This window comes from Hamadaea sp. NPDC051192 (assembly GCF_040682475.1).
GTDB lineage: Bacteria > Actinomycetota > Actinomycetes > Mycobacteriales > Micromonosporaceae > Hamadaea > Hamadaea flava.
Map to the genome: position 1 here is coordinate 113,725 of NZ_JBFBAZ010000001.1, position 57,671 is coordinate 171,395.

Below are 57,671 nucleotides of genomic sequence, written 5' to 3' on the forward strand. Positions count from 1 at the left end.
TGGTGATCTCCGGAAGCCCAGGTACCTGATCTTGGTGCGGTTAGGTCGTGCGCCTTCCGGAAGTGGGTTATCCACACCCCCTCGTGCGGCAGCGCATGGCGGCGCATCGTGATCGGATGCCACCCGTCGCAAAGGTCCCGCCGTCGCTCGCCGTGGCTCCGTTCCGGGGTGCGGACGCGGTCGCCGCCGGTCTGCTGACCCGCCGTCAGCTCGCCGGTCGTGCGTGGACGCGCCTCTACCGGGACGTCTATGTCCACGCCGACGTTCCGCTCGACCACCGGGTCTGGTGTGAGGCCGCCGCCTTGCTGCTGCCGAAGGGTGGCGTCATCAGCGGGCTCAGTGCCCTGCACCTCTGGGGCGTCCGGGCGCTCGACCCGCCGGAGCGAGTGGCGGTCCTGATCGGCGAGGACGACCGGATCGTGCCGCAGTCGCATCTCGTCGTCCGGCGCGGCTCGGTTCCAGACCGTGATGTCACCCGGATCCTCGGCCTGCCGGTGACGACACCGGAGCGGACCGCCTTCGACCTGCTGCGGTACCTACCTCGCGTCGACGCGGCCGTCTGTCTCGACGCGCTTCTCCACCAGCGCAAGGTGTCCCTGTCACGGCTAACGGATGACGTCGCGACTCGGCGGCGATGGCCGGGCTGTCGCCAGGCTGAGGCGCTGCTGGCGTACGCGGAGCCGTTGGCGGAGTCGCCGATGGAGACACGGCTTCGCCTGCTCATCGTGGACGCGGGGCTTCCGTGCCCGGTGGCGCAGTTCAAGATCATGAAAGGAAGGCGGTTCGTGGCCAGGGTGGACCTCGCCTATCCGGAGTATCGGATCGCGATCGAGTACGACGGCGACCACCACCGGGATCGCACGACCCACCGGTTCGACCTGGAGCGGCAGAACGAACTGCACGTCCTGGGCTGGACCGTGCTGCGATTCCATGCCGACGACGTCCTGCGCCGCCCGGCCGAGACGGTCGCCAAGATCCGGGTGGTCCTCCGGCGCGCCTGCGCTCCCGTGCCCGGCCCTCGGTGAGCCGATCCTCGGCGGGCCGCTTCGGCGTGCCCGGCCCTCGGTGAGCCGATACTCGTGATCTCCGGAGGCGTACGCACCTGATCTTGGACGGGATAGGTGCGCGACGTTCCGGAGATCGCCGGAGTCGTCAGTGCGTGGAGGAGGCGGCGGGTTCGACCAGTTCGACCAGGACGCCACCGGCATCCTTGGGGTGGACGAAGTTCACCCGGGAGTTCGACGTGCCCCGGCGAGGCTGGTCGTAGAGCAGTCGTACCCCGCGCGAGCGGAGCGCCGAGCAGGCGTCGTCGATGGATTCGACCGTGTACGCCACCTGCTGCACGCCAGGTCCGTTTTTTGCCAAGAACTTACCGATTGTCGAGTCTGCCGAAAGGGGTGCCAGCAATTGCACGAAGCCACCGTCGGGAGTCGGGCCGACGGACATCATCGCCTCGCGTACGCCCTGCTCCTCGTTCGTCTCGACGTGCGCGCACGTCATGCCGAAGACCCGCGTGTAGAAGTCGATCGCCTCGTCCAGGTCGGCAACGGCCACGCCCACGTGGTCGATGCGCAGGAGGCCGATACCGTGTGACAAACCCGACTGCTCCGGATGCTCAGACATACGGTTAGTCTGACTGAACGATAGCTAAGCCGAGTCGGAGGGCCTCTCAATGAAGAGTTCGGTGATCGTCGCCGGTGCGCGTACGCCTATGGGACGGTTGCTCGGCAACCTCAAGTCGTTCTCGGCGACCCAGCTGGGCGGTGCGGCGATCAAGGCGGCGCTGGAGCGCGCCGGAGTCGCCCCGGACCAGGTGCAGTACGTGATCATGGGCCAGGTCCTCCAGGCGGGCGCGGGCCAGATCCCGGCTCGGCAGGCGGCCGTCGAGGCGGGCGTGCCGATGACCGTCCCCGCCCTGACCATCAACAAGGTGTGTCTGTCCGGACTGGACGCCATCGCGCTGGCCGACCAGCTCATCCGGGCCGGCGAGGTGGACATCGTGGTGGCCGGCGGGATGGAGTCGATGACCAACGCGCCGCACCTGCTGCTCGGCCAGCGGGCCGGGTACAAGTACGGCGACGTCGTGGTGAAGGACCACATGGCGCTCGACGGGCTGACCGACGCCTGGCAGGGCATCCCGATGGGCGAGGCCACCGAGTACGACGGCCAGAAGTGGGGCATCTCGCGCGAGGAGCAGGACGCCTTCTCCGCCGCGTCGCACCAGCGGGCCGCGGCCGCGCAGAAGAACGGTGTCTTCGCCGAGGAGATCGCGCCGCTGACCATCCCGCAGCGCAAGGGCGACCCGATCGTGCTGGCCGAGGACGAGGGCGTACGCCCCGACACGACGGTCGAGGTGCTGGCCAAGCTCAAGCCCTCGTTCACCAAGGACGGCACGATCACGGCCGGGTCCAGCTCGCCGATCTCCGACGGCGCGGCCGCTGTCGTCGTGATGAGCAAGGAGAAGGCCGAGGAGCTGGGGCTGACCTGGCTCGCCGAGATCGGCGCGCACGGCAACGTCGCAGGACCGGACAGCTCGCTGCACGCGCAGCCGTCGAACGCCATCAAGCACGCGCTGGGCAAGGCCGGGCTGACCGTCGCCGACCTGGACCTGATCGAGATCAACGAGGCGTTCGCCGCGGTCGGCATCGCCTCGACCCGGGAGTTGGGCGCCGACCCGTCGATCGTGAACGTCAACGGCGGCGCCATCGCCCTGGGCCACCCGATCGGCATGTCCGGCGCCCGCCTCGCCCTGACGCTGGCGCTGGAGCTGAAGCGGCGCGGCGGCGGCACCGGCGCGGCCGCGCTGTGCGGCGGCGGCGGCCAGGGCGACGCCCTGATCTTGAAGGTCCCAGCCCAGCAGTGACTCAGGACGTAGGGAAGCTGGTCGACGCCGCGCGAGACGGAGATCCGCGCAGCGTCGCCCGGCTGATCAGCATGGTCGAACGCAACGCCGCCGAGCTGGCGGAGATCGCCGCGGTCTTCGGCGCGGACGCCCAGCGGGCGCACGTCGTCGGTTTGACCGGGTCGCCCGGCGTCGGCAAGTCCACGACCACGAACGAACTCGTGGCGGCGTACCGGCGGGACGGCAAGCGCGTCGGCGTCCTGGCGGTCGATCCGTCCAGCCCGTTCACCGGCGGCGCGATCCTCGGCGACCGCGTACGCATGCAGGACCACGCCACCGATCCCGGGGTCTACATCCGATCGATGTCCAGCCGGGGCCACCTCGGCGGACTGTCGGCCGCGACGTCCGCGGCGGTACGCGTACTGGCCGGGGTGGGCTGTGACGTCGTCCTGGTCGAGACGGTCGGCGTGGGGCAGGCCGAGGTCGAGATCGCGAGCCTGGCCGACACCACGCTCGTGCTGCTCGCGCCGGGGATGGGCGACGCGATCCAGGCCGTCAAGGCGGGCATCCTGGAGATCGCCGACGTCTTCGTGGTGAACAAGGCCGACCGGGACGGCGCGGACGCCACCGTACGCGACATCAACGGCATGATCGCGCTCGGCGAGCGGGGTCCGGGCCAGTGGCGGCCGCGCGTCGTCAAGGCGGTCGCCGCCCGGGGTGAGGGCATCGAGGACGTCCTCAAGGCCATCGAGGAACACAAGGAATACCTCGAGAAGTCCGGCGAGCTGCGTAAGCGTCGCGAAGAGCGGGCGGCGGCCGAGATCGAGGCGCTGGTCCTCGGCCGGATGCGGGCCCGGATCGGGTCGTTGCGCGGCGGCCACAGCCTCGCGGAGTTGGCCGCGAAGGTGGCGGAAGGGGTCGTCGATCCTTACCGCGCGGCCGAAGAGTTGCTGTCTGGTCTCGGCTGATCCGCCGGGCTTCTCCCGGTCGGTTGCTCTGGTTAAGGTGTTCCGCGGTCGTCACAACGGCCGCGGAACTACCGAGGGGACGAGACCGTGACGGGTTGGACCGTGCTGCTGCGCGGCGTGAGGCACCGGACCGGGCGATCCCTGGTAGTGCTGTTGCTCGCCGCCGTCGCCGTGACCGCCGCCGTGCTGACCCCGACGTACGCGCGGGCGGCGCAGCAATCGGTGCTCACCGACACCTTGCGCGAGGCTCCGGCGTACGCCAGCTCGGTGACGGTCAAGGTGAACGGCACAGGCGACAGCGCGGCGTTCGAACCGGCCCTGGAGTCCAGCCAGAAGGCGGACGCCGCGATCAAGGCGCGGCCGCTGCTGCACGATCTGGTCGGCCGCCCGGTGACCACCGTGGAGACCGAGGCGATCGTCCCGTCCGGTGAGCTGAAGGCGCGCTACGTCTTCCGCAGCGACCTGTGCAAGCTCGTCAGCGTGACCGGGGACTGCCCGACCGACAACGACCAGGTCATCGTCAGCGACCGGACGGCCAAGGCGCACGGGCTCGAAGCCGGTGACCGGATCACCCTGACGATCGGCGGCAAGACGCAGCAGCGCGAGGTCGTCGGGGTCTACACGCCCCGCGACGCCAACGCCCCGGCCTGGGGAGCGCACGGCTACTTCCGGGAAGGCGCCTCGCCGGACGAGCAGGGCCGGACGCCGATCGACGCGATCTTCGCGGGCAGCGAAGAGGACCTCAAGTACGTCTCGACCGCGCAGGTCGCCCTCGAACTGGTCTACCCGGTGCGGATCGACGACATCAAGCTCGACGACGCCGACGCGCTCGCCAAGGACCTCGAAGGCGCCTCCCTCGGTCTGCTGCAACAGGAGCTGACGCTGTCGTCGGCGCTGCCGGGCCTGCTGACCGACGCCCACGACGACGCCGCCGCGATCGCCAAGACCATCCCGGTCGTCGCCGTTCCGCTGCTGCTGCTCGTGGTCGGCGTACTGACGCTCCTGGTCGCGTCGCTGACCGAGGAACGCGGCCCGGAGATCGCTCTGGCGAAGCTGCGCGGCTACCCGGCGGGCAAGGCCGCGCGGTTCGGTCTCGGCGAGGTGCTCTTCCTGATCGGCCTGGCCACGCCGGTCGGTCTCGTGGGTGGGCTGGCGGTCGCCGAGTTCGCCGCTCGGGCCGTGCTGGCTCCGGGCGTACACGTCGAGGCGCGCTGGGAACCGTTCGCCGCGGCCGTCGCCGCGCTGGTGGTGGCGTTCCTGGCGGCGTGGGTCGGCTCTCGGCGTACCGTGCGGTCGGGCGTGCTCAGCCTGCTCCGCCGGGTGCCGCACCGCACCGGTTGGCGGGCCGGCCTGGGCGAAGGCGTCATCGTCGCGCTCGCTGCCGCCGCGGTCGTGGCCGCCTGGCAGGACCGCACATCGTCGCTCGCGCTGCTGGCCGCGCCGTTGCTCGCGCTGGTCGCCGGGATCGGCGTCGCCCGGCTGCTGAGCGTAGGCGCCGGTGCGCGGCTCGCGCTCGCGCGGCGTACCGGGAACGTGGCGAGCATGTTCGCCGCGGCTCAGCTCGCCCGGCGGCCCGGCCGCCACCGGGTGGTCGCGGTGGTCACGGTCGCCCTCGCGCTGCTCGGCTTCTCGGCCGCCGCCTGGGACGTCGCGGCCCAGGCCCGGCAAACCCAGGCCGAACTCGAACTGGGCGCGGCCCGCGTCTACTCCGTCGGCTCCGTGGATCCCCAGCTTTTGATCTCAGCGGTACGCACAGCGGCGCCGGACGGGTCGGCCATGCCGGTGTTGCGCCGCAACGGCGAGCGGTACGCCGGCCAGCCGCTCGACATCGTGGCGCTGCCCGCCGCGCAACTGGCGAAGGTGGCGAGCTGGCCCGGCCACTCGACGGCCGACCTGAGCAAGCTGGCCGGCGAACTGCGTCCGCAGGCCGCCCCGCAGGCTCCGGTCACCGGGGAGCTGACCGTCCGGGTGAACGTCTCCCAGCTCGGCAAGGCCGGCGTGAAGCTGGCCGCGATGGTGGCCGTGGCCGGCGCCCAGCCCAAGTACGTGACACTGGGGACGCTCAAGGCCGGGCTGCGCACCTACTCGGCGGCAGTGCCCACCGGGCGGTTCGTCGGGCTGGCCCTGATCCGCCCGGCCGCCGACAGCAGCGCCATCACCGCCAAGCTGGAAGTCCTGGACGTCAAGGCGGGCGGCTCGCCGGTCGTCTCGTTCTCCGACGAGAAGGCCTGGAGCGGGGCGCAGCGCGGCGGCGTCACCGGGGTGACCGTCACGACCGGGGACACGCTGAAGGTGGACGTCCAGGCGGAAGGCAACTCCGACCTCCTGGTGACCTATGTGGACACGCCAGCGGCGCTGCCGGTGGCGTTGTCGGGAGACACGCCGGACGACAACCGGTCGGGCGACCAGTTCAGCTTCCTCGCGTACGCCGAGGAGCCGCAGCCCTTCACGGTGGTCGAACGCGCCGGCGCGCTGCCGAGCGTGGGCGAGCGCGGTTTCCTGATGGACCTGGACTACGCGGTCTCCCGGGCGGAGGCGACGACCGGCATGCCCGACGCGAGCCGGTTCAGCGCCGAGATCTGGGCGAACGCGAGCGCGCCCGCCGACCTGCCGAAGCGGTTGGCCGCCGCCGGGGTGACGGTGTTGCAGACGCGGACCGTCGAGGCGACGGTGGACCAGTTGGGCCGTCGCGCACCGGCGCTCGCCTGGCGGCTCTACCTGCTCGCCGGCGTCGTCGCCGCCGCGCTCGCCCTCGGGCTGGTGCTCCTGGTCGCGCGGCTGAACGCGACGGTCCGCCGCCATGAGCTGGCGGCGTTGCGGGTCACCGGAGTCCCGGCCCGAGTCCTGCGCCGGGGCGTACGCCGTGAGCATCTGGCCCTGCTGGGCCTGCCCGTGCTGACCGGGTTCGCCGTCGGCTTGGTCAGCGCTTGGCTGATGCTGCCGGGCATGCCCCTGGTGACGGTCGGGCAGACCACCTCGGTGAGCTGGACTCCGCAGGTGGGCGCGTTGGCCTTCGCGGCCGCGGCGGGGCTGCTGTCCCTGCTGCTGGCCGTCTTCGTCGCGGTGCGGCTGGTCCGCCGGGCCGCTCCCGAGCTGCTGCGAGGTGATGTGTGATGGCCGCGATCGGGGTGTCCTGCCGCGGACTGGTCTCCATCTACCGGCTGGAGGGCTACGACGTCGTCGCCCTGGCCGGCGTCGACCTCGACATCGCGCCGGGCGAGTCGGTGGCGCTGCTCGGCCCGTCCGGTTCGGGCAAGTCCACGTTGCTGTCCGTGCTCGCCGGGCTCATGCGCCCGGCCGCCGGTCGGGCGTACGTGGGCGACGTCGACCTGGCCAAGGCGTCGGAGGCGGACCTGGCCCGGATGCGGGCTAGCGACGTCGGCGTGGCACTGCAAGGCGCGCGCCGAAACCTGTTGCCGTACCTGTCGGCGGAGCAGAACGTGCGGTTCGCCCAGCGCGCCGGGCGCAGCCCGGACGGGCTCAAGCCGACCGCTCCGCGTGAGATCCTGTCGCTGGTCGGCCTGGCCGTACGCGGCCGGATGCGGCTGAAGCCGGGCGCGTTGACGCCGGGCGAGCGGCAACGGCTGGCGTTGGCGGTCGCCCTGGCGAACCGGCCCGGACTGCTCCTCGCCGACGAGCCGACGAGCCAGCTCGACACGGGCGCCCGGGACGAGGTGCTGGCCGCCCTCGAAGCCGTACGCCGCTTCGGCACGACCGTCGTGGTGGTCACCCACGATCCCGACGTCGGCTCGCGGATGGCGCGTACCGTGACGATCCGCGACGGCCGGGTCGGCGGCGAGGGCCATTCCGGCGAGGAGTTCGCGGTGGTCGGCCGGGACGGGTCGGTGCATCTGCCGCCGGACGTGCTGGAGGCCCTGCCGCCCGGCACGTACCTGCGGGTCGAGCTGCAATCGGACGGCAGCGCGCTGCTGGTGCCGGCGGTCTCTCCGGCGAACTCGTCGAACGGGGCAACCACTGTGCCGGTCTCGAGCGTTCCATCGCAGTGGAACGGGGCGACCCGGTCGGTGGGCTCGTCGGTTCCGATCGTCGGAGACGGGGTGCACCTCGGTCGCAGGCCCGGGGACTATTACGGAGAGGATCGCTGATGGGCTCGACGGTGCAGGTCGACCGGATCACGGTGGCGTACGGCAAGGATCGTCCGGCGCTGCGCGACGTGTCGGCGATGGCCGTGCCAGGGCGGGTGCTCGCGGTGACCGGTCCGTCCGGCGCCGGCAAGACCACGTTGCTCTGGGCGATGGCGGGGTTGGTACGGCCGCAGAACGGCGCGGTGACCGTGGACGGCCGCCAGGTCGGCGACCGGGATCAGGCCGTCGCCGGGGGCGTCGTGCTGGTGCCGCAGGAGAACGGGCTGGCCGCGATCTTGACCGCCAGCGAGAACGTGCAGGTGGCATTGATCGCCAACGGGACGGCTCCGGCCGAGGCGCGCCGCCGGACCGCGGAGGCGCTCGACCAGGTTGGCTTGACCAGTCAGGCCGACCAGCTGGTCGAGGAGCTGTCCGGTGGCCAGCAGCAGCGTACGGCGATCGCGCGGGGCCTGGCGTTGCGCGGGACCGTGCTGCTCGCCGACGAGGTGACGAGCGAGCTCGACGCGGCCAACCGGCAGAAGGTGCTCGACCTGTTGCAGGCCGAGGCCCGCCGGGGCGCGGCCGTCGTCTTCGCGACCCACGACCCGCAGGCCGCGGCGGCTTGTGATGCCGAAGTTCACCTGGTCGACGGCGTGGCCACGGTGGTTCGCTGAGGTTATGCTGCCCGCGTCTGACCGTTGAGCAGGACGTGACCAGGGGAGCACCAGGACATGAGCGAGAATATCGAGGCGCCGGCGCCGGTGGTGGCCACCGCGCCGGTCCAGCCGTCGTCCACTATGGATAACTTTCGGGCCGGCGCGAGCGACCTCGCCGAGCAGGCCGAGACCAAGTTCGCCGTAGCTGCCGACGCGGTCAGCGACGCCGCCGACCGGGCCGTCGACGCCACCCGCAACGCCTTCGACAACGCCGCCCGCCGCATCCGCAACAACGCCGAGCTGGCCGCCGACCGGGGCAAGACGCACATCCGTCACGAGGTCGTCGAGAAGATCGCCGGCATCGCCGCCCGCGAGGTGCCTGGGGTCTACGACCTCGGTGGCGACGTGGCGCGCATGTTCAGCGCGGTGAAGGAGCGGATCGGCCTCGGCGACGCCGACGCCGACCAGGGCGTCAAGGTGACCCTGGAAGGCCGGAACGCGCAGATCGACGTCACGATCGTCATCGAGTTCGGCTACGTCGTGCACTCGGTGACCGACACCGTCCGGGTCAAGGTCATCAACTCGGTGGAGAACCTGCTCGGCCTGGAGGTCACCGGGGTCGACGTCATCGTCGACGACGTGCACGTGGACGACGACGGCCCGGTGGGCAACGACGAAGCCCGCGCGGCCGACTACGTCGCCTGAACGACTCCCCCGCCCCGTTGATCATGGACTTTGCCGCCTCGACACGCCGTCGAGACAACGGTTAACTCCATGATCAACGGGGCGGAACGCGGGGGCGGAACGCGGGGGCGGAACGCGGGGGTGGGACGCGGTGGTGCGGTGTGGGGTGGGACGCGGGGAGGGGTGGGGCGGTCAGAAGCGGGCCGGCTCCCGGTAGACCCCCCAGACGTCGCGGAGGGCGTCGCAGATCTCGCCGAGCGTCGCTTCGGCCCGGCAGGCGTCCAGCAGCACCGGAACCAGGTTGTCGGTGCCCTGGGCGGCCGTGGACAGGGCCGCGAGCGCGGTGTCGACCGCGGCCTGGTCCCGTGCGGCCCGCCGTTCCTGGAGCAGCTTGACCTGCTCGGTCTCCACCTCATGGGAGACCCGCAGGATCTCCAGCGGCTTGGCGAGGGTGTCCGTGTTCCGGGTGACGCCGACGATGTGCTTGACGTCGCCCTCCAGCGCGCGCTGATAGGCGTACGCCGAATCGGCGATGGCCGAGGTGAACCAGCCGTTCTCGATGCCGCGCAGGATGCCTGCGGTGAACGTGCCGTCCGCCCCGAGCGCCTTGATCCGGGTGAAGATCTCCTCCGCCTCGGCCTCGATCTTGTCGGTCAACGCCTCGACGTACCACGAACCGCCGAGCGGGTCGGCCACGTTCACCACGCCCGTCTCATGCATGATCACCTGCTGCGTCCGCAGGGCGATCTCGGCGGACTCGTCGGTCGGCAACGCCAAGGTCTCGTCCAGGGCGTTGGTGTGCAAGGAGTTCGTCCCACCGAGGACAGCGGACAACGCTTCCAGCGCTGTGCGTACCACATTGTTGACCGGCTGTTGCGCGGCGAGCGAGACGCCCGCGGTCTGGGTGTGGAAGCGGAGCCATTGCGCTTTCTCGCTGGTCGCGCCGTAGACGTCGCGGAGGTAGCGGGCCCAGATCCGGCGCGCGGCCCGGAACTTGGCGATCTCCTCGAAGAAGTCGACGTGGGCGTCGAAGAAGAAGCTGAGGCCGGGCGCGAACGTGTTGACGTCGAGGCCGCGGTCCAGGCCCAGTTCGACGTAGCCGAAGCCGTCGGCGAGCGTGTACGCCAGCTCCTGCGCGGCCGTGGACCCGGCCTCGCGGATGTGGTAGCCCGAGACCGACAGCGGCTTGTAGCGAGGGATGCGCTGCGCGCAGTACTCCATGAGATCGCCGATGAGCCGGAGGTGCGGTTCGGGAGCGAACAGCCACTCCTTCTGGGCGATGTACTCCTTGAAGATGTCGGTCTGCAGCGTGCCGTCGAGCACCGAGGTGTCGGCGATGCCCTGCCGCTCGGCCGCGACCAGGTACATGCAGAAGATCGGGACGGCCGGTCCGCTGATGGTCATCGAGGTGGTGACCGCCGCCAGGTCGATGCCCGAGAAGAGCACCTCCATGTCGGCGACCGAGTCGATCGCGACGCCGCAGTGGCCGACCTCGCCCAGCGAGCGGGAGTCGTCGGAGTCGCGGCCCATCAGGGTCGGCATGTCGAACGCGACCGAGAGGCCGCCGCCGCCCGCGTTGAGGATCTGGTGGTAGCGCGCGTTGGTCTGCGCCGCGTTGCCGAACCCGGCGAACTGGCGGATGGTCCAGGTCCGCCCGCGGTACCCGGTGGGGTAGAGGCCGCGGGTGAACGGGTACTCGCCGGGCCAGCCGATGCGCTCGAAACCGGGCACGGTGGCGCCCGCCGGCGGGCCGTAGACCGGCTCGACCTCGGTCCCCGAGAGGGTCGTGAAGTCGGCGTGCCGGGTCTTGGCGGCGTCGTACCGGGCCTGCCAGCGGTCGCGGCCCGCCCGGATCTCGTCTGCGTCCATGGTCCCGATGGTATGCGACACTCCTGAACGATCGCTAAGTCGTCCCGAACCGGCCGGTAACCCGGCTTGATCGGTGTTGTTCGGGGTGCGGATCACGGCTATGCCGGTGATCATGGCCCGGTATCGCCTGCGTATCCATGATCCGCGGGAAACGGGGCCAGCCACGATGGATCACGAAAAGGTAACGATCACCTCGGGGTGACAAAGGATCGGCGCGCCAAGGCTGTCCTTCCCGCGTGATCCGACTCCTCTGGGACGCGGTGTGGGGCCGCCGGACGCAGGCGCTCACCGTCGGCGTTCTGACCGCGCTGGCGGTGGGCACGGCGGCGGCCGCGCCGTGGTACGTCTTCGCCTCCGCTGAGCAGCTCGCCGCGCGCATCGTCGCGGAAGCCTCGACCGAACAGCGCATGGTGCACGTCAACGCGTACGCCCGGACCTCCGACCTGCCGAACGGGCGGGTTCCGGCGGCCAAGGCGCTGAAGGTCATCGAGAACGCGACCGGCGACGACCATTCCACGCCCATCACCGGCCTGCGGCTGACCGGGCCGATTCTGCGCCCGGGCGCGTCGGCCAAGGGTGCGTTGCTGGCTCGGGAGGGCGCCTGCGAGCACGCCGTGGTCGACGGCGCCTGCCCGGCCGGGCCCGGCCAGATCCTCGTCAGCGACGGTGTCGCCCGGTCGCTGAGCCTGGCGGTCGGCGACCGGTTCAGCATGAAGATCGACAACTCCAGCGAGGTCGCCGAGCTGACCGTCGTCGGCCTCTACCGACCGGTACGCGCCGACGACCGCTACTGGTCCGGCGTGTGGGACCACGACTCCCGGGTCATCGACCCGCTCCTGACCGCGGCCTCGACGTTCGACCACCTGCCGACGGCCCGTCCGCAGACCACCGTCGACCTGGAACTGGGGCTGGGGGCGTACACCCCGGGGCTGGGCAACCGCCTCGGCGCGCTGCAGTCGGGCGAGGCGAGCTGGACGCTGGACTGGTTCTCCTCGGCGGGCGAGGTCCCCAACATCATCAACTCGGTGCAGAACGAGATGAGCGCGGGCATCGTCGCCGCCACTGGCCGATTCGTGCTGCTGGCCTGGTTCGCCCTGCTCGTCGTGGTACGCCAGACGGTCGCCGCCCGGCGTACCGACCTGGCTCTGGTGAAGCTGCGGGGCGTACGCCGCTGGCGGGTGTGGACCGCGACGATGGGGCAGACCGTCGGCGTGATGCTCGGCGGCGCGGTGCTGGGCGCGGCCGCCGGGTACGCCTGGGTGCGCGCCGTCATCGGCCCGGTCGTCTGGCCGGACGACATCGACCTCGCGCTGACGCAGAGCGCCGAACTGTTCGGCGGGGTCCTGCTCGCCGCCCTGGCGTTGGCCTGGCTCTCCGAACTCCGGTCGCTGCGGTCGCCGGTCGTCGAGTTGCTGCGCAACGTGCCGCCGCGCGTACGCGGCCGGGCGGTCGACGCGGCCGAACTGGTGATCGTCACCCTGCTCGCGATCGGCGTCTGGCAGCTCACCACGGTCGAGGCGCTGCGGTCCGGGTCGGTGACCGCGACGATGGTCCCCGCCCTGCTGGCCATCGCGGTCGGTCTGCTCGCCGCCCGATTCGTCTTGTGGCTGTCGGGCCGGGCGGGGTCGGCCGCGATGCGCGCCGGTCGTCTCACGGTGGCGGTCGCCGGCTTGTCGGCCCGCCGCCGGCCGACCCTGCGCTGGGTGGTCACCCTGCTGGTGGTGGCGATCGCCGGGCTCACCACCGCGATGGGCGACATGGTCCGCGGCGAGCAGGCCGTGACCGCGCGGGCCGAGCAGCAGCTCGGCGCCGACCGGGTGGTGCAGGTCGACGGCGTCAGCCGCCGGAACCTGCTCGACGCGGTCCGCGACATCGATCCAGCCGGCACCCGCGGGATGGCGGTGAGCTACTTCTCCTCCAGCGTCGGCTTCGCGCCCGGCCTCTTGGCCGTGGACACCGCGCGCCTGGGCGCCGTCGCCGACTGGCTGCCCGAGTACGGCCCGGTGCCCAAGGCGCCGGCCGCTGTCGACGATCCGATCCGGGTGGCCGACGGCGCGCTGGAGATCACGGCGTCCTTCGACCGCAAGGCGTACGCCCTGGGCGACCGGACCCAGCAGGTGAAGTCGCCGAATCCCGACTTCCCGCCGATCGACGAGCCGATCGCGCCACCGACCGAGATCATTGGAGACGTCTTCGCGCAGGTCGCGCTCGTGTCTGCGGCCGGCGCCCAGACGATCGTCCGGTTCGGCCCGCTCCAGGAGGGGCGGCACGACTATCGGGCGAGCGTCAGCGCCTGCGCCGGCGGCTGCCGCCTGGTGTGGCTCGGGCTGGCGGCGGCCCGCGACGGCTCGAATCAGGCCGACCTGCTCTGGGGTACCCGGGTGAACCTCCACGCTGTCCGGCAGGAAGGCCGGGAGCTGCTGGACGCCGCGACCCTGGGCGAGCGTCTGAAGTGGACCGGAAGCTCGAACACCCGCGTCCTCGGCCCCATCCTGGACGGCTCGGCCGAGGGGATGACGCTGACCGCGCCGCCCGGCTGCGACGACCCCAACCATCAACGGGGCGTCTGCGAGATGCGGGCGTACCCGGCACGGCCGGTGCTGCAGGCGCTGTCGACCGGGCTGGTCACCCGGAACGGCCGGAACAACCGGGCCCAGCTGCAACTGTCCGGCGGCGATCCGGCCGACGTCGACCTCGTCGGCACGTCGGCCCGGCTGCCCCGGTTCCCCGAGGACGGCGCGCTCGTCGATCTCGCCGACTTCGATCGGGTGGTCGGGGTGTCGGTGGCGAACGAGCGGCTCGAGGTCTGGCTGGCCGACGCCGGCGACGAGGCCTTCCTCGCCGCGCTGAAGCAGCACGGGGTCAACGTGCGCGGCGGCTCGACGGTGGACGCCGAACGGGCCGCGCTGAACCGGCAGGGGCCGGCCGGCGTACGCCGGTTCCAGCTCGGCGTCTTCGGGCTCGGCGTCCTGATCTCGGCCGTCGCGTTGCTGCTGCTGGCCGGGGTCGAACGGAGTACGCGGTCGGCCGAGCTGGCGGCGCTGCGCCGACAAGGTCTGCGTGCCGGGCTCGTCCGGCGGATCAGCCTGGTCGGCTACGCCGTGCCCACGACGGTCGCCGTCGTCGCGGGGCTGATCGCCGCGGCCGCCACCGCATGGCTTCCGGTGCCGAAACCGGCGGTCTTCTCCGACGGCTGGAAAGTGCTCGCGCCGCCGGACGGGCTGTCCACCATTCCGTTCGCCCTCACCGCGTTGGCGGCCGCCGCGCTGCTGACGCTGGTCCTCGTGTACGCGGCTCGCCGCCTGGCCCGCCAGGCCCTGATCGACGGAGGTGCCCGGTGATCGCGCTGCTGATGCTGGCTCTGCGGGAACGCCGCCGGGCGTACGCGGCGATCGCCCTGCTCTGTTTCGCGATCGGCGGCCTGGCCGCGCTCGGGACGGCGTACCCCCGGGCGGTGGCCGACGGCATCGCCGACGACGAGATCAGGGCCGCCTCCGCCAATGAGCGGCTGTTCTCCCTGACCGGCAGCGACGACACGTCCGGAGCGACGGTGCTGGCGGTGACCGAGTCGACTCGGCGGCTCCCGGATTACACCGCCGTGTACGGCGCGAGCGTGTCCGTCATGGGCTTCGGTCAGGAACGCAGCGTCCTGACCTACCGCGAGGACGCCTGCGCCCACGTACGCCTCGTGTCCGGCCGGTGCCCGCTCGGCGCGGGAGAGGTCATGGTGCCGGTCGGGCCGGTGCAGCAGACCCGGAAGATCGAGGTGGGCACCCGGCTGTTCCTGGTCGAGGCGTTCAAGCCCGATCCGAAGCAGCCGTGGGTGGCCACCAACCGGGGTCGTGCCCCGGTCGACGTGGTCGGCGTCTATCAGCAGACCGACCCGGCCGACGACTACTGGGGCGTACGCACGTCCGAGGACGCCGCGGGAGTGCTGGTCGTGCTCACCCGGCCGGAGACGCTGAACGCGGTGCCGCATCAGACCGAGGTCCTCACCGTCACAGCCATCCCGGATCGGCGACTGCTGCGAAGCGGCGACTACGACGCCATCCTGCGGTCCAAACTGGACCCCAACATCATCCGGAGCAGCCCGGACGTCAAGGGCATGATGGATCGGATCGCGGCCAAGCGGAAGTTCGTCGAGACCATGACACCGGCCGTCGTCGTGCCCGTCCTCGCGCTCGGCTGCTGGGGGCTGTTCCTGCTGATCTCCGGCCGCCTTCGGCAGGACCGGCCGGAGGTCGGCATCCAGGCCCTCCGCGGCCTGCCGCTCGTGCATCGGTGGCTGCTGGCGGCGGGCGCGTCCGCGATCATCGCGATCATCGCCACTCCGCTGGGCGGACTGCTGGTGACGCTGTCGACTCCGGGCGCGGACGGCTCCTCGATGGTCGCCGCGCTCCAGGTGCTGGGGGTCGAGTTGGCCCTCGTCGCGCTGACGGCGCTGGGCGTCCTGCGCCTGCGCCCGCTGGACCTGCTCCGCCGGGTGCTGCCGACCGGCGGCAAGGTGCCGCTGATCGAGGTCGCCGTGCTGACGGTGACCGGGGCGGCCTTCGCGCAGATGCAGACCGGCGACCGTACCGGGCTGGGCATCTTCACCGCGAGCCTGCTCGCCGTGACGGTCGCGGTCGTCGCCGCACGGGGCCTGCCGCTGGTGTTGCGCCCAGCCGCGCGGCGCCAACTGCAGCGCGGCCGCATCGTCGGCGGCCTGGCCCTCGCCCTGGCGACCCGGCGGCCCAGCGGGCGGCACCTGCTCGCCCTCACGTCGACCGCAGCCGCCCTCTTCACCCTGGTCGTCGGGGCGACCGACGTGTCGAGCACCGCTCGGCAGACGCAGATCGACCTGACGATCGGCGCCGATCGGGTACTGCTGGTCCAGAGCAGCCCGGCGCAAGCGCTGGCGGCGGTACGCCAGGTCGACCCGGACGGCAGGTTCGCCACCGTCGCCGGTCGGCTGAACGTCTCCGGAAACTCCGTCCTCGCGGTCGACCTCAGCCGGGCGTCGGTGATGCGCTGGCCCGAGGCGGCCGAGATGGCGACGACGTTGAGGCCCGGCGCGGCGGCCCCGGTCGAGGTGACCGCGGGCAAGCTCGAGGTGACCATCGACTCCGCCGTCCAGCCGGTCGACAACGGACCGATGCCGCCCGGCACCTTCGTGCCGCAGTCCAGGGTGTTCGCCGTCGTCGAGCTGCCGGGCGGCGAGTTCCAGGAACTCGACCTCGACAAGCACATCGAGGCCGGGGTGCAGGCGTACGCCGTGACCCTGCCGCCCGTCTGCGCCGAGGGCTGCCGGCTCGCCGGGCTGAGCCTGGTCACCTTCGGGGCCGAGCGGGGCACGCTGACCGTCCAGCAGATCGCCGTCGACGGACGGCCCGTGTCGGACGGGAAGAGCTGGCACACGCCGGGCACCGACGCCGGCAAGTGGTCGGTCGACCCGTCGATGGCCCTCGGCCAGCCCTCGTACCTGCTGCCGCCGGACGTGCTGCCCTCGCTGCCCGTCGCGTACACGCCGGACCTGGGCGACAAGGGGCCGGTCGGCGCCGCCTTGAATCTGCGGGGGTATCAGCGGGCGCCGCTCACCCCGACGGTCGCCACCGACATCGTGCCCCGCGTGGGGCACAAGGCGATGCTGGTCGACCTGCCCTCCGCGCTCCGGGCGACGCTCGGGTCCACCACGCCGAGCCGCATCGAGGTGTGGCTGTCGGAGGACGCCCCGGCGGACGCCGAGCGGCGACTGGCCGACGCTGGGCTCGCCGTCGTCGGCACCGAGAGCCGGGCCGACGCCGTCGCGCAAGCCGACCGGACACCGTCCGCCCTGACCTTGCGGATGCAGCTCTGGGCGGCTGCCGCCGGGGTGCTGCTGCTCCTCGGCGTACTGCTGGTGGTGTCGTCGGGCGATCGGCGGACCACCGAACTGGCCGGGTTGCGCCAGGCCGGCGTACGCGCGACGACGTTGCGCCGCGCGAAACGGGCCACCTACGTCATGATCAGCGTGCTGGGCGTGCTGATCGGCGTCGTGGCCGCCGCTGTCGCCTGGGCCGCCGCCCGGACGGTGCTGCCCATCGTGGACGGCAATCCTTGGCTGCCGCCGCCGTCGTGGCCCGGCCCCGTGCCGTTGGCCGTGGCCGTGGTGGGCATCGCGGTCTTGCTGATCGCGGGGACACACCTGATATTCGTGGGAGATCGGAGAGAGGGAGGAGCCTGGAGTGAGTGAGCACGCTGGTCTAGCCGTCGCCTGCCGGCGAGTCGTGCAGATCTACCGGGGCGAGGGCGGTGACGTTGTCGCTCTCTCCGGCGTGGATCTGACCATCTCGCCGGGTGAGATGGTGGCCCTCGTCGGTCCCTCGGGCTCCGGCAAGTCGACCCTGATCGCGCTGCTCGGCGGGCTGTTGCGGCCGTCGGCCGGCCGGGTCACCGTCGGGACCTACGACATGGGACGGCTGACCGACCGGGAGATCTCCCGGTTGCGCGGTACGCGTGTCGGCATCGTTCTGCAGGGGGCGGCCCGCAACCTGCTGCCGTACGCCTCGCTCTACCGCAACGTGTGGCTGGCGCAACGGCGCGCCGCCGCGACGTCCGGCATCGCCTTGGAGGACCCCGAGCGCGTGCTGGACCTGGTCGGGCTGCCCGGCCAGGGCAAGACACGGCTGCACGAGCTGGCGCCGGGCGCCCGGCAGCGAGCGGCGCTCGCGGTCGGCATCGCCGCGTCTCCCGGCCTGCTGCTGGTCGACGAGCCGACGAGCCAGCTGGACACGGCCGGTCGCGACGAGGTGATCTCCGCCCTGGAGACCATCAACGCCGAGCGGGGGACCACCGTGGTGGTCGTCACACACGACGCCGAGGTCGGCACACGGCTGGGCCGGGTGGTCACCATCCGGGACGGCCGAGTGGGCGCCGAGGGCCGCAACGGTCAGGACTTCGCCGTGGTGGCGGGGGACGGCACCGTCCAGCTCCCGCCGGAGGTGCTGGAGGAGTTCCCGCCCGGCACGCTGTTCACCATCGACCACGCGGAGGACGGCAGCGTGACGCTCGTCGTCGGGTCGTCGTGAGCCTGCCTAGACTAAGGGCATGACGGATCCCCGAGACCCGAGCCGCGGGCAGTCGATCTTCACCCGGGGCGCGGTGGACCTCAGTGCGCTGCGGTCCACCGCCCCGCAGCCCGACGCCACGGCGCCGCCCGCCGGAGCCGCGCCGGACGGCGGCGATACCGGGGTTCCGCGATTCGCCGGGGCGAACGCGCCGATCGACGTGACCGTCCAGACGTTCCAGCGGGACGTCGTGGAGAAGTCCCGGACGATCCCGGTCATCCTGGAGTTCGTGGCCGGCGAGCAGTACGCCGGGGACCCCGCGCTGGAGCAGTTCGCCGCCGACGGCACCTTCGTGCTGGCCCGGAACGATGTGCGTACCGATCCGCAGCTCGCTCAGGCGCTGCGCATCCAGGCGCTGCCGACGATCTTCGCCTTCGTGGACGGGCAGCCGATCGACGGCCTGCCCGGTCAGCTTCCCGAGGCGCAGCTGCGGCAGTGGCTCGACGCCGTGCTCCGGGCGAGTGGGGCCGAAGTCGAGATCCCGGAGGATCCCCGGCTCGAAGAGGCCGACGGGATGCTCATGATGGGCGACCTCGACGCGGCCGAGCGGGCGTACCAGAAGATCCTGTCCGAGACGCCCCGCGACGCCGCCGCCGAGGCCGGGCTCGCCCAGGTCGGCGCGGCCAAGCGCGTTCAGGGCCGCGACCCGCAGGCGGTGCTGGCCGCCGCCCAGGCCGCCCCGGACGACCTCGAAGCACAACTGCTGGCGGCCGACCTGGAGGCGTTGAGCGGCCAGGCCGAGGACGCGTACGCCCGGCTCATCGGACTCGTCCGGCGGGTGTTCGGCGACGATCGGGAGAAGGTACGTCAGCACCTCGTCTCTTTGTTCACCATCGCCGGACCGGACGATCCGGCTGTTGTCACCGCTCGGCGGGCTCTGGCCAGCGCTCTTTATTAGGTTGGCATAGATCGCTATCCTCGGCCTGCAGGCATCGGTCGCATAACCAGGGGGTTCACGCGCCGGACGCGAGGGGGGAGGGCGAGGATGAGACGGATCGCGGTGCTGGACGCACCGACCAATCTCGGCCTGCGCCCGCCCACGGCCACCTCGGTCCCGGGCTGCGGAAAGGCGCCCGGCGCCCTGCGCGACCACGGGCTCGTCGACCGCCTCGGCGCCCGGGACGCGGGCTGCATCACGCCGCCGCGGTACGACCCAGGCGACTGGCGTCCCGGTGACGGGGTGGCGCAGGCGGCGCAGATCTCGGCGTACTCCCAGCGGCTGGCGGACCGGATCGGCGGGATCGTCGACGCCGGGGAGTTTCCGCTGGTCCTCGGCGGAGACTGCTCGGTGCTGCTCGGCTCGATGGTGGCCATGCACCGGCTCGGCGACGAGGTGGACGGCCGGGTCGGGCTCGTCTTCGTCGACGGGCACTCCGACTTCCGGCACCCCGGTAACGCGCCGTACGTCGGCGCGGCCGCCGGCGAGGATCTCGCCCTGGTGACCGGCCGGGGCCAGATCGAGCTGGCCGGGATCGAGGCGCGCCGCCCCTACGTGCGGGACACGGACGTGGTCGTCCTCGGCATCCGGGAGCACGACGAGTACCGCCTCGACCTGGCCGCCGGGGGCTTCTCGGTCCGCCCGGTGACGGCGCTGCGCTCCGCGGGCGCGGCCCGCAGCGCGCAGTGGGCCCGCGAGCAGCTCACCCACTGCGCCGGCTTCTGGCTGCACGTCGACGTGGACGTACTCGACCCGGCGGTGATGCCGGCGGTCGACGCCCCCGACCCGGGTGGCATCGCCTTCGCCGAGCTGGAGATGCTGATCGCCGGGCTGGTCGGCACGCCCGATTGCCTCGGCATGGAGCTGACGGTCTTCGACCCCGATCACGACCCGGAGGGCTCGTACGCCCGCGAGGTCGTCGACATGCTGATCACCGGGCTGGCCCCGCTGTTGCAGCAGCCGCGCGCGGTGGGCCGGAAGAAGGCCGTCCCCCGCCCGCGCCGCTCCACCGATCAGACCGTCGCCTCCTGATCCGGCCGTCGCGTACTCCCGGGGGAGTAGGCGCAAGTGTCGCTGCGCGTACGACGTAATCCGGGCGCGGAAGAACCACCCTCGAAGGACGAGATGAGGAGGGAAAAATGGTTCTCGCACACGCCGGTTACTGGGGCGGCTGGTGGTTCTTCGGGCCGTGGCTCTGGATCCCGTTCTGGATTCTGCTCTTCTTCGTCATCCGCGGTCTGTTCTGGCGGCGGCACTGGCGCAACGGTCACGGCTACCCGGGCCACTGGCGCTACGGCGGCGACAGCGACCCGCGCGTCATCCTCGCCCAGCGCTACGCCCGGGGTGAGATCAACGAGCAGGAGTATCGGGAGCGCATGTCCGTCCTGGACGCGCCGCGTACTTCGTGACCAGTGGCAGGATGAGGGCGATGGAGCATTCGGAGCGGTGGCGCGGGCGGCCACGAGGCTGGCCGATCGGGCTCGCCCTGCTCCAGATCTTCATCGCCCTCGCGGTCAGCGGCGTCCGGCAGGTCCCGGTGACGACCGTCCAGCTCGGACTGCTGGTCGCCGGGCCGCTGGCACTCTTGCTGCTGCGCCGGTGGGCCATCGTGGCCAGCACGGCCACCGGCTTGATCAACGTCGCGTACCTGCTGTTGAGCTTCCCGTTCCCGGCGATCATCCCGAGCACGTTCACGGCGATCGCCAGCCCGTTCGCGCGGGCGCGGCGCGAGGCGTACCGGCGGTATCAGGCCGAGGAGCAGCGTCGCCGCAGCGAGGAGGAGAAGCGCGAGGCCGCGGACGAACGCGTCCGCATCGCGCGCGAACTCCACGACGTATTGGCCCACAGCCTTTCGCTCATCAACGTCCGCGCGTCGGTCGCGCTGGAGGTCATGGAGGTCCAGCCCCAGGAGGTACGCCCAGCGCTGCAAGCGATCAAGCAGGCGAGCCGGGACGGACTGGCCGAGGTGCGGTCGGTGCTGGCCGGCCTTCATCCCGATGGGGCGCCGCGGTCACCCACCCCCGATCTGTCGCGAGTGGACGACCTGATTCAGCAGGCCGGGGCGGCCGGATTGAAGGTCGAGACCGAGACGCTCGGGCGTCGGCCCGACCTGCCCGCGACGGTGGAGCTTTCGGCGTACCGCATCATTCAAGAGGCCTTGACCAACGTGATGCGGCACAGCAGCGCGCGGACCGCGACCCTGGTCATCCAGTACGCGGATCGCGCGGTGACGGTGGGCGTGGCCGATCCCGGACCGGCGAGCCCGAAGCCCGCGGGGCATGAGGGCGGGCACGGGTTGGTCGGCATCCGGGAACGAGCCGCCTCGGTGGGCGGCGTGGCGACCGCACGGCCGGACGGGCAGGGCGGTTTCGAGGTGATGGCGGTGTTTCCCCGGTGATTCGCGTGGTGCTGGCCGACGACCAGGCCCTGGTACGCGCGGGTTTCCGCGCCCTGCTCGACGCGCAGCCGGACGTCGAGGTGGTCGGGGAGGCCAACAACGGAGCCGAGGCCGTCCGCGTCGTCCGTGAGCTGCGACCGGACGTGGTCCTGATGGACATCCGGATGCCGGAGCTGGACGGCCTGGCGGCGACGCGCCGGATCGCCCTCGACCCGGCACTGGCCGACGTGAAGGTCATCATCCTCACGACGTTCGAGCTGGACGAGTACGTCTTCACGGCGTTGCGCGACGGGGCGGCCGGATTCCTGGTGAAGGACACCGAACCGGCCGACCTCGTACGCGCGGTGCGGGTGGTCGCCGCGGGTGAGGCCCTGCTGTCGCCGGGCGTCACCCGCCGGCTCATCGCCGAGTACGCCACCCGCTCCCGCGCGCCGTCCCCGCCGACCGGGCAGCTGGACCAGCTCACCGAGCGGGAGAAGGAGGTCGTCGCCCTCGTCGGGCTGGGCATGTCCAACGAGGAGATAGCGAACCGGCTGGTGGTGAGCCCGTTGACCGCGAAGACGCACGTCAGCCGGGCGATGGTGAAGCTCGGCGCCCGGGATCGCGCCCAGCTCGTGGTGACGGCGTACGAGGCGGGACTGGTTCGGCCAGGCTGGATGGATTGACGATCTAGCCGGCCGGGTGTTTAGTAATCATCGCTGCGCGGGACCCCTCATCCCATCTCCCTCCCCGGAGGAACACGATGTCGGTCCCCACCTCACCGAATCCCTTCGATTCGGCCGTCTCCCGGCGCGCGATGATGCGCGGCGCGGTCCTGCTCGGAGCCGGTGCGGCTCTCGGCGGGGTCGAGCTGCTCTCCGCCACCCCGGCGTTGGCCGTCACCACGCCCACCATCGCCAGCTGCGCCACCTGGGGCGCCCGCGCCGCCTCGTCGACGCTGACCCAGATCAGCACCAATCCCGACAAGATCCTGATCCACCACACGGCGACCGCGAACTCGACCGACTACACGCAGGCGCACGCGTATTCGCTGGCGAAGACGATCCAGAACTACCACATGGACAGCAACGGCTGGTCCGACACCGGGCAGCACTTCACCGTCTCCCGGGGCGGCTACATCATGGAGGGCCGGCACTACAGCCTGTCCCACCTGACCTCCGGCAGCGGCATGGTGGTGGGCGCGCACTGCCCGGGGCAGAACGACAAGGCGATCGGCATCGAGAACGAGGGCACCTACACCAGCGTCACGCCGACCACCGCGCTCTACTCCAACCTGGTGCAGCTGTGCGCGTACATCTGCAGCAAGTACGGCATCGCGCCGACGAAGATCTACGGTCACCGCGACTACTACGCGACCGAGTGCCCGGGTGACGCCTTCTACGCGATGCTCCCGCAGCTGCGGACCGACGTCGCGGCCGCGCTCGGCAGCACCCCGGCGTTCACCGTGACCGTCGACAACACCTCCAGCTCGTTCCGGGCCTCGGCGAACTGGGGCACCTCCACCTACTCGACCCAGCGGTACGGCACCGACTACCGGTACGCCGACCCGGTGGCGGCCAGCGACGCGGCGTACTACAGCGCCACCCTGCCGAGCGCGGGCAACTACAAGATCGAGACCTACTACCCGGCGAACACGGGCTACAACGCCACCACGCCGTACGTCGTGTTCAGCTCGTCGGGCAACCAGACGGTCACCGTGAACCAGCAGGCCAACGGCGGCAAGTGGAACACCGTGGGCACCTTCGCCTTCGCGGCCGGAGCGCAGGACGTCGTCGCGGTGAGCCGGTGGACCTCGGGCACGGGCTACGTGATCGCCGACGCCATCCGCATCACCCAAGTCTGATTCTTCCGCTTCACCCGTTCGCGCCAGCTGCTTCACCGCCGCTTTCTTTGGCGCTGGATCACGGATCTAAGTCGAATCTTGGGTCAAGATTCGACCCGGAACCCTGATCCAGCGCCGAGTGCGAGCATTCGGCACGGAGTGTCGAGTGTCGAGTGTCAGAGCTGGGCGCGGAGCCGCCGCGCCTCGTCGAGGTACGCGGCGGCCAGCTCCCGCTGACCGGCGGCGCCGTGCAGCTGACCGAGCCGTTCGGCCGTGTCCGCCTCCGCCCGCCGATCGCCGAGCCGTTGGTAGATGTGCAGCGCCCGGGTCAGCCGGTCGGCCGCCTCGGCCGGGGTCTGCTCCAATCGACCCAGTTCCACCAGGGCGTACGCCTCGCCGTGGATGTCGCCGATCGTGGTGAACCCGGCGAGGGCCTGGTCGAGCAGTCCCCGGGCGTCCTGTTCGCGGCCCTCCCGGCGAGCCACCGAACCGAGCGCCTGGCGGAGATGGGCGGTGCGATGCCGGTCGCCGATCACCTCGGCGAGGTTCAGCGCGCTCTCCAGCCATTCCTGCGCCCGGTCGAGGTTGCCCCGGGCGAGCCACACCTGCCCGATCGCGCCGCGGGCGTACGCCTCGCCGGAAGGTTCGGCGCATTCCACGAACGCCTCCAGCGCACGGCTGTAGTAGTCCACCGCGAGATCCAGCTCCCCGCGTACGCGGTGCACCGCGCCGAGCCCGGAGAGCGCGGCGGCCACTCCGGCGGGCTGCCCGAGCTGAGCGAACAGCAGTCGCGCCCGGCCGAACGCGGCGTCGGCCTGGGCGTACTCGTCCCGATAGAGGTGCAGCTGGCCGAGGCCGCGCAAGGTGACGGCGACGCCGAGCTGATCGTCGAGGCGACGGCAGATGGCCAGCGCGGTCTGGTGCCCGGTCTCCCAGACCTCCGGATGCCCGGCCAGGTCGCACCACGGGACGGTGGCCAGGGCCAGTTCCCAGGCGAAGTCCGGGCGGTTGAGCCGACCGGCGACCTCGATGGCGGTGAGCAGGATGCCCTGCTCGGTGACGAACCAGGCGACCGGATCGTCCACTTCGGTCATCGGCGGCTTCCAGCGGGGCGCGACCGACTGGCCGGGACCGAACGGGCTGTGCGGCAAGGCGTGCCCGGCGTCCTCGGCCAGGCTGAGCAGGCCGCCCAGGACGCGGACCAGCCCGGCCTCGTCCGGCTGCGGCCAGTCGCCGGACTGGGCGTCGGCGAGCATCCGCACCAGCACCGGTACGCGATACCGCCGTTGCCCGAGCGCGTCGACCCCGGCGTCCACCGCGAGCCGGGCCGAGACGAGCCGGTCCATCTGCTCCTCGCCGTCCTCCAGCAGCGCCCCGGCGAACCAGGCCGGAACCGTCGCGTCGCCGAACGCGGCCAGCCCGCGCAACACGATCGCGGCGTCGGCGGGCAGCTGCTGGCCGACCGGGTGGGACGCGATCGGGGCGGCGTCCGCGGCGAGCAGATCGTTGTGCAGGCGCTGCAACTCCGGACCGGGCCCGACGCCCAGCTCCTCGGCGAGGGTGTGGCGGACTTCGGCGTACACGGTGAGGGCGTCGGCTCGCCGGCCGGCCGCGACCAGCGCGCGGATGAGCAACGCCCACAGGCCTTCCCGCAGCGGGTGTTCGGCGGTCAGCCCGCGCAACTCGGCGACGGCCCGATCCGGGTCGCCGAGGCGGATACGGAGATCCAGCAGCTCGGAGAGGGCGGCGAGACGGCGCTCGGTCAGCTGGTCCAGCTCGACTTGCCACAGTGGACTCGGCGGGAGGTCGGCCAGCGGGGAACCACGCCAGCGGGCGAGCGCGGCTTCGAGCGTACGCTGCGCGTCGGCCAGATAACCCAGACGGCGCAGCCGGATCGCCTCGTCGGTCTCCCGGAGGAAGCTCGCCACGTCCAGGTCGGCCGGTCCGATGACGACGGCGTACCCGGGCGGGTAGCGCACCACGTGGTCGTCGCCGAGACAGGTCCGCAGCCCGCTGATGTAGGTCTGGATGTTGGCCGCGGCCGAGCGAGGCGGGTCGATCGGCCAGAGCACCTCGATCAGGCGGTCCACCGAGACCGGCCGGTCGGGGTGCAGGAGCAGGCTCGCCAGCAACTGCCGGGGTTTCACGCCGTTGATCGGCACCGGCCGGTCGTCGTCGCGCACCTCGAACGGGCCCAGAAGACGGAACTCGAGACCCATGGCCACCGCCGTTCGTCGAACTGACCCGGCTGACTGTACGCCGACATAGATCCACCTTCCAGTGATGTCTGTAGCCGAACTGGAGAACTCCTGTAGCCCTTCGGGTGACGCTGACGCCACCCCCGCGCAGCAACCGGAGGGCCGGACTACCCCCAACCCCCGAAAGGACGCTGAGCACAGTGAGAATCTCAAGGCTCGCGCGCGGCGCGGTCGCCTTGGCGATCGTGGCCGCCGGAGTGCTGGCGATCCAGTCGCCCGCCGCCGCCGCGCCGTCCTTCCAGCTGCCGTTCCCCTGCGGCCAGACCTGGACGGGCGACTCGAACGACAGCTCCGCCCACGTCTCCTGGGAGATCGACTTCAACCGCGGCTCGACCGCGTACGCGGACGAGAACGACACCGTGCTCGCCTCGGCGGCCGGCACCGTCGACGTCGCGACGAATCAGGGCAGCATCAACGGATACGGCAACCTGATCGTCATCGACCACGGCGGCGGCTACTACTCGTACTACGCCCACCTGACGACGATGGCGGTCGTGATCGGACAGTCGGTGCTGCGCGGCCAGGTCATCGGCGGCGTCGGCAACACGTCCAAGCCGGGCAACGGCATCTCGCCGCACCTGCACTACGAGGTCCGGTACCCGGACCGGTCGCAGTCGCACATCATCAAGTCCGTGTTCAACGGCGTGACCTTCCCGTACACCCGGGGCTCGGTCACCTCGAACAACTGCGCCACCCCGTACGACCCGCGCGAGGTCTGCGGCGCGGGCTACAACAACATCGACTCGGTGAAGCTCGGCAGCGCGGGCACCACCAACCTGCTGTGGAGCAGCTCGGCCGGACAGAACTGCGTGGTCACGCTCAAGTTCGCCAACGTCGGGTCGGCCACGGCGACGAGCGCTTTCCTGGAGCCGCAGGGTTCGACGAGAACCACGGACTCCGGCAACTTCAGCTACTACGCCGGGCCGGTGAAGCGGACCGCCCCGGGATGCGTGAAGTGGGGCGGCAGCACCGGCGGCTCGAGCTACACCAGCGGCTTCGAGCACTGCGGCTGACGGCGTACCACTGACGCCGCTGAAGACAGGGCGCGGACCGGGATGAGGACCCCCGGCCCGCGCCCATTCGTCTGCGAGGACTAGAAGTCCTCGTCGAGCGAGACGGTTCCCTCCACCGCGACCTGGTACGCCGTGACCCGCCGCTCGAAGAAGTTGGCGAGTTCTTGGACGTCCTGCAGGGCCATGAACGGGAACGGGTTGCGCGAGCCGAACCGGGCCGGCAGGCCGAGCCGGGCCAGCCGCTGGTCGGCGACGTACTGGAGGTACTCGCGCATGTCCGCGGTGGTCATGCCGGGCAGCCCGGCGCCGCAGAGGTCCTCGGCGAACTGGAGCTCGGCGTCGACCGCGTCCTCCAGCATCCGGGTGACCGTCTTGCCCAGCTCCTCGTCGAAGAGGCCGGGCTCCTCGGCGCGAACCGTGTCGACGACGGCGAACGCGAAGTCCATGTGCATGGACTCGTCGCGGAACACCCAGTTCGTCCCGGCGGCCAGTCCGTCCAGCAACCCACGCGAACGCAGCCAGTAGACGTACGCGAAGGCGCCGTAGAAGAACAGGCCCTCGATGCAGGCGGCGAAGCAGATCAGGTTGAGCAGGAACTTGCGCCGGTCCTCGACGGTCTCCAGGCGCTGCACGTCGAAGACCGAGTCGATCCAGGTGAAGCAGAACTGGGCCTTGCGGGCGATCGACGGGATGTTCTCCACCGCGGCGAACGCCTTGGCCCGCTCGGCCTCGTCGGGGAGGTACGTGTCGAGCAGCGTCAGGTAGAACTGGACGTGCACGGCCTCCTCGAACAGCTGGCGCGACAGGTAGAGCCGGGCCTCCGGCGCGTTGATGTGCTGGTAGAGGTTGAGCACCAGGTTGTTGGCCACGATCGTGTCGCCGGTGGCGAAGAACGCCACGAGGCGGTTGATCAGGTGCCGCTCCTCCGGCGTGAAGGTCTCCAGATCGGGCAGGTCCGAGCCGAGGTCGACCTCCTCCACCGTCCAGGTGTTGCGGATGGCCGCCCGGTACCGCTCGTAGAAGTCCGGGTACCGCATCGGCCGGAGGGTCAGGTCGAGACCCGGGTCGAGCAGCATCTTCTGGGCGGTGGTCGTCACTGGCAGGCCTCGCAGACTTCCGGGTTCTCCAGGTTCAGGTTGATCAGGGACATCGCCGCGCGCGGCTGCGGTGCGGGCTGCGCCGACACCGGGCGGATCGACCCGGGCTGGGCGGCCAGGGTCGTCTTGGCGATCGCGGTCGCCGGCCGGGAGCGCAGGTAGTAGGTGGTCTTCAGACCCTTGCGCCAGGCGTACGCGTACATCGAGGAGAGCTTGCCGATGTTGGGCGCGGCCATGAACAGGTTCAGCGACTGCGACTGGTCGATGAACGGCGTACGCGCGGCGGCCAGGTCGATCAGCGCCCGCTGCGGCAGCTCCCACGCCGTACGGAAGCGCGACCGGATCTCGGCCGGGATCTCGTCGATCCCGGCGATCGAGCCCTCGGTCGCGACGATCTTCTCGCGGAGCGCGTCCGTCCACAGCCCGTGTTCCTTGAGTTCCTGGATCAGGTGCCGATTGACCTGGAGGAACTCGCCGGAGAGCGTCTCGCGCTTGAAGAGGTTGGAGACGACCGGCTCGATGCACTCGGCCGCGCCCGCGATCGAGGCGATCGTCGCGGTCGGGGCGATCGCGATCAGCAGCGAGTTGCGCAGCCCGACCTCGGCCACCCGCGTACGCAGCGCGGCCCACCGGGCGGCCTGGGTGATCGCGGCGTCGGGGAAGTGGTCGACGTGCAGTACGCCCTGCGCCGCCCGCGTCTGGTCGTAGGTCTCGTGCCGGCCGAGCGTCGCGGCCAGTTCCGCGCTCGCCTCGTACGCCGACAGCGCGATCTCCTCCGCGATCCGGGTGGACAGCGCGAGCGCCTCCGGCGCGTCGAAGTCCAGTCGCAGCTGGAAGAAGACGTCGGCGAGCCCCATCACCCCGAGGCCGGTGGGCCGCCAGCGCAGGTTCGCCTTGGCCGCCTCGGCGGTCGGGTAGTAGGAGAGGTCGATCGTGCGGTCGAGCACGGTCACCGCGATCCGCACCGACTCGCTGAGCGCGGCGAAGTCGAACTCTCCGCCGGCTTCGTCGAGCCGCACGTGCGCGGCCAGGTTCAGCGAGCCGAGGTTGCACACGGCCGTCTCGCCGTCCGAGGTCACCTCGAGGATCTCGGTGCACAGGTTCGACAGGTGCACGACGTTCTCGGGGACGGCCGTCTGGTTGCTGGTCCGGTTGGCCTGGTCCTTGAACGTCATCCAGCCGTTACCGGTCTGGGCGAGCGTACGCATCATGCGGCCGTACAGCTCGCGGGCGCTGACCTGCTTGGTCGCCAGCCCTTCGGCCTCCGCCTTCCGGTACGCGACGTCGAAGTCCCCGCCCCACAGGTCGACCAGGTGCGGCACCACCTTCGGGTCGAACAGCGACCACGGCTGGTCGGCCTCGACCCGGCGCATGAACTCGTCCGGGATCCAGTTGGCGAGGTGGAGGTTGTGCGTACGCCGGTTCTCGTCGCCGGTCGAGTCACGCAACTGGAGGAAGTCCTCGACGTCGGCGTGCCACGGCTCCAGGTAGACGCAGGCGGCGCCCTTGCGGCGGCCGCCCTGGTTCACCGCGGCCACACTCGAGTCGAAGGTACGCAGCCACGGCACGATGCCGTTGGACAGCCCGTTCGTGCCCCGGATCAGCGAACCCCGGGAGCGGATGCGACTCCACGAGATGCCGATGCCGCCGGCGTACTTGGAGAGGCGGGCGGCCTGCGTGTAGCGCTCGTAGATCGAGTCCAGCTCGTCCTTGGGGGAGTCGAGGAGGAAGCAGCTGGACAGCTGGGGACGCCGCGCTCCGGCGTTGAACAGGGTCGGCGAGCTGGGCAGGTACGCCAGCCGGCTCATGAGCCGGTACAACTCGGCGACCCCGGCCACGCCGCCGGCCACCGTCTGGCCGACGGTGCCCGCCGCCCCGACCGGCCCCATGAGTCCACAGGCGACCCGGAGCAGGAAGTGCTGGGCGGTCTCGATGACCTGCCGGTTGGTCGGGTGCCGGTAGACGTACCGGTCGTAGACCGTCCGCAGGCCGAAGTACTCGAAGCGGTCGTCGGCGCTGTCGTCGACCAGGGCGTCGAGCTCGCCGGCGTGCGCCGCGACGAACTCGGCCACGTCGTCGGCGATCAAACCCAGCCGGTGACCGGTCGCGACCGATTCGCTGAATCGGCGTACGCCCTGCCCGGCGACCTCCTCGCGGATGTGCCGGGCGAGCAGGCGCGCCGCGAGCCGCGAGTACGCCGGCTCCTGCGCGACGAGCGCGGCCGCCGTCTCGATGGCGCGAAGTCGCAGGTCAGCCTGGGTAGCGCCGGGCCACACCCCGGCCACCACCGGCTCGGCCACCCGATTCGGCGCCACCTCGGCGAGCCCGGCCGCGGCCGCCTCGACCTCGCCGAACAGCGCGTGCCGGGTCTCACCGAGTTCGTGCGGTGCGATCCCCAATGTCGCGGTAGACATGGGCAGTTCCCCCTCCAGAACGCAAGCCTCCACAGCCGGCTGGGCGCCCGCGCGGCACGGTTCGCGGGCACAGCGCAGCGCACGCGAAGCCAGGGGCAGCGCGTGGGCGCGGTGGACGGACCCGTGCCCACCGTTAGCGGCGAGCCGGTGAAATCACCCTACATGTTGTGGTGGCCGCGAGAAAGAACCCCAACATATGTCGGGCGTGTCGCGCTGACGGCCGTCAAACTCTGCCGTCGAGAATCGCCGCGAAACGCTCTTCGGCGAGATCGAGCTGGTCCAGGATGTGCGCTTTGGCGGCGTCGCTCAGCGGCGTGTCGGCCCGGGGGATCAACTCCCGGAACAGCGGCACGAGGGGCCGGTACTTGCGCGCCGAACTGCTGACCTTCGGCCCGGTGGTGTGGATGACGCCCACGCCGTTGTCGGTGAAGTCGGAGATCTTGATCACCCGCGCCCACGGCTCCGCGTCCAGCGACTCGGCGAGATGCTCGCGGTACTGCTCGTGTTCGTGCCGGTCCGGGCTGTACTCCGGGTTGGTCACGGCCGCGATCAGCCGGCGGACCCGGGGCCCGAACAACTCACCCAAGCGGTCCAGCGCGGCCGTGGTGTCCGCGCTTCCCACCAGCTTGTACGCCTGATCCTCGGCCGCGTCGTGCAGCAGTGCGGCGACGAGGACGTCCACGTCGTCGACCCGGTAGTAATGGAGGATCCGGATCGTCACACGCAACAGGTGATTCAGATACGGCTCGCGTACGCGACGTTGCCCGCCGTGCAGGTCGGCGGCGAGATCGAGGGCCTGCTCCAGGCGTACGCGGTCGGCCTCGCCGAAGCGGGAGATCTCGTGGAGGAACCGCTCTCGCAGCCCCTCCTCCCCGTAGACCTCGGTGATCGCGTGCAGGGGCATCATCGCCAACGTCGGCCGGAAGTCTCGGAGCATGCGCCGTTTCTAGCAGATTCCGTCAATCCCGGCCGGGTGCACTGTGGACCCCGGGCCAGGTGCGCGGCCGGGGTACGCGGACCATTGCCTGGGACGGCGGAGTGATCGGCCCGCTGCCGAACTCCTCCTGCGTCATGGCCTGCAACGCGCTCACGAACGCGCCGAGCAGGGTCGCTGCCGCGATGACGAAGATGGGCACGATGAGCAGCGTCGGCGCGATCCCGGTCGCCGGAGCCGCCGTCGATTCCAGATGTACGCGTAAGGCCGCCATCGCGGTGTAGTGCATGCCGCAGACGGCCAAGGCCATGACGGCGGCCGCGGCCAGCAGCGACTTCCATCCACCATGGACGGAGATGGTGAACCACAGGGCGACGGTCGCCGCGACGATCGCGATCACCACCGAGGCCAGGACGAGTCCCTCGTCGTAGCTGATCTGGCCGGACACGCGCATGGCGTACATGCCGGTGTAGTGCATCGCGACCACGCCGGAGCCGGTGAAGACGCCGCCGACGAGCAACTTGCCCATCCCGCGCCGGCCGGTGCCGACGAAGAACAGGCCCAGGCCGACCGTCACGACCGCGAACAGCAGGCTGGCCACGGTCGCGGTCAGGTTGTAGCGAATCGGGCTGGCGGGGATGTCGAAGCCGATCATCGCCATGAAGTGCATGAGCCAGATGCCCGCGCCGCCGATCGAGACCGAACCCAGGACGAGCCAGCGGGCTCGGCGGGCCCGGGTGCCGGCGGCACGGGCGCGAGTGGTGCAGACCAGGCCGGTCAGACAACCGCTGAAAGCCAGCAGGTACGCCAGCGCGGGGTTGAACCAGCCGTACGCGAAATGGTGGATCTCCGGCATTGGGGGTGCTCCCGGACCTTGACCGCACAGCATCGGATGGATGACTGTCCTGCCACTATCGGCAGATGTCCGGGTCGCATGTCGCACACTTGGTGCGAGTCAGGCAGCTTGGGTGAACCATGCGGCCTGCGCGGCCGCTGCCGGATACTGGTCGGCGACGGGGGAATCCGCCAGGTACGCGCGCTCGCGGGCGCGGATGATCGCACGGGAGACGGCGTTGTAGCGGCGTTCGTTGTCGCAGTAGTAGAGCTGGACGCTGAGACCGCGATACTCGGCCCACATCTCGTAGCTGCGGGGATTGCGCCAGGCGACGGCGACCGCGGCCGCGGCGAGCAGCAGGGCGGCGATCGTCAGGCCGACGAAGCCGACGGGCTCCAGCCGGTCGAAGAAGACGCCGATGCCGGCCACGGCCAGCAGCGCGCAGATCCCGGCGCGGACCGCCAAGGGATGGTGCGATCCGCGCACCGTCCGCAGGTTCTGCAGTTCCGTGACGTCGAACTTGCGCTGACCCACCACGAACCACCGGTCGGTGACCCGGATGCCGGGCAGGCTCAGCTCCTGTGCGCGCCGGGTAGGCTGCATGGCCTCCTCCTCGTGTGACACGCTTGTATGCTCATTGTCGGAGTGACCGGCATCGTTGGGAAGTGCTTCAATCTGCCACCTGTCACCTTGGCACCTCTTATGCCAGCTGATCGCAGACTGAGCTGATGAACTTTCCCGGCCCAACCGGGGCCATCATGGGCAGATGGGTGCATCTTGCCCTTTGCACGACGCGAATCCCGGGTTACGGTGTCTGAGCTGGTCAGGCCCCCGATCGTCCAGAAAAGGGCGACACCTGGCCGGTGCCGTCGAGTCACCAGCGATTGATTGTGAACCGGGGACCCAGGTAAGTGGGGCGAATCCGCGGCCGTTCCCCCGGTCGTGGTAGCGCGAATCTTCCAGCGCGAGCCCGTGACGCCAGACGTCGCAGCTAACCCGGTAGGCGGCCGGCCCGGACCTGCGGAGATGGTCGGGTCGCGGAAGAAAGGTTCACACCCCCTTGCGACTACTCCCACGGGGTTGGCGATTCGCCATGCCTCTCGTGGCTGCGCTGGCGGTGCTTCTGGCGCCCGGTGCGGCCCACGCGGCTCCCTCCGAATCCGAGCTCTCCAAACAGATCACCGAGGCGTCGACCAAACTGGAGAAGCTCGTCGAGCAGTTCAACAAGAGCACCGAGCAGGCCAAGTCGGTGCAGGCGCAGATCCAGCAACTGGAGACGTCGCTCGGCCCGTTGGCGCATCAGCGGGACGATGCTCGCCAGCGGGTCGCGAAGATGGCCGCGTCGGCGTACGCCGGAAGCGGTCAGCTGGCGACCTGGAACGCCTTGCTCGGCACCTCGTCACCGACGGACGTGGTCGAACGCCTCGGCACGTTGCAGCAGATCGCCGACACGCAGACGACGATGATCGAGTCGGCCCGCGACGCCGGAGACAAGTACGACGAGCAGAAGTCGGCGTTGCAGGCGGCCTTGGCCAAGGCCCAGGAGGACGTGGCGAAGCTGGCCGCCCAGAAGAAGCAGATCGAGGCTGATCTGAAGAAGCTGGAAGCCCAGAAGAAGCAGCTGTACGGCACGAGCAGTCAGACCTCCGGGCGATACACCGGGAAGATCCCGGCGGTCTCCGGAAAGGCCGGCGTCGCCGTGACGTACGCGTACAACGCGATCGGCAAGCCGTACGCCTGGGGCGCCGACGGACCGGGCAGCTACGACTGCTCCGGCCTGACCATGGCGGCCTGGAAGGCGGCCGGGGTGAGCCTCTATCACCACGCCGCCACCCAGTACGACGAGACCGCCCGGATCAGCCGGTCCCAACTGGCGCCCGGGGATCTGGTCTTCTACTCCGACCTCGGGCACGTGGCGCTCTACGTCGGCAGCGGCAAGGTCATCCACGCCCCGACCTTCGGCGAATCGGTCAAACTCGCGAGCATCGACATGATGACGCCGTACGGCTACGGCCGAGTCAAGTCCTAGTCAGGAACAGCGAAAAGCCCCGCCCGATGTCGGGCGGGGCTTTCTGCGTACAACTGGGGCTTAGGCGGTCTGCAGGCCCTCGGCCCGAGCCAGCTCGCGGAGCCGGCCCAGCGCCTGGATCTCCAGCTGCCGGATGCGCTCGCGGGAGAGCGAGAAGCGCGACGCAACCTCGGTGAGCGAGTGCTCGCGGCCGTCTTCCAGACCGTAGCGCGCCCGCATGATGCCGGCCGAGCGGTCGTCGAGGTGATTGAGCAGGCCCTCGATCCGCTGACGCTCCAGGGCCGAGAGGACGATCTCCTCCGGCGACGGGGCGTCGGAGTCGGCCACCAGGTCACCCAGGTTGGTGTCGCCGTCGTCGCCGACCGGGGTGTCGAGCGACACGGTGTCCTGCGACCAGCGGATCAGCTCGTTGACCCGCTCGACGGGCACCTGGAGCGCGGCCGCGATCTGCTCGGGCTCGGGCTCGGAGCCCAGCTCGCGAGTGAGCTGCCGGGCGACGTTCCGCATCCGGTTGACGTCCTCGACGAGGTGCACCGGAAGCCGGACCGTACGCTCCTGCTGCGCGATCGCGCGGCTGATCGCCTGCCGGATCCACCAGGTGGCGTAGGTCGAGAACTTGTAGCCCTTGACGTAGTCGAACTTCTCGACTGCCCGGACCAGGCCGGTGTTGCCCTCCTGGATCAGGTCGAGCATCGGCATGCCGGACCGGACGTACCGGCGGGCGATCGACACGACCAGCCGCAGGTTGGCCCGGATGAACAGGTCTTTGGCGCGATTGCCCTCCGAGATCAGTAGCTCGAGCTCTTCACGGCTGACCCCCGCGGGGATCTGATCTTCGTCCAGCCAGTGCTCGGAGAGCAGGCCGGCTTCGATCGCCTTGGAGAGTTCGACCTCCTGGGCCGCGTCGAGCAGCGGCGTGCGGGAGATCTCGTGCAGGTAGACGCCGACGAGGTCACGCTCCTCGGCCACCTGGTCGGTGCGCAGGATCGTCATGTTCTCCACGTTCGGGTCCCTCCCCCGTAATTACCGCTACGGTGTGCGGTGCTGACATCTGCGTAACAGATGACCAACGGAGCTGATTCCTTCTCGCCGGTCTGAAAGTGTCACAGCTAACTGTGAAACCCCTGAAAGGCACATGCGACTTCGCTGATCAGCACGATAAGCTGCGGTTTTCGGCGACCCCCTCGTCGCGCTTCAGCTCAACGCCGCGTTTGCCCTATTCATTCCACCGGATCCACCGCCGGTGAGCAGCGATCCAGGTCACTATGACGCTGCGATCCCGGTCACCGGCGCCCATCTTTCGCCCCCTCCTTGCGATATAGAGACGCTTCAGAGGCATGATCGGTTGTCGTTTGATCATGGTGTGGCGCGAAATTTGATCATGGTGTGGCGCGAAAGAAGTACCCGGACGCCGAGACGGCTAACCTGAATGATCTTGAGCGGTGCCTGGATCTGGCCACTCGGCTCATGTCAAGAGGCACGACCGGCCGTCACGCTAACGGGTGACGGCGGGTGGCCCTGGTGCGGGCGGCGCGGGAGACGCCGGTATGTTCACTGTGGACTCGGGCGGTGCCTGTGCGGGCTCGGTCGGTCTTTACGGCACTCGGGAGACAGCCCGGGTGCCGTCTGCTCATGCGGACGGCTGATCGAACTCCCCAGCGCGTACTCCCGCGATGAAGTCGCGCCAGGTCTCGACGGAGAAGGCGATCGCGATTTCCGGCTGAGTCGAGTTGCGCATCCCGACCGCCTCGCTGCCTAGCTCGGTGACCTCCACACAGGCCCCCGCTTCGCACTTGGTGCTACGCCGCCACGTTGCGGCGTGCAGTTCCACCATCTGACACTCCCGATTGTCAGGGCTGGTCACTGCGTTGCCTCGTCCATGATGGAGATCCACGCAGTGACAATGACGGAAGGGACGATATACCCTTCTTTTACTGGCACTCCGCCAGGTGGCGATGAGCCGCCTGACCGAATGCCAGCCCGGGGGAGCGGACGAGCACGGAGGAGGGCATGGAGCCCGCGACCAGCCGCCTGCACGGCCCGACCATCGCGCGTCGGCGACTCTCGCAGGCACTTCGAGCGGCGCGTGACGACACCGGCCGGACTCAGGAGCAGGCGGCCGACGCTCTTGACTGGTCGATCTCGAAGATGATTCGGATCGAGAACGGCAAGACCAAGCCGACCGTGACCGACGTCAAGGCACTGCTCCAGCTCTACGGCGTGACCGAGGCGCGGCAGGTCGAGGAGTTCGTCGACCTGGCCCGAGCCAGTCGGCAGCGCTCCTGGTGGGCGGAGTACCGCGACCAGCTGCCCGCCGGGTACGCCGAATATGTGGCGCTGGAGGCGGACGCTTCGCGGCTGTCCTTCTTCCAGCCCCTGCTCGTCCCGGGCCTGCTCCAGACGGAGGCGTACGCCCGAGCGGTGCTGCGAGCCGCCGCCGTCGAGGGGCTGAGCGCCCAGGATCAGGAGATCCGGACCCGCGTACGCCTGTCTCGCCGGCAGCACATGCTCAACGGCCCGAATCGGCCGCACATCGACGCGATCATCGATGAGTCGGTGCTGCTCCGGATGGCGGGGGACGCCTCGGTCATGCGCGAGCAGCTGACCTATCTCGCCGAGCTGGGCCACGACCCTCGGATCCAGCTGCGCATTCTGCCGTTCACGGCCGGCATCCACACCGTCTCCAGCACCTTCATCATCATGGAGTTCCCCGCCGACGAGGGCGACCTGGTCTATTTCGAGAGCGCGATGACGCAGTCGGCGATGATCGACCGGGCCGACCCGACACCGTACTGGCGGGTCTACCGTGGACTGGAGACCGTCTCGTTGAGCCCGGCGGAGTCATTGCGCTTCATCTCCGCGACCGCGAACAGATTCGCGTGAATTCATTCGCGGTCAACCTCATGTCCGGTCGCGAATATCGCTCGCATGGTCGTGGCACACTCAAGGCATCGACGAGACACGTCAGAAGGTGGTGTCGATGTCTAGGCGGGAGACGGGGTCGGCGCAGTGGCGGCGTAGCAGTAAATGCGAGGCGGGTACCTGCGCCGAGGTGAAGTTCGAGGCTGGCGAAGTCCTCCTGCGCAATTCGACTCAGCCGGAGATCGTCGTCCGGTTGACCGACGAGGAGTGGCGGGTTTTCCGGGCCGGAGTCGCGGCCGGCGACTTCGACGAAAGGTCGGCCCGGGCCGAGTGATCGACGGCTGATCAGGTCTGCGGGAGCCCGGCGGCGGTCGCCTCTGCGGCCCCGGCGATCTCCCGCAGAGTCAATCGCGTGCCAGTTTCGTTTCTCGTAACACGATGACTGTTGTTCCGCGTACGCACGGTGGGGAAAACTTCTCTTTCGTGTGGCTCCCCGTTGGCACCGCGCTCGGTGGACGATATGTCCTCACCGGCCGCCTCGCGATGGGTGGCGTCTCGCACGTCTACCGGGCCGTCGACAGCTTCGAAGGCAAGGCCCGGGCGGTGAAGTGTCTGTCCGGACGGGGCCGGGCATACTCCGTGACGAGTGAGCTGCTCCGGAACGAGGCCATGATCACTACGCGGCTGCGTCATCCGAACGTCCCGCGTCTCTACGACTATGGCGACGCCGCGCTCGCGGACGGGTCGACGATCGGCTTCATGGTCTTGGAGCTGCTCCAGGGCGAGTCGCTGTCCACCCGGATGGAACGCCGGACGCTGCTGCCGTGGCCGGAGGTGGCCCGGATCGGTGGAAGCGTCGCCGACGTGCTGGCGGTCGCCCATCGGCGCGGCGTCACGCATCGCGACCTCAACCCGGACAACGTCATGCTGACCCCGGTCGGGGTGAAGATCATCGACTATGGGCTCGCCGAGGCGACCGAGGACGGGCTCAGCCGGGCTGAGGACGTCTACTCGCTGGGCGTACTGGTTTATCGCATGCTCACCGGGAGTTCGCCGTATCAGACTCGCAGCATCGGGCGGCCGCGCCGGGGCGTACGGCCGAAGGCGTTGGCGCCCGCGCCGGTGCTCGCCGTGCCCGGCCTGCCCGGCGGGATCACCGACCTGGTCCGGGCCTGCATGGACAAGAACCCGGCCCGCCGGCCGTCCGCCCGTGAGGTGTCCATCACGCTCTGGAGCCTGGTCACGGTGTGATCGGAGAACCCGGGAACTAATCTTGCCGAGCCGCCGACATACCAACGTCAGGGTCAGCCCACTGTCATGGTCAGCCCGACGTCAGGGTCGGCACGGCTTGTCAACGAGGGGGAATCAGGTGTTCACACGCAGGCTCGCGGCGGTCGCCGCCGGTGTCGCGCTGGGCGCGCTCGCGCTCGCCGGTCAGGCGTTCGCGCACGTCGAGGTCAGCGCCAAGCCCGCGCAGGCGCTCGCGGCCGACGCGGTGATCAGCTTCTCGGCTGAGGCCGAGAGCGGCTCCGCCGGGATCTCGTCGGTCCGCGTCGTGCTCCCGCAGGGCATCGCCCCTGCCGACGTCAGCCTCGTCTCCGCCCCGGCCGGCTGGAAGTTCACCCCCACCGCCGACGGCTACACGGTCGCCGGGACAACGCTGAAGGTCAAGACCGACGCCGCGTACAAGATCAAGGTCAAGCAGCTCCCGAACGCCAAGAGCGTGGCCTTCAAGACCCTCGTCACCTACAGCAACGGAGATGTCGACCGCTGGATCGAGATCCCCACCGCGAGCGACCCCAACCCCGAGCACCCGGCGCCCGTGCTGAAGCTCGCGGCTGCGGCTCCCGGCGCGACGCCCACCGAGGCCGCGCTGGTCTCGCCCTCGCCGTCGGACTCAGCCTCACCATCGACTGGTACGCAGGAAGCAGCGACCGCCACGGCGACGACGGCAGCGGCGCCGGCCTCGGCCCCGATGGGCGCCGGCGCCTGGATCCTGCTGGCGGTGCTGGCCGTCGTCGCGCTCGCGCTCGGCATCACGCTGGCCCGCCGGAAGGCCGCTCGCCGGGCTCAGTAGGAGACGGGCAGATCCTCCGGGGCTGTCGCGCCACGCCGCTCCGCCGCGGTGTTGCCGCGACGGACCACCGGAAGGTGTTCGGCCTCGCGAGCCTTGGCGAGGCCGAACCTGGGCATGTTCGCGTACACGCTCTCGAACCGCTGGTTCTGGACCTGGTAGGTCTCGTGCCAGACGCCGACGTCGCCGCTGCCGCCGACGAGCCGGTTGTACTTCTTCCAGGCCGGGCGGTGGGCGTATCGCGGGTCGCGGGCGAACCGCTCGAGTTGTTCCACCGATCGCCAGTACTGGATGAGCACCGGGCCGCGCGGGCCGATGGTCTGCAGGTAACCGAGGAGACCGGCGTCGGGGTCCTTGGCCAGCTCCCGCAGCATGCGCGGCATGGCCGTGAACGCGTGCCACCACTTGTGGATCTTCCACGGCTTGTTGAACCGCATGCCGATGAGGAAGACCACGAAGTCTCCCTGGATGTCCGCGGTCATGCGGCCCGGAAACACGTGTGCCATGATGGAGACGTCCTTTCGGATAGCGGATATCCTCACTATCCATTAGCTCGGTCGCGGAGTCAAGGCGGAACAGGTGAAGGTCGGCGAACTGGTGGAGCGCAGCGGCGTGCCGCTGCCCACGATCAAGTACTACCTCCGTGAGGGACTGCTCCCGGCGGGTACGCCGACCGGGCGCAATCAGGCCGACTACGGGCCGGAGCACCTGCGCCGCCTGCGGCTGATCCGGGCGCTGATCGACGTCGGCGGGCTCGGCATCACGGCGGTGAAAGAGGTGCTGCGCTCGGCCGACGACCCGCGCCAGTTCGGCCACGAAGTCCGCGGCACGGCCCACTACCTGCTCACCCGGCCGACCCGGGCGGACCGCTCCGCCCCGGAATGGGAGCAGGCCCGAGCCGAGGTGCTCGAGCTGATCCGGCGCCGCGGCTGGCACGTCTATCCCGACCGGCCGGAGGTGGATCAGGTCGCCGACGCGGTGCACGCCATCCGCGCGCTGGGCCAGGACGACCTGCTCACCCTCCTCGACAGGTACGCCGAGTCCGCGGAACAGCTCGCCGAGGCGGAGGTCGGCGTCGTGATGCAACGCCCGGACCGCGCCGGCACCGTCGAAGCGGTGATCACCGGCACGGTCCTGGGCGAGGCGATCCTGGTCGCGCTGCGGCGCATCGCCCAGGAGCACGCCTCCTCGAAGTACCAGTAGGCGTCAGACGGGCGCCGGGGCGAGACGGCGTACGCCGATGCGGGCCGAGACCGCCGCCGCGATGAAGCACAGGGCGCCGGCGGCGTACCAGGCCAGCGAATAGGAACCCAGCGCGTCCCGCACCACGCCGGCGCCGGTCGCCGCGACAGCGGCCCCGATCTGGTGCGAGGCGAAGACCCAGCCGAAGACGATCGGGCCGTCCGCGCCGAAGTGCGTACGGCACAACGCGATCGTCGGCGGAACCGTGGCCACCCAGTCGAGGCCGTAGAACACGATGAAGAACAGCATCGGCGGGTGGGCCTGCGCGTCCAGCAGGTGCGACAGCAGCAGCAACGAGAAGCCGCGCAACGCGTAGTACGCCGCGAGCAGCAGCCGGGGATCCACCCGGTCGGTGAGCCAGCCGGACGCGACGGTTCCGGCGATGTCGAAGATCCCGATCAGGGCCAGCAGCCCGGCGGCGGTCGTCGCCGGCATCCCGTGGTCGTGCGCGGCCGGGATGAAATGCGTGCCGATGAGGCCGTTGGTGCTCGCGCCGCAGATCGCGAAGCCCACCACGAGCGCCCAGAACGCGCCCGACTTGCTGGCCGTACGCAGACTGCCGAGCGCGCGGGCGGCGGCGTTCGCCGTCTTCGCGGGAGCGGCGACCGGCTCCGCCGGATCGGCCCCGTACGCCGTCGTGCCGACATCGGCCGGGTGGTCGCGCAGCAGCCAGACCACAAGTGGCACCACGGCGAGCGCGGTCCCGGCGACGGTCAGCGCGGCGGTCCGCCAACCGTGCGTCGCGGTGATGTTCGCCAGCAGCGGCAGGAAGATCAGCTGGCCGGTCGCCCCGGCGGCGGTGAGCACCCCGGTGACGATGCCGCGATGCTTGACGAACCACCGGCCGGTGATCGTCGCGACGAAGGCCAGCGCCATGGAGCCGGTGCCGACCCCGACCAGCACGCCCCAGCAGAGGACGAGCTGCCAGCTGGCGGTCATGAACACGGTCAGCCCGCTGCCGAGGCTGACGACAGCGAGGGCGATCGAGACGACGCGCCGGATGCCGAACCGCTCCATGAGGGCCGCCGCGAACGGCGCGGTGAGCCCGAACAGCAGGAGGTTCACCGAGACGGCGGCCGAGATCAGGCCCCGGCCCCAGCCGAACTCCTCCTGCAACGGAGTGATCAGCACGCCGGGGGTGGCGCGGAAGCCGGCCGCGCCGATGATCGCCACGAACGCGATCGCGGCCACGGACCAGGCGCGGTGTAAGCGGGTCGAAGTCGTCACGTGACCATGATCAGGCGTACGCCGACATGGGAGGAGTGGCCCGAGAGCCACTGTGTGAAAGAATCGGGCCATGACCGATCGGCATCACGTCGTGATCCTGGCCCTCGACGGGGTCGTCCCCTTCGACCTCGGCACGGCGACGCAGATCTTCCTGGCCGCCCGGGACTCCGCTGGAAACCGGCTCTACCAGGTCACGGTGTGTACGCCTGACGGCGGCGCTGTGCGTACCGAATTAGGCTTCGCGATCGTCCCCGACCACGGGCCGGAAGTGATCCCGACAGCCGACACCTTGGTGGTGGCGGGAGTGCACGGAACCGCAGCGTTGTCGGAGGGCGTGAACGACGCGGCCGTGACCGCCGCGCTCGCCGCACGTCGCCCGGGAGCGCGTCTGATGTCGATCTGCACCGGAGCGTTCGTGCTGGCCGCGGCCGGTCTGCTGGACGGCCGCCCGGCGACCACCCACTGGTTCTGGGCCGACCGGTTCCGCGAGTTGTTCCCGAGCGTCGCGCTGCGCCCGGACGTGCTGTTCGTCGACGACGGCGACATCCTGACCTCGGCGGGCGTGGGCGCGGGCATCGACCTCTGCCTGCACGCGGTACGCCAGGACTTCGGCAGCGACGTCGCCAACCGCACCGCCCGGCGATGCGTGGTCCCACCGTGGCGCGACGGCGGTCAGTCGCAGTTCATCGAGCGGCCGGTGCCGTCGCCGACCGACACGAGCACCGCGACCACGCGGGCCTGGGCGATGGCGAGCCTGCACGAGCCGCTGGACCTGCGGACGCTGGCCCGCCACGCGAAGATGAGCGTCCGCACGTTCACCCGCCGATTCCGGGAGGAGACCGGGGTCAGCCCGGCCGAATGGCTTGCCCGCCAACGGGTCGAGCACGCGCGCAAGCTCTTGGAGACGACCGATCTGCCGATCGACGCGGTCGCCCGGCAGGCCGGCTTCGGCACCGCGGTCTCCCTTCGGCAGCGGCTGCACGCGAGCATCGGCGTCGCACCGAGTGCCTATCGGCGGACCTTCCGCATATAGTTCCTTCCGTGAATGTCCCGGGTCCGGTTCGCTGGTGGACGCCGCGGCAGCCCGGCTGGCTGCGCAACACCGTGATCGCCGTGATCGTGGGCCTGGCCGCCGGGTTCGGCGTACTGGCGGTGGTCGCGCCCCTGTCGCCCGACCCCGACGCCGTCGCGGGCGGCACTCCGCCGGCGTCGCCGTCGCCCTCCTATTCGCTGTCCTTCCCGATGGTCTCCCTGTCGCCTTCGGCGGTGCGTACGCCGTCGCGCTCGCGGTCGTCGTCGTCGTCCGCCGCCGAATCGGACACAGTCGGCGTCGCCGCCCGGTACGCCGTGAAGGAGAGCTGGTCGGGCGGATACTCCGCGGAGATCGTGATCACCGCGATCCGGGCGACGGCGGACTGGACGATCGTGCTCACGATGCCCGAGGGCGTGGACGTCTCGACCGCCTGGGAAGCCGACTACCGGCAGAACGGGCGTACGGTCACCCTCTCCCCGAAGAGCTGGAACCGCACCCTCGCCGCCGGTACGCAGATCGTCGCCGGCTTCCAGGCCAGCGGCAGCCAACAGCCGTTGAGCTGCGCAATCAACGCCACACCGTGTGCGTGACCAGCTCAATGGGCCTATCGTGAGGACGTGGCCGCTCGTAAGGTGCGCAGCCCGCTAGGCGCGAGAATCGTCGCCGTCCTCGGTGTTCTGCTGGCCCTCGCGGGGTTCGGCGGCATAGTGGCGGCCAAGTCCTTCCTGAACGACCTCACCAGTTCCATCGAGGTCGCCGACGTCGACGGGCATGGTGGGGCCAACGGCCGGCCGATGTCGGGGGCGATCAACCTCCTGCTGCTGGGCCTGGACACCCGGGAAGGCTGGGCGGAGAACACGTCCCGAGCCGACACGATCATGCTGCTGCACGTGTCCGCCTCCCACGACGAGGCGTACCTGATGTCGATCCCGCGAGACACCAAAGTGGACATACCCGCCTGGGCCAACTCGGGGTACGCCGGCGGCCGCGACAAGATCAACGCCGCGTACTTCTTCGGATCCCAGCAAGGCCAAGGCTGGCCGGGCGGAGCCGGGCTGATGAAGCAGACCGTGGAACAGCTGACCGGGATCAGCTTCAACGGCCTCGCCGTCATCGACTTCAACGGCTTCAAGAACGTCATCGCCGCACTCGGCGGCGTCCACCTGTGCGTCGAGCACGACACCTGGTCGAGCCACTACATCGAGCAGAACGGCAAACCGGTCTACTACAGCTACGACGGGCAGGCGCAACTCCCGAACAGTTGGATCCACAAGAAGGGCTGCCGGACCATGGCGGCCTGGGAGGCGCTGGACTATTCCCGCCAGCGCTACGGCCTGCCGAACGGCGACTACGACCGCCAGAAGCACCAACGCGAACTCATCAAGGCCATGGGGGCCAAGGCGACCAGTGCCGGCGTACTCGCCAACCCGGCCAAACTCTCCGAGCTGCTCAAGGCGGCGGGCGCCTCGCTCAAGCTCGACACCGGCGGCTACGACCCGGCCGACTTCCTCTTCAACCTCAAGGTGCTCGCCGCGGCGGACCTCGTCACGCTGAAGACCAACGCCGGCAGCTTCAACGAAGACCCCGCTGGGGGAGAGGCGTTGTCAGCCGGGACGATGCGGATGTTCGAAGCCGCTCGCGACGACACGTTAGGCACTTTCCTCGCGGACAATCCCGAGTACCTCAGCCCGTAGCTCTTTCGCTTGCGCTTGGCTTGTGCTTGGCTTGCGCGCATTTCGGGCGCTTTTGGATGACGCTCATGATCATGGTCAATTCCGCGTTGCCATAGCGACACGAAATTGACCATGATCATGAGCGGCTGAGGCGCACTCGGACGGCGCGCCGATACGAAGGTGCGCCCGGCAGGATTCGAACCTGCGGCCAACTGCTTAGAAGGCAGCTGCTCTATCCGCTGAGCTACGGGCGCGTGCAGATCACAGGGTACCTAAAGCGATGTTGAAACCCACCCGCTGGACGGCCTATTGGAGGTGTGCGTACGCGGGAGTAGGTTAACGCTCGTGGACGTGATGAGCACCACATTTCTGCCGGTGCTGGTCTCGCTCGACGAGCTGGATCCCCAGGACGAGGGGGACATAGTCCTCGACGAGTTCCTGGGCGGACTCGCGGTCGGCTATGCCTCAGGGCCGCCGTATCAGGGGCTCGTGACGTGGCGAGATCTGCGCCAGATCCGGCTGCATCCGCACGATCTTCGCCGATACGCCTTTGAATTGCTGACCAAATGGACGGCCGAGGTTCAGGTGGACGGGCGGCCGCCGGTGTTGATGGTGTCATTCGGCGGGTGGGAGTCGTCAGCCGTGTTGCTCGACGAGTTCTGGGAGCGGCTGGCCGGCCAGGTGCCGGGCGAGTTGGTGATCGGCGTACCGGCGCGGGATGTCGTCATGGTGACCGGGTCCGGGTCGCCGCTCGGCGTCGAGAAGGTACGCCGGGCGGTCGACCGGATGTTCTTCGCGGGCAGCCGGGGACTGCTCAGCCGGGATCTGCTGGTGTGGCGGCGCGGTTGGGAGATTTGGCGGCATTATCCGCCGCATCCGCATTGAGGTTGGCCGTCAGCCAGCTGTCGACCTCGGTGAACAGTCGCTCGCGTGCGGGCGGCCGGGACAGGGTGAGATCGTGCTTGCCACCGGGGATTCGAACCACCGTCACCTGGTCGCCGAGGTTGGGCGCCCAGCGGACGATGTGGTCCACGTCGAGGACCGCGTCCATGTCGTGGGCGACCTCGTCCCAACTGGGCTTCTTGAACGACGCGTCGGACGCCGTCACCAGGATCGGGACGTCGACCGCCAGCCCACGGCGTACGCGTAGGTGGCCTTCGCGGATCGCGCGCAGCCAGCCGAGGCGGACGGGGAAGCTCTCGACCGGCTTCCAGGCCAGGTCGTAGGTCCACTCGCCGTTGTGGTCGGCGTGGATGCTGCGGCCGTAGGTGCCCGAAACGTTCATGGCGATCTTCCGGTAGTGCCCGAGCGAGGCCAGGCCGGAGACGATGGGGGCGAGCGGGCGCCGGATCAGCCACGGCACGTTGAAGTCGAGGAACGGGCTGTTGAGGAACAGGCCGTCGACGTACTTCGCCTTGCGGCGCGAGTCCGCCCACAGCGAGCCGATCAGGCCGCCGGTGGAATGGCCGTTGATCAGGACCGTGTCGTGACCGTCCTCGGCCCGGATGATCCGGATCGCCTCGTCGATCTCCGGGAAGTACTCGGTGAGGCTGCGGACGAAGTTGGGGGTCTGGTGGCCGAGCAGCGAGCGGCCGTACTTGCGCAGGTCAAGGGCGTAGAAGTCCCAGCCCCGGTCGACGAAGAAGTCGGCGAGGTGGGTCTGGAAGAAGTAGTCGCAGAACCCGTGCAGATAGAGGACGGCGCGCTTGGTGGGCTGCGCTGACTGCACTTCTGGCGGCTCGCCCGAGAGGCTCCCCAGCGCCCGCCGCCGGACCAGCGTCGCGACGACTGGGCCCTCGTCGTCGGACGGCAGGTCGATGATGTGCCGCTCGTACGGCGCACCCAGGATGTCAATCTCCACGATTACAAGTTACTCGCGAGTTGGTCTTAGCGAGTTTTCCACACACGAACACTGTCCACAATATCGATGATCGTGACTTGCTGGTTCGGCTCGGCGAGGCCACACGATATTCAGCATGTTCGAAACGCATATCACGGTAGTTGGAAACCTGCTCACCGCTCCGGAGTGGCGGCGTACCTCGAACTCGGGCCGATTGGTGACGAGTTTCAAGGTCGCGGCGGGCACCCGGCGGCTGGAGCGCTCGACCGGTCAGTGGGTCGACGGCAACGGCCTGCGCGTCCGGGTCACCTGCTGGCGCGAGCTGGCGAGCGGCGTCGCGTCCAGCCTCATGGTCGGCGATCCTGTCATCGTCTACGGCCAGATCTACACCCGGGACTGGGTGGACACCGAGGGCACCAAGCGGACCCTCTACGAGATGGAGGCGCTGGCCGTCGGCCACAACCTCGCCCGGGGCCGAGCCCGGTTCGCGCGGAACAAGCCGGTCTCCGCCAGCGAGATCGAGCCTGATCCGACCGAACCCGTTCGCCTCGGCGGCGAGCCGACCGAACCCGCCCCGGAACAGCCCGTCGGCCTGTCCGCCGACGATCCGCTCAACGCCGTGGACGAACCCGGCTTCGGCCCGTACGGGTTCGGCTACGACGATCCAGTGCCGCCATTCGACATCGCCGACTTCGGCACACCGGCCACCACGGCGGACGGAGACGAAGGTGCGGACGCCGCCGACGATGACGCCGACGCCGACGCCGACGCCGACGCCGACGCCGACGCCGACGCCGACGACGAGGCCGACGGCAACGTCGCGGGCCGTCGCTCGGCGCTGGCCGCCGTCTGACTGAGCCCCCGTTCGGCGCGGCTCCCCGACGCGACGAACGGGACCGGGCCGGCTTCGGCGGATCGCTGCGTTTGGCGGAGCGCAGTCCAGACACGGTTCGTCGAAGCCGGCCCGCACCTACGGGCGGCGCGGTTGAGGGGCACGCGCCGCCCGTAGGCCGAACCGCACAACGGAAGCGGCCGAGGGCTCGTCCCGGCAGGCCAACCGCACAACGGAGGCAGCCGAGGGCTCGTGCCGTCAGGCCAACCGCACAACGGAAGCGGCCGAGGGCTCGTGCCGGCAGGCCAACCGCACAACGGAAGCGGCCGAGGGCTCGTGCCGTTGGTAGCCCGAACCGCATGTGGCAGCTCGATCTGAGGAGGTGGAACGGTGACCCGGCATGAGGCGGCGATCGCCGCGTCCGTCCGCGACGCGGCACTCGAACTCGGCCGACGACTTGGCGACGAGGACTTCCGCCGGTTCCTCCGGAGGGGCGGCTGGCGTGGCGGCGACGTGATCGTCACGGTGAGCCAGGAGCCGGCGGAGGCGGCGTTGTCCCGGCTCATCACCACCACGACGCCACCTGTGCTGGTGGCGCTGCGGCGCCCGTCCGGTTTCGTCTTCCTGACGCTGCGGCCCACGCGCTGGTGGCATCGGCGGCAGCGGCCGTTGGCTTCGGCCATGGCCCCGGAGACGACCATGGGCATGCTCTACGACTGGGTGCGGCGGGGGACCGTCGTGGCACCGCGGCCTACCCCATGGTTCACGATCCGGACGCTCGGGCACGCGGTGGCGCGCTGAGCGCTGGGGCTGGGCGCTGAGCGCTGGGGTACTGAGCGCTGGGGTACCGAGCGCCCAGCGCCCAAGGCGAACCAGCGCTGGGCGTACTGGGCGCTGGGAGTACTGGGCGCTGGGCGTACCGGGGGCGGCTTTAGGCTGATCACGAGTGGCACACCATGGTCAGGAGGTTCGAGTGCGCGAGGTCGACGCCGCGGGGATGGCGGCCGGATACGCGTTGGACGCTCTGCTGGGCGATCCGCGCCGGTTCCATCCAGTGGCCGGGTACGGCAAGGCCGCTGGGACCCTGGAGCGCCTGCTCTACGCGCCCAGCCGCGCCGACGGGGCGATCTTCACGGCGGCGGCCGTGGGCGTACCGGTGGTGGCGGCGATCGTGGCGAACCGGATGACCCGGAAGCGGCCGCTGGCTCGGTTCGCGCTCGTCACGGCGACCACCTGGGCGGTGCTCGGAGGGCGGTCGCTGCGGCGGGAGGCGGCGGCGATGGCGGACTCGCTCGAAGCCGGCGACCTCGAAGCCTCGCGCGATCGCATCACCCACCTGTGCGGTCGCGATCCGGCCGCGTTGGACGAGAGCGACCTGGCACGGGCCACCGTCGAGTCGGTGGCCGAGAACACCTCCGACGCCGTGGTCGCCCCACTCGTGTGGGGCGCGGTCGCGGGTCTTCCCGGCCTCGTCGGCTATCGCGCCGTCAACACGCTCGATGCCATGGTGGGTCACAAATCTCAGCGGTACGCCGACTTCGGGACCGCCGCCGCGAAACTCGACGACGCCGCGAACCTGATTCCGTCCCGCTTGACCGCCCTGCTGACCTCGATCGCCGCGCCCGTCGTCGGCGGGGGAACCCGGCGTACGTGGCAGGTCTGGCAGCGGGACGGCGGGAAGCATCCGTCGCCCAACTCGGGCCAGTGCGAGGCGGCGTTCGCCGGCGCCCTCGACGTGACGCTCGGCGGCGAGAACGTCTACTTCGGACGGACCGAGGTACGCCCCTCGCTCGGCGACGGCGGCAAGCCCGCGGCAGCAGACGCGCGACGGGCGGCGAAGCTGAGCGGGGCGGTGGGGCTGGCCGCGCTCGGCGTGGCCGTCGTGACCCGCCTCGCGCGGCGGGCGCGATGAGCCACGGACTGCTCGTCGCCGGCACGACGTCGGACGCGGGCAAGAGCGTGGTCACCGCCGGGATCTGCCGCTGGCTGGCCCGGCGCGGGGTGAAGGTCGCCCCGTTCAAGGCGCAGAACATGTCGAACAACTCGGCGATCGCCATCCGGGCCGACGGGACAGGCGGAGAAATCGGCCGGGCGCAGGCGTTGCAGGCCGCCGCGTGCGGGCTCGAACCCGATGTCCGGTTCAATCCGGTCCTGCTGAAGCCCGGCAGCGACCTGTCCAGTCAGGTGGTCCTGCTCGGGGACGCGGTCGACCACATCACCGCCGAGAACTTCCGGTCCCTCAAGCCGAGACTGGCCGAGACCGCCTTCGCCACGCTGGCCGAACTCCGGGCGGAGTACGAGGTCGTGGTCTGCGAAGGCGCGGGCAGCCCGGCCGAGATCAACCTGCGGGACGCGGATTTCGTGAACATGGGCCTGGCCCGGCAAGCCGGGCTGCCGGTCGTGGTCGTCGGCGACATCGATCGCGGCGGCGTCTTCGCCTCGTTCTACGGCACTCTCGCCCTGCTGGACGCGGCCGACCAGGCATTGCTCTCGGGTTTCATCGTGAACAAGTTCCGGGGCTCACTCGATCTACTGGCGCCGGGGCTCCGCACGCTGGAGCAGCTCACCGGGCGGCCGGTGCTCGGCACCCTGCCGTTCGACCTGGACCTCTGGCTGGACGCCGAGGACTCGCTCGCGTACGGGCGGGTGCTGGGCCGTCCGGCCGCGCCGCGTGGGGAGCAGTGGCTGCGGGTGGCGGTCGTGCGGCTGCCCCGGGTCTCCAACGCCACCGACGCCGAGGCGCTGGCCGTCGAGCCGGGCGTCGCCGTCCGGTTCACCGCCGAACCGGCGGAGGTCGCGGCGGCTGATCTCGTCGTGCTGCCGGGCTCGAAGTCCACGGTCGCCGACCTCGCCTGGCTTCGCGAGACCGGGCTGGCCGACGCGGTGCTGGCGCACGCCGCGGCCGGCCGGCCGGTGCTCGGCATCTGCGGCGGCTACCAGATGCTCGCCCGGACCATCCGCGACGACGTAGAGAGCCGAGCGGGGGAGGTCGCCGGGCTCGGGCTGCTCGACGTCGACGTGGAGTTCGCTCCCCGCAAGGTGCTGGGCCGGCCGGTCGGGAGGGCGCTCGACGCCGAGGTACGCGGCTACGAGATCCACCACGGCCGGATCAGCCGGATCGGGCGGCTTTCGCCGTTCGTCGGCGACGACGGGGTCAGCGCCGGGCCGGTCTTCGGTACGCACTGGCACGGCGCGTTCGAGTCGGACGAGTTCCGCCGGCGCTTCCTACGGCTGGCGGCCGGGCTGGCCGGCCGGGACGGCTTCGAACCCGCCCCGGACACCGACTTCGCCGCGGTCCGGCAGGCCACTGTGGACCGTCTCGGTGACCTGGTCGAGGCCCATCTCGACACCGACGCGCTCTGGCGGCTGATCGAGCAGGGTCCGCCCGCCGGCCTTCCGGCCATTGCCCCCGGAGCGGCATCAGGAGCCACGCCGTGAGCGACGTACGCCGCCTCGATCGGCGTACCGCGGCTGAGGTCGCCGACGAGATCCTGGCCAAGGAACCGCGCTCGGGGCGGACGAGGATCGTCGCGATCGACGGGCAGAGCGGCGCGGGCAAGACGACGTTCGCCGGGGAACTGGGCACCGCCCTGCTCGAACGGGGCGCCTCGGTCGACCTCGTGCATACCGACGACCTGCTCGACGGGTGGGACGACCAGTTCACCTTCTGGGACCGGCTGGAGCGGGAGGTGCTCCTGCCACTGGGTCGGGGCGCGGCCGGCCGCTATCACCGGTACGACTGGATCGAGGAACGCTTCGTCGACGAGGTCACCGTGGTGCATCCGGTCGACGTCGTCCTCGTCGAAGGCGTCTCGACCGGGCGCGCCGCCATGCGGCAGCTCGCCGACCTGACGGTTTTCCTCGGCGTACCAGATGATTTGGCCTGGGAGCGATTGCGAGCCCGGGACCCGGCCGAGGCGATGCCGTTCCTGCGCGTGTGGAAGGCGCGCGAGGCCGGTCACTTCACCGCGGACCGGACGGCCGACCTGGTGGATGTCCTGATCACGATCTGACGGGTCGTTAGGATCAAGGCCATGACCACACCCACCCTCAGCGTCGAGGAGCTGCGCGCGGCGGTGGAGCGCGAGCTCCCCGGTGTTCGCGCGGACCTGGAGCGGCTGGCCCGCATCCCGGGCATCGCCTTCGACGGATTCGACTTCACCCCGCTCGAGCGCTCCGCCGAGGCGGTCGCGGAGCTGCTGCGCGGCTGCGGCCTGGACACCCAGATCGCCCGGATCGGCGACGGGCACCCGGCCGTGATCGGCGTCAAGCCGGCCCCGCCCGGCGCGCCGACCGTCCTGCTCTACGCCCACCACGATGTCCAGCCCGTCGGCGACCTGTCGCTCTGGGAGAGCGACCCGTTCGAGCCGGTGGAGCGGGACGGGCGGCTCTACGGCCGCGGCTGCGCCGACGACAAGGCGGGTGTGCTGGCCCACGTCGCGGCGCTGCGGGCGTTCGGCTCCGGCACGGCCGACGACCGGCTGCCGGTGGGCGTCGTCGTCTTCGTCGAGGGCGAGGAGGAGTTCGGCTCCGCCTCGCTGCCGGCGCTGCTGGAGGCATACAAGGAGACGTTGCGCAGCGACGTCATCGTGATCGCCGACTCGGGCAACTGGGACATCGGCGTCCCGGCGCTGACCACTTCGCTGCGCGGCATCGTGAACATGTTCGTCGAGGTCAAGGTGCTCAAGCAGGCCGTGCACTCCGGCATGGCCGGCGGTGCGGTGCCGGACGCGCTGATGACGCTGTCGCGGCTGCTCACCACGCTCCACGACGACAACGGCGACGTGGCCGTCGAAGGGCTGGTCTCGACCGCCGCCGCGCCGCTGGACTACCCGGAGGACCGGTTCCGCGAGGAGACCGGGCTGCTCGAGGGAGTCGAGTTCATCGGCACCGGGCGTATCGTCGAGCGCCTGTGGACCAAGCCGTCCATCGCGATCCTCGGTGTCGACGCCCCGCGTACCGGCGAAGCGCCCAACGCCATCGTCCCGACGGCCAAGGCCAAGATCAGCATTCGGCTCGCGCCGGGCGACGATCGCAAGCGGGCGTACGAGATCATGAAGGCGCACCTGGAGAAGCACGTGTCGTGGGGCGCCCACGTCGAGGTGACCTTCGAGCACGACGGCGACCCGATCGTCATCGACGCGACCGGCCCGGCCTACGACGCCGCCCGCGCCGCGTTCCGGGAGGCCTGGGACGGCACCGAGCCGGTGGACATCGGCGTCGGCGGCTCGATCCCGTTCATCGCCACCTTCACCGAGGCGTTCCCGGGGGCGTCCGTGCTGGTCACCGGCGTCGAGGACCCGTACGCCAAGGCGCACGGCCCGAACGAGAGCCTCCACCTGGGCGAGTTCGCCAAGGTCTGCCTGGCCGAGGCGCTGCTGCTGCGCAACGTCGCCGCGCTGTGAGCTACTGAGCTGGAGGTACGCGGGCGGGCCCTCGGGCCCGCCCGCACTCGCTCAGAGTGCCGCCAGGGACCGGATGTAGTTCACCTGGCTCTGCAGGTTGGCGACCTGCACCTGGCTGTTCACGGGGATGCGGGCCACGTAGTGCCGCCCCGCGCTCGTCACGCTGACCACCACCATGCCGGTGTAGTAGGTCTCCTTGGCCAGCAGGAACAGGAAGTTGAAGATCGGGATGCAGAAGAACGTCAGGATGCACAGCACGATGGCCCAGACCGGGATCTTCGAGTGCGCCTGCCACTGGTCGGTCACGACCCACTGCGAACCGCGGAGCGGCATCTCGCCCGTCGGCGTGTAGATCGTCGTCGAGCTGACCGAGATCTCGCCGACCCGGGCCACGATCGGCAGCGGCGGCGCTGGGACGGCCGGCGGCGCGGCTTCCATCGGCGGCGGAGCGACCGGAGACACCGGCTCGGCGTAGTGATACGCCTGCTCCGCGGGTGGATACGCCGGATACGCGGGTTCCGCCGGAAGGGCCGGCGGCATGGCGTGCGTCGTCATGAAGGGGTCGACCGGGGTGGGATCCGGCTCCGAGACGGTCATGGCCACCAGGTTAGGGGACGGGTGCAGCCTCTCGGGAACCCGTCACCCGATCGCCCGGCCCGGACGCCGGCTGGCTGATCTCCTTGCGCAGCAGGTAGACGAAGCCGACGAGGGTCAGCCCGGCGAACAGCCACCACTGCACCACGTACGCCGCGTTCTGCCAGGCGTTCTGCGTCGGGACCCCGACCGGAGCGGCCGTCACGCCGGGCGTGCCGTCGACCGCCAGCACGTACGCGTCGTAGACGGCGTACTGGTTGAGGTAGCGCGCGATCGGCCCGGTGGCGATGCGGCGGATCTCCGTCTTGCCGTCCACCGTGACCGTGTCGGTCCCGCCACTCTCGGAGGGATGCACCCGGCCGACCACCGTGACGGTGCCGGTGGGCGCGGCGGGAACATCCGGCGCCAGGGTCGGGCCCTTGGGGTTGGCCGGAATCCAGCCACGGTCGATCAGCACGGCCGTCCCGTCCGCCTGGACGAGCGGCGTGACCACCTCGAACCCGGCCTGACCCTGCCCGGTGCGGTTGCGTACCAGCAGCTCACGGGCACTGTCGTAGACGCCCGTCACGGACACTCGGCGCCAGGTGACCTCGTCCGGCGTACGCGCGCCGACTGTGCCGGCGCCCCCTTCGGGACGCGGCAGGATCGAGGTCGCCGGGACCGGCTCGCCGGATTCACCCGCGGCGATGCGATCGTTCACCGCCGACCTCAGCTCATAGCGGTCGAGCTGCCAACGGCCGAGGAACACCATGATCGCGGCCAGGGCCAACGCCACGACGAAGAGCCCCAGCCAACGGGCGGTCAGCACAGTACGCACCAGGTGAGCGTACCCATGTGCGGGCGATCACCGATTGGGAGCATCTTGTCAGCGGGCGTCCAGCACGAAGAGCGGCATCGCGACAGAACATTGGGTAAGGTGCCCCTTGGCCCTGGGCAACCCGGGCTCGCCGAGCGATCGGAGTCAGCATGTCGGAAGTTGCGGTGCGGCGCTTCCCCACCCTGACGGTAGCCACCCCCCGGCTCGACGTACGCCCCCTCGAGGCGGACGACGCCAAGCCGGTCGGCGAGATCTTCGCCGACAAACTGGTTCAGCGGTGGCTGCCGTTCCCGAAGGAGTTCGGGCAGATCGAGGGGCGGGCCTGGTGTACCGAGTTGGCCACCGAACGCCGTGACAGCGGTGCGGGCGATCACTACGGGATCGTCCGGCGCGAAGACGGCGCACTGGTCGGCTCGCTGTGGACCAAGCGCACCGACTGGGCGTCCCGGGTGACCGAGGTCTCCTACGCCGTCGCCTCCGACATGCGCGGATTCGGCTTCGCCCCCGAGGCGGTCGACGCGCTCAGCCTGGCGCTCCTGCTCGAACACGGCTTCCAGCGGGTCGAGCTGCGGGTCGCCCCGGGCAACCTGGCCTCCCGCCGGGTGGCGGAGAAGGCCGGCTTCACCTACGAGGGCCTCATGCGCAACGCCGGGTTCGTGCACAGCGGCCGGGTAGACCTCGAAGTGTGGTCGCTCGTCGCCGCCGACCTCAAGTAGGACCTACCGAGAAGTCAGGCGTCCCGAGCAGATCAGGGTTCTGGGTCGAATCTTGGTGCAAGATTCGACCCAGAACCCTGATCCAGTGCCCAAAGGCGTCCAGAGGCGGCTAGCGGCGGCGGTTCTTCTTCTTGGGTGCGGAGTCCTGTGGCGCGGCCACGTAGGTCCCCTTGCCCAGGATCGACGTCGGCGGCGGCGTGAAGTACCGGATCGGCTGGCCCTTCAACGCGTCCCGCAGCGTCCAGGCCACCGCCTGAAGTGGAATGTTGTAGTTCCAGTCGCCGACGGCGTGGAACGGATTGTCCGGGTCGGCCATGAAGCTCGCCGCGGCGAGCTCGGGCGTGAAGCCCACGAACCAGGCCGCGCGGGTGTCGTCGGTGGTACCGGTCTTGCCCGCGATCGGACGGCCGATCATGTTGTAGACGCTGCCGCCCGTGGTGTTCCAGCTTCCGCAGCCGCCCTTCGAGGCCCCGTATCCGGTGACGCAGCGGGCGGCGTCGGTGGCCGCGTGGGCGACCTCTGGGCGTACGACCTGCTTGCAGCGCGGTGCGGCGACCTCGACGGTCTGGCCCTGTTCGTTGGTCCAGGTCGTCGCTGTGCCGTCCGGGTTGGTGATCGACTGCACCGGAAGCGCCTCGCAGTAGAGGCCGTCCCCGGCGACCGCGGCGTACGCCGTGGCCATCTCCAGCGGCGTGGTGTCGGCGACGCCCAGGGTGAACGCGCCCCACGTCTTGCTCCGCGGGTAGGTCGCCATCATGTCGTCGATGTCGTTGTGCCAGGACAGTCCGAGGCTCTCCGCCATGCGTACCACCGCGTCGGAGCCGACTGCCTGCTCCAGCTGCACGAAGTACGTGTTGACGGACTTCCCGAAGCCGGTCCACATGTTCTGCGTACCGGTCATCGAGCCGCTGGCGTTCGTCGGGCACCACCGGCCGCCCGCGCACGAGCCGCGTTCGCCCCAGCCGGCCCAGTACTTCGAGACCAGGCGCTGCGGTGAGTAGTACGACTGGTTCATCTTGAAGCCGGCCTGCAACGCCGCCAGCAGGGTGAACATCTTGAACGTCGAACCCGCCTGGTAGCCCGCGCCGTTGAAGCCGCCGCCGTTGAGCGGGTTCACCGTGTTCGGGTAGGTGCCCGGGATCTTGCCCGCCTTGTTCCAGTCGGTATTGGTGCCGTTGTTCTTCTGGTCCAAGGAGTACGTGCGGTTCAGGCCCATCGCCTTGACCATGCCGGTACGCGGTTGCACGAGCACGACGCCGTGGGCGTACGGGTTGCTCTTGCTGACGTTGGCGAGCACGTTCTTCTGCGCCGCCGCCTGCACCTTGGGATCGATGGAGGTCACCACGCGATAGCCGCCGCGACGCAGCTTGGCCTCGCGTTCGGCCGGGTTGTTGCCGAACGCCGGCTGCGACATCCACCACGACTTGAAGAAGTCGCAGAAGTACCCCATGCTGTTGATCTTCGGCGCGATCGAGATGCAGTCGTTCGGCGGGTTGGTGATCTTCAGCTTGATCGGCTGACTGGCCGCCTGCTTCGCCTCGTCCGCGGACAGATAGCCGAGATCGGACATCCGCTGCAGCACGTAGTTGCGTCGTTCGGTGGCGGCCCGTTGGTTGGAGGCGGCCGGATCGTAGAGCGAGGGCGCCTGCACCAGGCCGGCCAGCGTCGCCGCCTCGGTCGGGGTCAGCGCCTTCGGCGTCTTCGAGAAGAAGATCTGCGACGCCGCGAAGACGCCGTACGCGCGGTGCCCGAAGTAGGCCACGTTCAAGTAGCGCTCCAGGATCTCCTGCTTGGACATCTGCTTCTCGAGCGCGATCGCCAGCCGGATCTCGCGGATCTTACGGCCGCTGGTCTGCTCGGTCGCCTGCTGCACCTCGGCCGGGGTCTGCGCGCCGTCGCGCAGGGTCGCCCGGACGTACTGCATGGTCAGCGTCGACGCGCCCTGGGTCACCTGGCCCGAGTTGTGGTTCGCCACGAACGCCCGGGCGATGCCCTTGACGTCCACGCCGTTGTGCTCGTAGAAGCGGGCGTCCTCGCTCGCCACGATGGCGTGCTGGATGTTCTCCGACATCTCGCTGATCGGCGTGTACTTGCGATGTTCCTCGTAGAACGTGGTCAGTAGCGTCTTGCCGTCGTTGGCGTAGACGTAGGTGGTCTGGGCGGGCGGTTGCACCGTCAACTCCGCGGGCAATGCCTGATACCAGTCGAATCCGGACTTCACCCCCAGCCCGCCGACGGCGGCCAGAGGATACGTCACCGCGGCCACGATGACGCCGGAGATGAGCCCGGCTCGCAGAATCGGTGTCATGCGGCCGGTCGCGGCGAGGGTGCGCTTTATCACCAGTCCAAGGTAGGACATGTCCCGCTTAGAGGTGATTGAAAGCGACAAACGGCACGAGGAAAAGCAGCCCTCCGTCGCCTACGCGACAACACCCTGTGATCTCCTAACGACGTGCCGCACCCCGAGAACACGCCCGAGCCCGATCTGCTTCATCACGGCGATGTGGAGGTCGGCCCGGACTCCGGCGACCTCGTCGACCTCGCCGTCAACGTCCGGCTCGCGCCCATGCCCGGGTGGCTCGCGACGCCGCTCGCCGATTCCCTGGCGCACCTCTCGGCGTATCCGGATGATCGCTCGGCCCGCGAGGCGGTCGCGGCCCGGCACGACCGCGCGAGCACCGAGGTCCTCCTGACCGCGGGCGCCGCGCAGGCTTTCACTCTGGTCGCTCAAGGCCTAGGGGTACGCACACCGCTAGTCGTGCATCCACAGTTCACCGAGCCGGAGGCGGCGCTGCGCGCCGCGGGCCACGAGGTTCGGCGGCTCGTGTTGCCGCCGCCGTTCGTGCTGGACCCGGCGGACGTGCCGGACGACGCGGACCTGGTGGTGGTGGGGAACCCGACGAATCCCACGTCTGTGTCGCATCCCGTTCGAACCCTGGAGCGACTGGCCCGGCCGGGCCGGGTGCTGTTGGTCGACGAGGCGTTCGCGGACACCGTGCCGGGCGAGCCGGAGAGCTTGGCCCACCGGCGTGACCTGCCCGGATTGCTGGTGTTGCGGAGCTTGACGAAGACCTGGGGGCTCGCCGGGCTGCGGATCGGCTACCTGCTGGGCGCGCCCGAGTTGCTTGCCCCACTGCGCGCGGTCGCGCCACTCTGGCCGGTGAGCACCCCGGCGCTGGCCGCCGCGATCGCCTGTTCGAGCGACGAGGCGCGGCAGGCGGCCGACGAGATCGCCGTCCACCTGGTGGAAGAGCGCGCCCATCTGGTGAGCGCCCTGCGTACGCTGCCCGGCGTAGCCGTGGTCGGCGACCCGGCCGCCTCGTTCGTGCTCGTCCGCCTTACCGGAGCCGCGCGCGTACGCGAGCAGCTGCGCCTGCGGGGCTGGGCGGTCCGCCGGGGCGATACTTTCCCCGGGCTGGGCCCGGACTGG

At 70.3% G+C, this 57,671-nt stretch carries 50 protein-coding genes, 1 tRNA gene and 1 pseudogene (1 of these 52 running past the window's edge); 35 read left to right on the plus strand and 17 right to left on the minus strand.

Going from position 1 to position 57,671, the window contains the following annotated elements; genetic code table 11:
- The first annotated feature begins 116 nt into the window (after positions 1–116).
- Complete coding sequence (locus AB0M47_RS00545) at positions 117–1,025, plus strand: DUF559 domain-containing protein (RefSeq protein ID WP_363406043.1); 909 nt, start codon at positions 117–119, stop codon at positions 1,023–1,025.
- 127 nt (positions 1,026–1,152) lie between these two features.
- Here the strand turns inward: AB0M47_RS00545 and mce are convergent, their stop codons facing one another.
- A complete protein-coding gene (mce, locus tag AB0M47_RS00550; RefSeq protein WP_363406046.1) occupies positions 1,153–1,623 on the minus strand; it encodes a methylmalonyl-CoA epimerase in 471 nt (156 codons plus the stop codon).
- Between the two features lie 49 nt (positions 1,624–1,672).
- Here mce and AB0M47_RS00555 point away from each other — a divergent pair, with 49 nt between their 5' ends.
- The 6 genes from AB0M47_RS00555 (at position 1,673) to AB0M47_RS00580 (ending at position 9,256) form a co-directional block, all read left to right on the plus strand.
- On the plus strand, positions 1,673–2,863 hold the full coding sequence (locus AB0M47_RS00555; RefSeq protein ID WP_363406050.1) for an acetyl-CoA C-acetyltransferase: 1,191 nt from the start codon (positions 1,673–1,675) through the stop codon (positions 2,861–2,863).
- The gene (gene meaB, locus AB0M47_RS00560) at positions 2,860–3,810 is read left to right on the plus strand and encodes a methylmalonyl Co-A mutase-associated GTPase MeaB (RefSeq protein WP_363406053.1); all 951 of its coding nucleotides are present in this window, start codon (positions 2,860–2,862) and stop codon (positions 3,808–3,810) included. The genes AB0M47_RS00555 and meaB overlap by 4 nt, the downstream gene beginning before the upstream one ends.
- Before the next feature lie 87 nt (positions 3,811–3,897).
- Entirely contained in the window at positions 3,898–6,924 is a 3,027-nt protein-coding gene (locus tag AB0M47_RS00565; protein WP_363406055.1) for an FtsX-like permease family protein, read from the plus strand.
- A complete protein-coding gene (locus tag AB0M47_RS00570; RefSeq protein ID WP_363406058.1) occupies positions 6,924–7,916 on the plus strand; it encodes an ABC transporter ATP-binding protein in 993 nt (330 codons plus the stop codon). The genes AB0M47_RS00565 and AB0M47_RS00570 overlap by 1 nt, the downstream gene beginning before the upstream one ends.
- Positions 7,916–8,569: an ATP-binding cassette domain-containing protein gene (locus AB0M47_RS00575; protein WP_363406061.1), complete on the plus strand. Its 654-nt coding sequence runs from the start codon at positions 7,916–7,918 to the stop codon at positions 8,567–8,569. Before AB0M47_RS00570 ends, AB0M47_RS00575 begins: the two co-directional genes overlap by 1 nt.
- Positions 8,570–8,626: 57 nt before the next feature.
- Complete coding sequence (locus AB0M47_RS00580; RefSeq protein ID WP_253757242.1) at positions 8,627–9,256, plus strand: Asp23/Gls24 family envelope stress response protein; 630 nt, start codon at positions 8,627–8,629, stop codon at positions 9,254–9,256.
- A gap of 171 nt (positions 9,257–9,427) precedes the next feature.
- Here AB0M47_RS00580 and AB0M47_RS00585 read toward each other — a convergent pair whose 3' ends face one another.
- Complete coding sequence (locus AB0M47_RS00585; protein WP_363406064.1) at positions 9,428–11,104, minus strand: methylmalonyl-CoA mutase family protein; 1,677 nt, start codon at positions 11,102–11,104, stop codon at positions 9,428–9,430.
- 236 nt (positions 11,105–11,340) lie between these two features.
- On the opposite strand from AB0M47_RS00585, the gene AB0M47_RS00590 reads away from it, so the two are divergent.
- From AB0M47_RS00590 to AB0M47_RS00630, 9 genes and pseudogenes are all read left to right on the plus strand, one after another.
- The gene (locus AB0M47_RS00590) at positions 11,341–14,445 is read left to right on the plus strand and encodes an FtsX-like permease family protein (protein WP_363406067.1); all 3,105 of its coding nucleotides are present in this window, start codon (positions 11,341–11,343) and stop codon (positions 14,443–14,445) included.
- Positions 14,442–17,315 carry a hypothetical protein gene (locus tag AB0M47_RS00595; protein WP_363406070.1) on the plus strand — a complete coding sequence of 958 codons (2,874 nt, stop codon included), beginning with the start codon at positions 14,442–14,444 and terminating at the stop codon, positions 17,313–17,315. Before AB0M47_RS00590 ends, AB0M47_RS00595 begins: the two co-directional genes overlap by 4 nt.
- Positions 17,308–18,150, plus strand: coding sequence for an ATP-binding cassette domain-containing protein (locus AB0M47_RS00600; protein ID WP_363406073.1), 843 nt, complete (start codon positions 17,308–17,310; stop codon positions 18,148–18,150). The genes AB0M47_RS00595 and AB0M47_RS00600 overlap by 8 nt, the downstream gene beginning before the upstream one ends.
- Positions 18,151–18,169: 19 nt before the next feature.
- Positions 18,170–19,087, plus strand: coding sequence for a tetratricopeptide repeat protein (locus AB0M47_RS00605; protein WP_363406076.1), 918 nt, complete (start codon positions 18,170–18,172; stop codon positions 19,085–19,087).
- A gap of 87 nt (positions 19,088–19,174) precedes the next feature.
- Positions 19,175–20,068, plus strand: a pseudogene (locus AB0M47_RS00610) (arginase family protein); the annotation flags it as partial.
- 197 nt (positions 20,069–20,265) lie between these two features.
- Positions 20,266–20,535 carry an SHOCT domain-containing protein gene (locus AB0M47_RS00615; protein WP_253757230.1) on the plus strand — a complete coding sequence of 90 codons (270 nt, stop codon included), beginning with the start codon at positions 20,266–20,268 and terminating at the stop codon, positions 20,533–20,535.
- A gap of 20 nt (positions 20,536–20,555) precedes the next feature.
- Positions 20,556–21,524, plus strand: a complete 969-nt coding sequence (locus tag AB0M47_RS00620; RefSeq protein ID WP_363406080.1) for a histidine kinase — start codon at positions 20,556–20,558, stop codon at positions 21,522–21,524.
- Positions 21,521–22,189, plus strand: coding sequence for a response regulator transcription factor (locus AB0M47_RS00625; RefSeq protein ID WP_363406083.1), 669 nt, complete (start codon positions 21,521–21,523; stop codon positions 22,187–22,189). The genes AB0M47_RS00620 and AB0M47_RS00625 overlap by 4 nt, the downstream gene beginning before the upstream one ends.
- Positions 22,190–22,266: 77 nt before the next feature.
- The gene (locus tag AB0M47_RS00630) at positions 22,267–23,367 is read left to right on the plus strand and encodes an N-acetylmuramoyl-L-alanine amidase (protein ID WP_253757224.1); all 1,101 of its coding nucleotides are present in this window, start codon (positions 22,267–22,269) and stop codon (positions 23,365–23,367) included.
- Between the two features lie 155 nt (positions 23,368–23,522).
- Here the strand turns inward: AB0M47_RS00630 and AB0M47_RS00635 are convergent, their stop codons facing one another.
- Positions 23,523–25,565, minus strand: a complete 2,043-nt coding sequence (locus tag AB0M47_RS00635) for a BTAD domain-containing putative transcriptional regulator (protein ID WP_363406088.1) — start codon at positions 25,563–25,565, stop codon at positions 23,523–23,525.
- 179 nt (positions 25,566–25,744) lie between these two features.
- On the opposite strand from AB0M47_RS00635, the gene AB0M47_RS00640 reads away from it, so the two are divergent.
- Entirely contained in the window at positions 25,745–26,617 is an 873-nt protein-coding gene (locus tag AB0M47_RS00640; protein ID WP_253757220.1) for a M23 family metallopeptidase, read from the plus strand.
- 80 nt (positions 26,618–26,697) lie between these two features.
- Here AB0M47_RS00640 and AB0M47_RS00645 read toward each other — a convergent pair whose 3' ends face one another.
- The 5 genes from AB0M47_RS00645 to AB0M47_RS00665 form a co-directional block, all read right to left on the minus strand.
- Positions 26,698–27,693 (minus strand): ribonucleotide-diphosphate reductase subunit beta, encoded by a 996-nt coding sequence (locus AB0M47_RS00645; protein ID WP_363406410.1) that lies wholly within the window; start codon positions 27,691–27,693, stop codon positions 26,698–26,700.
- Between the two features lie 17 nt (positions 27,694–27,710).
- Entirely contained in the window at positions 27,711–30,128 is a 2,418-nt protein-coding gene (locus tag AB0M47_RS00650; protein WP_363406091.1) for a ribonucleoside-diphosphate reductase subunit alpha, read from the minus strand.
- A gap of 223 nt (positions 30,129–30,351) precedes the next feature.
- Positions 30,352–31,065: an HD domain-containing protein gene (locus AB0M47_RS00655; RefSeq protein WP_363406094.1), complete on the minus strand. Its 714-nt coding sequence runs from the start codon at positions 31,063–31,065 to the stop codon at positions 30,352–30,354.
- A gap of 22 nt (positions 31,066–31,087) precedes the next feature.
- Positions 31,088–31,918 (minus strand): MHYT domain-containing protein, encoded by an 831-nt coding sequence (locus AB0M47_RS00660; RefSeq protein WP_363406097.1) that lies wholly within the window; start codon positions 31,916–31,918, stop codon positions 31,088–31,090.
- A gap of 99 nt (positions 31,919–32,017) precedes the next feature.
- A complete protein-coding gene (locus AB0M47_RS00665; RefSeq protein WP_363406100.1) occupies positions 32,018–32,500 on the minus strand; it encodes a DUF6232 family protein in 483 nt (160 codons plus the stop codon).
- Between the two features lie 490 nt (positions 32,501–32,990).
- Between AB0M47_RS00665 and AB0M47_RS00670 the strand changes: the two genes are divergently transcribed.
- Positions 32,991–33,926 (plus strand): NlpC/P60 family protein, encoded by a 936-nt coding sequence (locus AB0M47_RS00670; RefSeq protein ID WP_363406103.1) that lies wholly within the window; start codon positions 32,991–32,993, stop codon positions 33,924–33,926.
- Between the two features lie 60 nt (positions 33,927–33,986).
- On the opposite strand, the gene AB0M47_RS00675 is transcribed toward AB0M47_RS00670, so the two are convergent.
- Entirely contained in the window at positions 33,987–34,919 is a 933-nt protein-coding gene (locus tag AB0M47_RS00675) for a sigma-70 family RNA polymerase sigma factor (RefSeq protein ID WP_363406106.1), read from the minus strand.
- A 637-nt stretch (positions 34,920–35,556) separates the two neighbouring features.
- Complete coding sequence (locus AB0M47_RS00680; protein WP_363406109.1) at positions 35,557–35,760, minus strand: DUF397 domain-containing protein; 204 nt, start codon at positions 35,758–35,760, stop codon at positions 35,557–35,559.
- A gap of 176 nt (positions 35,761–35,936) precedes the next feature.
- On the opposite strand from AB0M47_RS00680, the gene AB0M47_RS00685 reads away from it, so the two are divergent.
- The 4 genes from AB0M47_RS00685 to AB0M47_RS00700 all read left to right on the plus strand — a co-directional run bounded on the left by AB0M47_RS00685 (position 35,937) and on the right by AB0M47_RS00700 (position 38,865).
- A complete protein-coding gene (locus AB0M47_RS00685) occupies positions 35,937–36,809 on the plus strand; it encodes a helix-turn-helix transcriptional regulator (RefSeq protein ID WP_363406112.1) in 873 nt (290 codons plus the stop codon).
- Positions 36,810–36,906: 97 nt separating this feature from the next.
- Positions 36,907–37,122, plus strand: coding sequence for a DUF397 domain-containing protein (locus AB0M47_RS00690; RefSeq protein ID WP_363406114.1), 216 nt, complete (start codon positions 36,907–36,909; stop codon positions 37,120–37,122).
- A 149-nt stretch (positions 37,123–37,271) separates the two neighbouring features.
- A complete protein-coding gene (locus tag AB0M47_RS00695; RefSeq protein ID WP_363406117.1) occupies positions 37,272–38,039 on the plus strand; it encodes a serine/threonine-protein kinase in 768 nt (255 codons plus the stop codon).
- Positions 38,040–38,157: 118 nt separating this feature from the next.
- Positions 38,158–38,865: a DUF1775 domain-containing protein gene (locus AB0M47_RS00700; protein ID WP_363406120.1), complete on the plus strand. Its 708-nt coding sequence runs from the start codon at positions 38,158–38,160 to the stop codon at positions 38,863–38,865.
- Here the strand turns inward: AB0M47_RS00700 and AB0M47_RS00705 are convergent.
- Complete coding sequence (locus AB0M47_RS00705) at positions 38,859–39,368, minus strand: DUF4188 domain-containing protein (RefSeq protein ID WP_363406123.1); 510 nt, start codon at positions 39,366–39,368, stop codon at positions 38,859–38,861. The genes AB0M47_RS00700 and AB0M47_RS00705 overlap by 7 nt on opposite strands.
- Positions 39,369–39,441: 73 nt before the next feature.
- On the opposite strand from AB0M47_RS00705, the gene AB0M47_RS00710 reads away from it, so the two are divergent.
- Positions 39,442–40,065: a MerR family transcriptional regulator gene (locus AB0M47_RS00710; RefSeq protein WP_363406126.1), complete on the plus strand. Its 624-nt coding sequence runs from the start codon at positions 39,442–39,444 to the stop codon at positions 40,063–40,065.
- Between the two features lie 3 nt (positions 40,066–40,068).
- Here the strand turns inward: AB0M47_RS00710 and AB0M47_RS00715 are convergent, their stop codons facing one another.
- Complete coding sequence (locus AB0M47_RS00715; protein ID WP_363406129.1) at positions 40,069–41,331, minus strand: MFS transporter; 1,263 nt, start codon at positions 41,329–41,331, stop codon at positions 40,069–40,071.
- A gap of 70 nt (positions 41,332–41,401) precedes the next feature.
- On the opposite strand from AB0M47_RS00715, the gene AB0M47_RS00720 reads away from it, so the two are divergent.
- From AB0M47_RS00720 to AB0M47_RS00730, 3 genes are read left to right on the plus strand one after another with little or no spacing between them, the layout of a single operon-like run.
- Positions 41,402–42,364: a helix-turn-helix domain-containing protein gene (locus tag AB0M47_RS00720; protein WP_363406132.1), complete on the plus strand. Its 963-nt coding sequence runs from the start codon at positions 41,402–41,404 to the stop codon at positions 42,362–42,364.
- A gap of 8 nt (positions 42,365–42,372) precedes the next feature.
- Positions 42,373–42,954, plus strand: coding sequence for a cellulose binding domain-containing protein (locus tag AB0M47_RS00725; RefSeq protein WP_363406135.1), 582 nt, complete (start codon positions 42,373–42,375; stop codon positions 42,952–42,954).
- Between the two features lie 27 nt (positions 42,955–42,981).
- Entirely contained in the window at positions 42,982–44,058 is a 1,077-nt protein-coding gene (locus AB0M47_RS00730; protein ID WP_363406138.1) for an LCP family protein, read from the plus strand.
- 160 nt (positions 44,059–44,218) lie between these two features.
- Here the strand turns inward: AB0M47_RS00730 and AB0M47_RS00735 are convergent.
- A tRNA-Arg gene (locus tag AB0M47_RS00735) sits at positions 44,219–44,291 on the minus strand.
- 100 nt (positions 44,292–44,391) lie between these two features.
- Here AB0M47_RS00735 and AB0M47_RS00740 point away from each other — a divergent pair.
- Positions 44,392–44,922 carry a hypothetical protein gene (locus AB0M47_RS00740; RefSeq protein WP_363406141.1) on the plus strand — a complete coding sequence of 177 codons (531 nt, stop codon included), beginning with the start codon at positions 44,392–44,394 and terminating at the stop codon, positions 44,920–44,922.
- Here AB0M47_RS00740 and AB0M47_RS00745 read toward each other — a convergent pair.
- On the minus strand, positions 44,852–45,898 hold the full coding sequence (locus AB0M47_RS00745) for an alpha/beta hydrolase (RefSeq protein WP_363406144.1): 1,047 nt from the start codon (positions 45,896–45,898) through the stop codon (positions 44,852–44,854). The genes AB0M47_RS00740 and AB0M47_RS00745 overlap by 71 nt on opposite strands.
- Positions 45,899–46,013: 115 nt before the next feature.
- Here AB0M47_RS00745 and AB0M47_RS00750 point away from each other — a divergent pair, with 115 nt between their 5' ends.
- The 6 genes from AB0M47_RS00750 to AB0M47_RS00775 all read left to right on the plus strand — a co-directional run bounded on the left by AB0M47_RS00750 (position 46,014) and on the right by AB0M47_RS00775 (position 52,114).
- Entirely contained in the window at positions 46,014–46,730 is a 717-nt protein-coding gene (locus tag AB0M47_RS00750) for a single-stranded DNA-binding protein (protein WP_363406147.1), read from the plus strand.
- Positions 46,731–47,099: 369 nt separating this feature from the next.
- The gene (locus AB0M47_RS00755; protein WP_363406150.1) at positions 47,100–47,510 is read left to right on the plus strand and encodes a hypothetical protein; all 411 of its coding nucleotides are present in this window, start codon (positions 47,100–47,102) and stop codon (positions 47,508–47,510) included.
- A gap of 172 nt (positions 47,511–47,682) precedes the next feature.
- Entirely contained in the window at positions 47,683–48,621 is a 939-nt protein-coding gene (locus AB0M47_RS00760) for a cobalamin biosynthesis protein (protein WP_363406153.1), read from the plus strand.
- Positions 48,618–50,147 carry a cobyric acid synthase gene (locus AB0M47_RS00765; RefSeq protein WP_363406156.1) on the plus strand — a complete coding sequence of 510 codons (1,530 nt, stop codon included), beginning with the start codon at positions 48,618–48,620 and terminating at the stop codon, positions 50,145–50,147. Before AB0M47_RS00760 ends, AB0M47_RS00765 begins: the two co-directional genes overlap by 4 nt.
- Positions 50,144–50,722, plus strand: a complete 579-nt coding sequence (locus AB0M47_RS00770) for an AAA family ATPase (protein WP_363406159.1) — start codon at positions 50,144–50,146, stop codon at positions 50,720–50,722. Before AB0M47_RS00765 ends, AB0M47_RS00770 begins: the two co-directional genes overlap by 4 nt.
- Before the next feature lie 21 nt (positions 50,723–50,743).
- Complete coding sequence (locus AB0M47_RS00775; RefSeq protein WP_363406162.1) at positions 50,744–52,114, plus strand: dipeptidase; 1,371 nt, start codon at positions 50,744–50,746, stop codon at positions 52,112–52,114.
- A gap of 51 nt (positions 52,115–52,165) precedes the next feature.
- Here the strand turns inward: AB0M47_RS00775 and AB0M47_RS00780 are convergent, their stop codons facing one another.
- Complete coding sequence (locus AB0M47_RS00780) at positions 52,166–52,711, minus strand: hypothetical protein (RefSeq protein WP_363406165.1); 546 nt, start codon at positions 52,709–52,711, stop codon at positions 52,166–52,168.
- Positions 52,712–52,721: 10 nt separating this feature from the next.
- Complete coding sequence (locus tag AB0M47_RS00785) at positions 52,722–53,525, minus strand: SURF1 family protein (RefSeq protein WP_363406168.1); 804 nt, start codon at positions 53,523–53,525, stop codon at positions 52,722–52,724.
- 149 nt (positions 53,526–53,674) lie between these two features.
- Between AB0M47_RS00785 and AB0M47_RS00790 the strand changes: the two genes are divergently transcribed.
- Positions 53,675–54,241: a GNAT family protein gene (locus AB0M47_RS00790; protein ID WP_253757165.1), complete on the plus strand. Its 567-nt coding sequence runs from the start codon at positions 53,675–53,677 to the stop codon at positions 54,239–54,241.
- Positions 54,242–54,350: 109 nt separating this feature from the next.
- On the opposite strand, the gene AB0M47_RS00795 is transcribed toward AB0M47_RS00790, so the two are convergent.
- Positions 54,351–56,582, minus strand: coding sequence for a transglycosylase domain-containing protein (locus AB0M47_RS00795; RefSeq protein WP_363406171.1), 2,232 nt, complete (start codon positions 56,580–56,582; stop codon positions 54,351–54,353).
- Between the two features lie 111 nt (positions 56,583–56,693).
- On the opposite strand from AB0M47_RS00795, the gene cobC reads away from it, so the two are divergent.
- Positions 56,694–57,671: the 5' portion of an Rv2231c family pyridoxal phosphate-dependent protein CobC gene (cobC, locus tag AB0M47_RS00800; RefSeq protein WP_363406174.1), read on the plus strand. Its footprint extends 96 nt past the window's final position; 978 of the gene's 1,074 nt are visible here — the first part of the coding sequence; it begins with the start codon at positions 56,694–56,696; its stop codon lies off the right edge, out of view.

Excerpts from the sequence above, each read along its gene's own strand:
- AB0M47_RS00545 (WP_363406043.1), top strand. The coding sequence starts at position 117 with ATGCCACCCGTCGCAAAGGTCCCGCCGTCGCTCGCCGTGGCTCCGTTC.
- mce (WP_363406046.1), bottom strand. The coding sequence starts at position 1,623 with ATGTCTGAGCATCCGGAGCAGTCGGGTTTGTCACACGGTATCGGCCTC.
- AB0M47_RS00555 (WP_363406050.1), top strand. The coding sequence starts at position 1,673 with ATGAAGAGTTCGGTGATCGTCGCCGGTGCGCGTACGCCTATGGGACGG.
- AB0M47_RS00570 (WP_363406058.1), top strand. The coding sequence starts at position 6,924 with ATGGCCGCGATCGGGGTGTCCTGCCGCGGACTGGTCTCCATCTACCGG.
- AB0M47_RS00575 (WP_363406061.1), top strand. The coding sequence starts at position 7,916 with ATGGGCTCGACGGTGCAGGTCGACCGGATCACGGTGGCGTACGGCAAG.
- AB0M47_RS00580 (WP_253757242.1), top strand. The coding sequence starts at position 8,627 with ATGAGCGAGAATATCGAGGCGCCGGCGCCGGTGGTGGCCACCGCGCCG.
- AB0M47_RS00585 (WP_363406064.1), bottom strand. The coding sequence starts at position 11,104 with ATGGACGCAGACGAGATCCGGGCGGGCCGCGACCGCTGGCAGGCCCGG.
- AB0M47_RS00605 (WP_363406076.1), top strand. The coding sequence starts at position 18,170 with ATGACGGATCCCCGAGACCCGAGCCGCGGGCAGTCGATCTTCACCCGG.
- AB0M47_RS00615 (WP_253757230.1), top strand. The coding sequence starts at position 20,266 with ATGGTTCTCGCACACGCCGGTTACTGGGGCGGCTGGTGGTTCTTCGGG.
- AB0M47_RS00620 (WP_363406080.1), top strand. The coding sequence starts at position 20,556 with ATGGAGCATTCGGAGCGGTGGCGCGGGCGGCCACGAGGCTGGCCGATC.
- AB0M47_RS00630 (WP_253757224.1), top strand. The coding sequence starts at position 22,267 with ATGTCGGTCCCCACCTCACCGAATCCCTTCGATTCGGCCGTCTCCCGG.
- AB0M47_RS00635 (WP_363406088.1), bottom strand. The coding sequence starts at position 25,565 with ATGGGTCTCGAGTTCCGTCTTCTGGGCCCGTTCGAGGTGCGCGACGAC.
- AB0M47_RS00645 (WP_363406410.1), bottom strand. The coding sequence starts at position 27,693 with ATGCTGCTCGACCCGGGTCTCGACCTGACCCTCCGGCCGATGCGGTAC.
- AB0M47_RS00650 (WP_363406091.1), bottom strand. The coding sequence starts at position 30,128 with ATGTCTACCGCGACATTGGGGATCGCACCGCACGAACTCGGTGAGACC.
- AB0M47_RS00655 (WP_363406094.1), bottom strand. The coding sequence starts at position 31,065 with ATGCTCCGAGACTTCCGGCCGACGTTGGCGATGATGCCCCTGCACGCG.
- AB0M47_RS00660 (WP_363406097.1), bottom strand. The coding sequence starts at position 31,918 with ATGCCGGAGATCCACCATTTCGCGTACGGCTGGTTCAACCCCGCGCTG.
- AB0M47_RS00665 (WP_363406100.1), bottom strand. The coding sequence starts at position 32,500 with ATGCAGCCTACCCGGCGCGCACAGGAGCTGAGCCTGCCCGGCATCCGG.
- AB0M47_RS00670 (WP_363406103.1), top strand. The coding sequence starts at position 32,991 with ATGCCTCTCGTGGCTGCGCTGGCGGTGCTTCTGGCGCCCGGTGCGGCC.
- AB0M47_RS00675 (WP_363406106.1), bottom strand. The coding sequence starts at position 34,919 with ATGACGATCCTGCGCACCGACCAGGTGGCCGAGGAGCGTGACCTCGTC.
- AB0M47_RS00680 (WP_363406109.1), bottom strand. The coding sequence starts at position 35,760 with ATGGTGGAACTGCACGCCGCAACGTGGCGGCGTAGCACCAAGTGCGAA.
- AB0M47_RS00685 (WP_363406112.1), top strand. The coding sequence starts at position 35,937 with ATGGAGCCCGCGACCAGCCGCCTGCACGGCCCGACCATCGCGCGTCGG.
- AB0M47_RS00690 (WP_363406114.1), top strand. The coding sequence starts at position 36,907 with ATGTCTAGGCGGGAGACGGGGTCGGCGCAGTGGCGGCGTAGCAGTAAA.
- AB0M47_RS00705 (WP_363406123.1), bottom strand. The coding sequence starts at position 39,368 with ATGGCACACGTGTTTCCGGGCCGCATGACCGCGGACATCCAGGGAGAC.
- AB0M47_RS00720 (WP_363406132.1), top strand. The coding sequence starts at position 41,402 with ATGACCGATCGGCATCACGTCGTGATCCTGGCCCTCGACGGGGTCGTC.
- AB0M47_RS00740 (WP_363406141.1), top strand. The coding sequence starts at position 44,392 with ATGAGCACCACATTTCTGCCGGTGCTGGTCTCGCTCGACGAGCTGGAT.
- AB0M47_RS00750 (WP_363406147.1), top strand. The coding sequence starts at position 46,014 with ATGTTCGAAACGCATATCACGGTAGTTGGAAACCTGCTCACCGCTCCG.
- AB0M47_RS00765 (WP_363406156.1), top strand. The coding sequence starts at position 48,618 with ATGAGCCACGGACTGCTCGTCGCCGGCACGACGTCGGACGCGGGCAAG.
- AB0M47_RS00775 (WP_363406162.1), top strand. The coding sequence starts at position 50,744 with ATGACCACACCCACCCTCAGCGTCGAGGAGCTGCGCGCGGCGGTGGAG.
- AB0M47_RS00780 (WP_363406165.1), bottom strand. The coding sequence starts at position 52,711 with ATGACCGTCTCGGAGCCGGATCCCACCCCGGTCGACCCCTTCATGACG.
- AB0M47_RS00790 (WP_253757165.1), top strand. The coding sequence starts at position 53,675 with ATGTCGGAAGTTGCGGTGCGGCGCTTCCCCACCCTGACGGTAGCCACC.